Origin of the sequence: Lonsdalea quercina subsp. quercina, from assembly GCF_000688695.1 — a bacterium.
Taxonomy (GTDB): domain Bacteria; phylum Pseudomonadota; class Gammaproteobacteria; order Enterobacterales; family Enterobacteriaceae; genus Lonsdalea; species Lonsdalea quercina_D.
In genome coordinates, this window is record NZ_JIBQ01000005.1 from 230687 (window position 1) to 288357 (window position 57671).

Annotated in this window: 47 protein-coding genes (2 of these 47 running past the window's edge); 26 read left to right on the plus strand and 21 right to left on the minus strand. The window is 58.2% G+C overall.

Annotation, left to right across the window (positions count from 1 at the left end; all coding sequences use genetic code 11):
* The 3 genes from nadR to serB all read right to left on the minus strand — a co-directional run.
* On the minus strand, nucleotides 1-389 hold the beginning of the coding sequence (gene nadR, locus SB13_RS06100) for a multifunctional transcriptional regulator/nicotinamide-nucleotide adenylyltransferase/ribosylnicotinamide kinase NadR (protein WP_026739506.1). The gene continues 856 nt to the left of window position 1, outside the view; the window shows 389 of its 1245 coding nt (coding positions 1-389); its start codon is at nucleotides 387-389; the stop codon falls past the left edge of the window.
* A 74-nt stretch (nucleotides 390-463) separates the two neighbouring features.
* The gene (radA, locus tag SB13_RS06105) at nucleotides 464-1852 is read right to left on the minus strand and encodes a DNA repair protein RadA (protein ID WP_026739507.1); all 1389 of its coding nucleotides are present in this window, start codon (nucleotides 1850-1852) and stop codon (nucleotides 464-466) included.
* Between the two features lie 20 nt (nucleotides 1853-1872).
* A complete protein-coding gene (gene serB / locus SB13_RS06110; protein ID WP_026739508.1) occupies nucleotides 1873-2850 on the minus strand; it encodes a phosphoserine phosphatase in 978 nt (325 codons plus the stop codon).
* A 140-nt stretch (nucleotides 2851-2990) separates the two neighbouring features.
* Here serB and SB13_RS06115 point away from each other — a divergent pair, with 140 nt between their 5' ends.
* From SB13_RS06115 to SB13_RS06145, 8 genes are all read left to right on the plus strand, one after another.
* Nucleotides 2991-3671, plus strand: coding sequence for a YtjB family periplasmic protein (locus tag SB13_RS06115; RefSeq protein WP_026739509.1), 681 nt, complete (start codon nucleotides 2991-2993; stop codon nucleotides 3669-3671).
* Nucleotides 3672-3938: 267 nt separating this feature from the next.
* Nucleotides 3939-5528, plus strand: a complete 1590-nt coding sequence (gene prfC, locus SB13_RS06120) for a peptide chain release factor 3 (protein ID WP_026739510.1) — start codon at nucleotides 3939-3941, stop codon at nucleotides 5526-5528.
* 397 nt (nucleotides 5529-5925) lie between these two features.
* Nucleotides 5926-6543 carry a molecular chaperone OsmY gene (osmY, locus tag SB13_RS06125; RefSeq protein WP_026739511.1) on the plus strand — a complete coding sequence of 206 codons (618 nt, stop codon included), beginning with the start codon at nucleotides 5926-5928 and terminating at the stop codon, nucleotides 6541-6543.
* Between the two features lie 249 nt (nucleotides 6544-6792).
* The gene (locus SB13_RS17220) at nucleotides 6793-6954 is read left to right on the plus strand and encodes a DUF1328 domain-containing protein (protein WP_071999747.1); all 162 of its coding nucleotides are present in this window, start codon (nucleotides 6793-6795) and stop codon (nucleotides 6952-6954) included.
* A gap of 296 nt (nucleotides 6955-7250) precedes the next feature.
* Nucleotides 7251-8120, plus strand: coding sequence for a TatD family hydrolase (locus SB13_RS06130; RefSeq protein ID WP_026739512.1), 870 nt, complete (start codon nucleotides 7251-7253; stop codon nucleotides 8118-8120).
* A 394-nt stretch (nucleotides 8121-8514) separates the two neighbouring features.
* Nucleotides 8515-9786: a NupC/NupG family nucleoside CNT transporter gene (locus SB13_RS06135; protein ID WP_026739513.1), complete on the plus strand. Its 1272-nt coding sequence runs from the start codon at nucleotides 8515-8517 to the stop codon at nucleotides 9784-9786.
* Nucleotides 9787-9876: 90 nt separating this feature from the next.
* On the plus strand, nucleotides 9877-10599 hold the full coding sequence (locus tag SB13_RS06140) for a 4'-phosphopantetheinyl transferase family protein (protein WP_026739514.1): 723 nt from the start codon (nucleotides 9877-9879) through the stop codon (nucleotides 10597-10599).
* Between the two features lie 25 nt (nucleotides 10600-10624).
* A complete protein-coding gene (locus SB13_RS06145; RefSeq protein WP_026739515.1) occupies nucleotides 10625-11395 on the plus strand; it encodes an SDR family oxidoreductase in 771 nt (256 codons plus the stop codon).
* Nucleotides 11396-11633: 238 nt separating this feature from the next.
* Here the strand turns inward: SB13_RS06145 and urtE are convergent, their stop codons facing one another.
* The 13 genes from urtE to SB13_RS06210 all read right to left on the minus strand — a co-directional run bounded on the left by urtE (nucleotide 11634) and on the right by SB13_RS06210 (nucleotide 28031).
* Nucleotides 11634-12332 (minus strand): urea ABC transporter ATP-binding subunit UrtE, encoded by a 699-nt coding sequence (urtE, locus tag SB13_RS06150; RefSeq protein ID WP_026739516.1) that lies wholly within the window; start codon nucleotides 12330-12332, stop codon nucleotides 11634-11636.
* A 1-nt stretch (nucleotide 12333) separates the two neighbouring features.
* Nucleotides 12334-13125, minus strand: a complete 792-nt coding sequence (gene urtD / locus SB13_RS06155) for an urea ABC transporter ATP-binding protein UrtD (RefSeq protein WP_026739517.1) — start codon at nucleotides 13123-13125, stop codon at nucleotides 12334-12336.
* On the minus strand, nucleotides 13118-14194 hold the full coding sequence (gene urtC, locus SB13_RS06160) for an urea ABC transporter permease subunit UrtC (RefSeq protein ID WP_026739518.1): 1077 nt from the start codon (nucleotides 14192-14194) through the stop codon (nucleotides 13118-13120). Before urtC ends, urtD begins: the two co-directional genes overlap by 8 nt.
* Nucleotides 14194-15759, minus strand: a complete 1566-nt coding sequence (gene urtB, locus SB13_RS06165) for an urea ABC transporter permease subunit UrtB (protein WP_026739519.1) — start codon at nucleotides 15757-15759, stop codon at nucleotides 14194-14196. Before urtB ends, urtC begins: the two co-directional genes overlap by 1 nt.
* A 69-nt stretch (nucleotides 15760-15828) precedes the next feature.
* On the minus strand, nucleotides 15829-17097 hold the full coding sequence (gene urtA / locus SB13_RS06170; protein WP_026739520.1) for an urea ABC transporter substrate-binding protein: 1269 nt from the start codon (nucleotides 17095-17097) through the stop codon (nucleotides 15829-15831).
* A gap of 27 nt (nucleotides 17098-17124) precedes the next feature.
* Nucleotides 17125-17826, minus strand: a complete 702-nt coding sequence (locus tag SB13_RS06175) for a GntR family transcriptional regulator (RefSeq protein ID WP_026739521.1) — start codon at nucleotides 17824-17826, stop codon at nucleotides 17125-17127.
* A gap of 9 nt (nucleotides 17827-17835) precedes the next feature.
* Entirely contained in the window at nucleotides 17836-21450 is a 3615-nt protein-coding gene (uca, locus tag SB13_RS06180) for an urea carboxylase (RefSeq protein ID WP_026739522.1), read from the minus strand.
* Between the two features lie 2 nt (nucleotides 21451-21452).
* Nucleotides 21453-23249 carry an allophanate hydrolase gene (gene atzF / locus SB13_RS06185; protein WP_026739523.1) on the minus strand — a complete coding sequence of 599 codons (1797 nt, stop codon included), beginning with the start codon at nucleotides 23247-23249 and terminating at the stop codon, nucleotides 21453-21455.
* A 355-nt stretch (nucleotides 23250-23604) separates the two neighbouring features.
* Nucleotides 23605-24324, minus strand: a complete 720-nt coding sequence (locus SB13_RS06190; RefSeq protein WP_026739524.1) for an ABC transporter ATP-binding protein — start codon at nucleotides 24322-24324, stop codon at nucleotides 23605-23607.
* Nucleotides 24321-25100, minus strand: coding sequence for an ABC transporter ATP-binding protein (locus SB13_RS06195; protein WP_026739525.1), 780 nt, complete (start codon nucleotides 25098-25100; stop codon nucleotides 24321-24323). The genes SB13_RS06190 and SB13_RS06195 overlap by 4 nt, the downstream gene beginning before the upstream one ends.
* Nucleotides 25097-25987, minus strand: a complete 891-nt coding sequence (locus SB13_RS06200) for a branched-chain amino acid ABC transporter permease (protein WP_026739526.1) — start codon at nucleotides 25985-25987, stop codon at nucleotides 25097-25099. The genes SB13_RS06195 and SB13_RS06200 overlap by 4 nt, the downstream gene beginning before the upstream one ends.
* Nucleotides 25980-26873 carry a branched-chain amino acid ABC transporter permease gene (locus SB13_RS06205; protein ID WP_026739527.1) on the minus strand — a complete coding sequence of 298 codons (894 nt, stop codon included), beginning with the start codon at nucleotides 26871-26873 and terminating at the stop codon, nucleotides 25980-25982. Before SB13_RS06205 ends, SB13_RS06200 begins: the two co-directional genes overlap by 8 nt.
* Before the next feature lie 45 nt (nucleotides 26874-26918).
* Nucleotides 26919-28031 carry an ABC transporter substrate-binding protein gene (locus tag SB13_RS06210; protein WP_026739528.1) on the minus strand — a complete coding sequence of 371 codons (1113 nt, stop codon included), beginning with the start codon at nucleotides 28029-28031 and terminating at the stop codon, nucleotides 26919-26921.
* 683 nt (nucleotides 28032-28714) lie between these two features.
* Between SB13_RS06210 and SB13_RS06215 the strand changes: the two genes are divergently transcribed.
* The 7 genes from SB13_RS06215 (at nucleotide 28715) to SB13_RS06245 (ending at nucleotide 37262) form a co-directional block, all read left to right on the plus strand.
* Complete coding sequence (locus tag SB13_RS06215; protein ID WP_235202372.1) at nucleotides 28715-29425, plus strand: GntR family transcriptional regulator; 711 nt, start codon at nucleotides 28715-28717, stop codon at nucleotides 29423-29425.
* Nucleotides 29426-29842: 417 nt separating this feature from the next.
* On the plus strand, nucleotides 29843-30643 hold the full coding sequence (locus tag SB13_RS06220; protein ID WP_026739530.1) for a pyrroline-5-carboxylate reductase family protein: 801 nt from the start codon (nucleotides 29843-29845) through the stop codon (nucleotides 30641-30643).
* Nucleotides 30644-30822: 179 nt separating this feature from the next.
* A complete protein-coding gene (gene ahpC, locus SB13_RS06225; RefSeq protein ID WP_026739531.1) occupies nucleotides 30823-31386 on the plus strand; it encodes an alkyl hydroperoxide reductase subunit C in 564 nt (187 codons plus the stop codon).
* A gap of 78 nt (nucleotides 31387-31464) precedes the next feature.
* A complete protein-coding gene (gene ahpF, locus SB13_RS06230; protein ID WP_026739532.1) occupies nucleotides 31465-33030 on the plus strand; it encodes an alkyl hydroperoxide reductase subunit F in 1566 nt (521 codons plus the stop codon).
* A gap of 971 nt (nucleotides 33031-34001) precedes the next feature.
* Nucleotides 34002-34298: a type 1 fimbrial protein gene (locus tag SB13_RS06235; RefSeq protein ID WP_051616502.1), complete on the plus strand. Its 297-nt coding sequence runs from the start codon at nucleotides 34002-34004 to the stop codon at nucleotides 34296-34298.
* Nucleotides 34299-35190: 892 nt separating this feature from the next.
* Complete coding sequence (locus SB13_RS06240; protein WP_036151487.1) at nucleotides 35191-36027, plus strand: alpha/beta fold hydrolase; 837 nt, start codon at nucleotides 35191-35193, stop codon at nucleotides 36025-36027.
* On the plus strand, nucleotides 36024-37262 hold the full coding sequence (locus SB13_RS06245; RefSeq protein WP_026739533.1) for a glycosyltransferase: 1239 nt from the start codon (nucleotides 36024-36026) through the stop codon (nucleotides 37260-37262). Before SB13_RS06240 ends, SB13_RS06245 begins: the two co-directional genes overlap by 4 nt.
* Nucleotides 37263-37276: 14 nt before the next feature.
* Here SB13_RS06245 and SB13_RS06250 read toward each other — a convergent pair whose 3' ends face one another.
* The 4 genes from SB13_RS06250 to SB13_RS06265 form a co-directional block, all read right to left on the minus strand.
* Nucleotides 37277-38776 (minus strand): SulP family inorganic anion transporter, encoded by a 1500-nt coding sequence (locus tag SB13_RS06250; protein ID WP_026739534.1) that lies wholly within the window; start codon nucleotides 38774-38776, stop codon nucleotides 37277-37279.
* Nucleotides 38777-38915: 139 nt separating this feature from the next.
* On the minus strand, nucleotides 38916-39746 hold the full coding sequence (locus SB13_RS06255) for a hypothetical protein (protein ID WP_026739535.1): 831 nt from the start codon (nucleotides 39744-39746) through the stop codon (nucleotides 38916-38918).
* Between the two features lie 23 nt (nucleotides 39747-39769).
* Nucleotides 39770-41335, minus strand: a complete 1566-nt coding sequence (locus SB13_RS06260; protein ID WP_026739536.1) for a hypothetical protein — start codon at nucleotides 41333-41335, stop codon at nucleotides 39770-39772.
* 15 nt (nucleotides 41336-41350) lie between these two features.
* On the minus strand, nucleotides 41351-42847 hold the full coding sequence (locus SB13_RS06265) for an OmpA family protein (RefSeq protein ID WP_036151489.1): 1497 nt from the start codon (nucleotides 42845-42847) through the stop codon (nucleotides 41351-41353).
* Nucleotides 42848-43542: 695 nt separating this feature from the next.
* On the opposite strand from SB13_RS06265, the gene SB13_RS06270 reads away from it, so the two are divergent.
* Nucleotides 43543-44559, plus strand: a complete 1017-nt coding sequence (locus SB13_RS06270) for a hypothetical protein (RefSeq protein WP_026739538.1) — start codon at nucleotides 43543-43545, stop codon at nucleotides 44557-44559.
* 455 nt (nucleotides 44560-45014) lie between these two features.
* Nucleotides 45015-46322: an LLM class flavin-dependent oxidoreductase gene (locus tag SB13_RS06275; protein ID WP_026739539.1), complete on the plus strand. Its 1308-nt coding sequence runs from the start codon at nucleotides 45015-45017 to the stop codon at nucleotides 46320-46322.
* 182 nt (nucleotides 46323-46504) lie between these two features.
* Here the strand turns inward: SB13_RS06275 and SB13_RS06280 are convergent, their stop codons facing one another.
* Nucleotides 46505-47404 (minus strand): AEC family transporter, encoded by a 900-nt coding sequence (locus SB13_RS06280; RefSeq protein ID WP_026739540.1) that lies wholly within the window; start codon nucleotides 47402-47404, stop codon nucleotides 46505-46507.
* 174 nt (nucleotides 47405-47578) lie between these two features.
* On the opposite strand from SB13_RS06280, the gene SB13_RS06285 reads away from it, so the two are divergent.
* The 9 genes from SB13_RS06285 to SB13_RS06325 all read left to right on the plus strand — a co-directional run.
* Complete coding sequence (locus SB13_RS06285; protein WP_026739541.1) at nucleotides 47579-48499, plus strand: LysR family transcriptional regulator; 921 nt, start codon at nucleotides 47579-47581, stop codon at nucleotides 48497-48499.
* A 120-nt stretch (nucleotides 48500-48619) separates the two neighbouring features.
* Nucleotides 48620-49543, plus strand: coding sequence for an N-carbamoyl-D-amino-acid hydrolase (locus SB13_RS06290; RefSeq protein ID WP_026739542.1), 924 nt, complete (start codon nucleotides 48620-48622; stop codon nucleotides 49541-49543).
* 15 nt (nucleotides 49544-49558) lie between these two features.
* Complete coding sequence (locus tag SB13_RS06295; protein ID WP_026739543.1) at nucleotides 49559-50413, plus strand: D-amino-acid transaminase; 855 nt, start codon at nucleotides 49559-49561, stop codon at nucleotides 50411-50413.
* A gap of 99 nt (nucleotides 50414-50512) precedes the next feature.
* The gene (locus tag SB13_RS06300; RefSeq protein ID WP_026739544.1) at nucleotides 50513-52111 is read left to right on the plus strand and encodes an ABC transporter substrate-binding protein; all 1599 of its coding nucleotides are present in this window, start codon (nucleotides 50513-50515) and stop codon (nucleotides 52109-52111) included.
* 32 nt (nucleotides 52112-52143) lie between these two features.
* Entirely contained in the window at nucleotides 52144-53085 is a 942-nt protein-coding gene (locus SB13_RS06305; protein WP_026739545.1) for an ABC transporter permease, read from the plus strand.
* A 73-nt stretch (nucleotides 53086-53158) separates the two neighbouring features.
* Entirely contained in the window at nucleotides 53159-53971 is an 813-nt protein-coding gene (locus SB13_RS06310; RefSeq protein ID WP_463605546.1) for an ABC transporter permease, read from the plus strand.
* On the plus strand, nucleotides 53968-55611 hold the full coding sequence (locus SB13_RS06315) for an ABC transporter ATP-binding protein (RefSeq protein WP_026739547.1): 1644 nt from the start codon (nucleotides 53968-53970) through the stop codon (nucleotides 55609-55611). The genes SB13_RS06310 and SB13_RS06315 overlap by 4 nt, the downstream gene beginning before the upstream one ends.
* A 2-nt stretch (nucleotides 55612-55613) precedes the next feature.
* On the plus strand, nucleotides 55614-57053 hold the full coding sequence (locus SB13_RS06320) for an N-acyl-D-amino-acid deacylase family protein (protein ID WP_026739548.1): 1440 nt from the start codon (nucleotides 55614-55616) through the stop codon (nucleotides 57051-57053).
* Between the two features lie 404 nt (nucleotides 57054-57457).
* Nucleotides 57458-57671, plus strand: partial view of a pyridoxal-dependent decarboxylase gene (locus SB13_RS06325; RefSeq protein ID WP_160168631.1) — the 5' portion only. 959 nt of this gene lie beyond the right edge of the window; the window shows 214 of its 1173 coding nt (coding positions 1-214); it begins with the start codon at nucleotides 57458-57460; the stop codon falls past the right edge of the window.

Genomic DNA, 57671 nt, shown 5'->3' on the forward strand with positions numbered 1-57671 from the left:
GTTTGCAGCAGCCAACGCAGGCGGTCGCTGACGGTCGGCTGCTGCGACATGGAGCTGTGTTCGAAGAGGGTGCGATCCCTTTCCTCGTCGAATCCCATGATGACATGCAGTTCATCCACCTGGCTGCAGGCGCGCTGGATGAGATAGATGTGGCCGGTATGCAGTGGGTAAAATTTACCGAACACGACCCCGATGCTTTTCTGGTGGTAGGGGAATTCCAGCCCCAGGAATCGATGCAGCGCTTCCAGCTTCTGCGCGCTGGGGCTTTTGATTTTGGCGTTCAGCAGTTGGCTAAGGTAGCCTTTCGTCATCCCGGTGGCGTCGGCAACCTGCTGTAGGGTACAGCCCTGTTGCCTGATAGCCGATTTGAGGTAATCGAATGGTGACATGATCCGGCGCTCCTTGTTTAGCTTACTAAACAAAATACCACAGTGGCCGGGTCATAATCCAAAGCTATCTGCCGTTAGAGTTCATCCAGAATGGCAAGCGCGTCCGCCAGCTTCTTGACGCCAAACACCTGCATGTTGGCCGGCGGCTTCTTGGGCATATTGGCAAAAGGCACGATCGCGCGCTTGAAGCCATGCTTGGCGGCTTCGGTGATCCGCTCCTGTCCGCTTGGCACCGGTCGGATCTCGCCGGCCAATCCGACTTCGCCAAAGACCACCAGATCCTGCGGCAGCGGGCGATCGCGCAGGCTGGAGACCAGCGACAGCAGCAGCGCCAGGTCGGCACTGGTTTCCGTGACCTTTACACCGCCCACGACGTTGACGAACACGTCCTGATCCGACATCTGCAGGCCGCCGTGGCGATGTAGAACCGCCAGCAGGATCGCCAGACGATTTTGCTCCAGCCCCACCGCGACCCGACGGGGGTTCGCCATCATCGAATGATCGACCAGCGCCTGAATCTCCACCAGCAGCGGCCGGGTGCCTTCCCATACCACCATCACCGAGCTGCCGGAGGTGATCTCGTCGCCCCGGCTCAGGAAAATGGCGGACGGGTTGCTGATTTCACGCAGTCCCTGTTCCGTCATGGCGAAAACGCCCAGTTCATTGACGGCGCCGAAACGGTTTTTATGGCTGCGCAGCGTGCGGAAACGGGAGTCCGCGTCGCCGTCCAGCAGTACGGAACAGTCAATGCAGTGCTCCAGCACCTTCGGACCCGCCAGCGAACCGTCTTTGGTGACGTGGCCGACCATCACGATCGCCACTCCGCGGGTTTTCGCGAAACGGGTCAGGTAGGCAGCGGTTTCACGCACCTGAGACACGCTGCCCGGCGAGGACTGGATATCGGATAGATGCATCACCTGAATGGAGTCGATGACCATCAGCTTCGGCTGTTCCTGCTCGGCGATCAGGCAGATCTGCTCGATGCTGGTTTCCGACAGCATGTTGAGATTCTGCGCGGGGAGGCCGAGCCGGTGCGCGCGCATCGCGACCTGCTGCAACGACTCTTCGCCCGTCACGTACAGGGTTTTCATCTGTTCGGACAGTTTGCACAGCGTTTGCAACAGCAGGGTACTTTTACCCGCGCCGGGGTTGCCGCCGATCAAAATGGCGCTGCCGGGCACGACACCCCCGCCCAGCACCCGGTCGAACTCCTGAAAGCCGGTAGAGAAGCGCGGCAGCGCTTCAAGACTGATTTCAGAGAGTTTCTGTACCCGGCTGCTGACCCCGGCGCTGTCGCCCGCATAGCTGGCGAAGCGGTCGCTACGCGCTGACGACGGCGCGGCCGCCAGACGAACCTCCGTGATGGTATTCCAGGCCTGACAGGCGCTGCATTGCCCCTGCCAGCGCGGATAATCAGCGCCGCACTCGTTGCAGACGAAGGCGCGTTTAGCGGCTTTTGCCACGGTTTACCTCACTTCTTTATTTAACGTTGTTCGTGTCGCAGGCTGCCGCTGAGAATACACAGCACGCCGGTCAAGTCCGCATAGCGGATGCTGGTTGACGTTTGGGCATAGACCTTGGGTTTGGCGTGATAGGCAATCCCAAGCCCCGCGGCTTTTATCATCAGAAGATCGTTGGCGCCGTCGCCGATGGCGATCGTCTGTTCCAAAGGAATCTCCAGTTTATCGGCCAACTGCCGCAGGGTGTCCGCCTTATATTGGGCGTCGACGATCGGGCCTTCCACTTCGCCCGTCAGTTTGCCGTCGCGCATGCCCAAGGAATTGGCGACAGCGGCGACCAGATCCAGTTTCGAGCGCAGATGATCGGCGAAAAAGGTAAAACCACCGGAGGCGATCGCCAGATGCCAACCGGCTTCCTGCAGCTGTTTCACCATCTGTTCCAGACCGGGCATCAGCGGGAGAGTGTCACGTACCTGCAACAGGATATTCGCGTCCGCGCCTTTCAGCGTGCCGACACGCTCGCGCAGGCTGGAAGAGAAATCCAGATCGCCTTGCATGGCGCGCTCGGTGATGGCCGCCACCCGATCGCCCACGCCCGCCAGACGGGCAATTTCATCAATNCACTCGATCTGGATCGCCGTGGAGTCCATATCCATGACCAGCAAACCGGGCGATCGCAGCGTCGGGTGATTGCCCATCGCCGCCACGTCCAGCCCCAGCGTGTGCGCCGACTCGGCGATATGTGGCGTCAGAATCCCCGCCAGTCGAACGACCTGATAGTCGCCCACGCTCCAGGCGCTGACGATGACCATGGGTTCGTCCAGCAGACGCTGCATGCGGGACAACGCGTTTTTGTCGAGGGTGTCGCCGTAGAGCAACCAGCCGGTATTGCCCGCTCGATAGTCCAGCGGCATGACTTCGTCACCGCTGAGCGATAGCGGCAAATTGGGCCAGCAATTGATCTCGACGGGCAGATCGCGATAGGTCAAACGGTTCGACATGGGGTAAATCCTTTCCTGCGGGTGTTGTGTTGACGACGTTGAACGGTCATAAAGAGGACAATGATAAAACAACGGAACAAGCTATCCTATCGTCAACGCTTCTGGCAACATTAAACTCTCCAAATCGCGCAGGTGTTCCCATGGTTCGGGCTCGGTTGAAATTTCGCTTACATCGTACGGCTATTGTGCTGATCTGTCTGGCTTTGCTGGTGATCCTGATGCAGGGATCGTCGTACTTTAGCCTCAGTCATCAGATGGCTCGTTCTGAACAGGTTGAAGAGCTGACACGGACGCTGACCCGTCAGGTCGCGTTCAGCCTGACTCCGTTGCTGGAAGGCAACGATGACAACAGCCAGCGGATCCACGACGTGTTGCTGAATCTGACCGATCGCAGCCGGATTCTGGATGCCGGCATCTATGCGCTGGACGGCACGCTGATATCGCGGGCCGGCGAGCAGATCCCTTTGCGTGACCGGCTGGCGCTCGATGGCAATCGCGCCGGGAGTTACTTCAACCATCAACTGGTGGAGCAGATCAACGGCAAGGATGGGCCGATTGGCTTTCTCCGTGTGACGCTGGACACCCACGTGCTGGCGACTGAAGCCAAGCAGGTGGACAACACGACTAACATTCTTCGGCTGATGATTTTGCTGGCGTTGGCCATCGGCATCATTCTGGCGCGTACGCTGTTGCAGCACCGCCGCTCCCGCTGGCAGCAGTCGCCCTATCTGCTGACCGCCAACACGCCGGTCGAAGATGACGATCCGGACAGCGACGACGAGAACGGCGAGATGCCGCGAGAGTCCGACTCACGTCGCTGAACGAAAACGCTATCTTCAATATTGCCCCCCTGATCACACCAACCGGTCCCGCTGCGCTCGCGGCGGACACGACGCTGACGTGAGGCTCGTTTGCCGATGTGGGGCGATAAACGGTAAAGAAAAGGCGCCTCTTTCAGTCACCGATTGTTTATGACCGGTAAATCAGAGAAAATGCCCCGCTTAACGATTGATTTCCGCTCTGCCTGACGTGACATCGCTGCGATCTGATGCTGACGCCGGGTGCTAACCTGAAGAAGCCTGAACAACATGTCTCCAAGTGAATTTGCCCGCGAAGTCTCGAAACGACGGACTTTTGCCATTATTTCCCACCCTGACGCCGGTAAAACCACCATCACGGAAAAGGTTTTGCTGTTCGGACAGGCGATCCAGACCGCCGGTACGGTAAAAGGCCGCGGCTCTAATCAGCACGCCAAATCCGACTGGATGGAAATGGAAAAACAGCGTGGTATCTCCATCACGACGTCTGTGATGCAGTTCCCGTATCGGGATAGCCTGGTCAACCTGCTGGATACCCCGGGGCATGAAGACTTCTCGGAAGATACCTATCGTACGCTGACCGCCGTCGACTGCTGTCTGATGGTGATTGATGCCGCGAAAGGGGTGGAAGATCGTACTCGTAAACTGATGGACGTCACCCGCCTGCGCGATACCCCGATTCTCACCTTTATGAACAAGCTCGACCGCGACATCCGCGATCCGATGGAGCTGTTGGACGAAGTGGAAAGCGAGCTGAACATCGCCTGTTCGCCTATCACCTGGCCTATCGGCTGCGGGAAGCTGTTTAAAGGGGTCTATCACCTCTATAAAGATGAAACCTACCTGTATCAGCGCGGGATGGGGCACACCATCCAGGAACTGCGCGTTATTAAAGGGCTGAATAACCCTGAGCTGGACAGTGAGATCGGCGAAGAGCTGGCGGCCCAGCTGCGCGAAGAGCTGGAACTGGTGCAGGGCGCTTCCAATGAATTCGAAGAAGAAGCTTTCCTGAGCGGCGACCTCACGCCGGTCTTCTTCGGCACCGCGCTGGGTAACTTCGGCGTTGACCACATGCTGGATGGGTTGGTCGACTGGGCGCCGACGCCGATGCCGCGTAACACCAACGTGCGCGAAGTGGTTGCGTCGGAAGAGAAATTCTCCGGTTTCGTCTTCAAGATCCAGGCCAATATGGACCCGAAACACCGTGACCGCGTGGCTTTCATGCGCGTCGTGTCAGGTAAATATGAAAAAGGGATGAAGCTGCGTCAGGTGCGGACCGGTAAAGATGTGACGATTGCGGATGCGCTGACCTTCATGGCGGGCGACCGTTCCCATGTGGAAGAGGCTTATCCCGGCGACATTATCGGCTTGCATAACCACGGCACCATTCAGATCGGCGATACGTTCACGCAGGGTGAAGACATGAAATTCACCGGTATTCCGAACTTCGCGCCTGAACTGTTCCGCCGCATTCGCCTGCGCGATCCGCTGAGGCAGAAACAGCTGCTGAAAGGATTGGTTCAGCTGTCCGAAGAGGGCGCGGTGCAGGTATTCCGTCCGTTGATCAATAACGATCTGATCGTGGGCGCGGTGGGGGTGCTGCAGTTTGATGTGGTCGTTGCCCGTCTGAAGACGGAGTACAACGTAGAAGCGGTTTATGAGTCGGTCAACGTCTCGACAGCACGCTGGGTGGAGTGCGACGACGTCAAAAAACTGGAAGAATTTAAGCGTAAGAACGAGCAGCATCTGGCGCTGGACGGCGGCGACAACCTCTCCTATGTGGCCCCAACGATGGTGAACCTGAACCTGACGCAGGAACGCTACCCGGACGTGCAGTTCCATAAAACGCGAGAACATTAATTCCCTGCTCAGAATTTACACAGATGACGCAAGCCAGGCACATGCCTGGCTTTTTGTTTTTTATTCATAAATTTCAATCAATTAAGAACAATCTTCTCATCATCAGGCGCCCTTTCGCCGCACAGACAAATCTGAATCTCTCGAATCTGCGGCCTTTTTCCTCCGGTTACCTGGGTTTTTATCCACAGTCGACTATAGTTAACTAGGTGTACGACATTTCTAGTTTGTTTCACTGTTAATTTAACGAGAGGTAGTGAGTTATATTGGAGTGCAGGTAATTCACGGCATGACAATCTATTCAATAGCCGATGACGGCTACGACGCACTAGCCTCGTGATTGACTCTTTATGAGCACATTCCGTGCAGTGAAATAGTGGCAACAAAAAGGAAGATCTAGATGAAAAAGACCAAGATTGCACAATCAGTAATGGCCGTTGTTCTGGGTACTATGTTGCTGGGCGGTCAGGCGATGGCACAAGAAACGTTCAGCCAGAAGGTGAAGAACGTGGCCGACACCACCGGACAGAAAGTCGATAGCTCCATGACTTCTGCAGGGAACTATCTGGATGACAGCACGATCACCGCCAAGGTGAAAAGCGCGCTGCTGGAAGATAAAACCATCGATAGCGGTGACATCTCCGTCGCAACCTCTAAAGGCGTCGTGACCCTGAGCGGCTTTGTCACCAGCCAGGACCTCTCTGCACACGCGGTCAGCATCGCGAGCAAGACCGAAGGCGTGAAGTCCGTCAGCGATAAGCTGCAGGTTAAAGATGAAAAAGGTTCCCAGACCGTCGGCGCTTATGCCGGGGACACGGTAACCACCAGCAAAGTCAAAGCGAAACTCCTGGCGGATAGCATCGTTCCGTCTCGCCACATCAAAGTTGAAACGCATGACGGTATTGTGCAGCTAACCGGTCAGGTATCGACGGCGGCACAGTCGGCTCAGGCGGAAAGTTTGGCCAAGGCTGTTGAAGGGGTCAAAAGCGTCAAGAACGACCTGACGGTGAAATCCTAATTCAGCTTCGACTCCGGGTTATGCCGTTCAACGGGTAACCCGCGATCACACCAGCGCGGCGGTCCTTTCTCCGCCGCGCCTGTCAGGACGACTCACCGACGGTATCTTCGCTCAGGGCGGCTTTGGCGCCATCCGACAAATGAGCGCGGTTTTGGGCTCATGACGCTGTCCCGTCGGATAGACGCGTTGCGTACCATGACGCAGGCTGCAATAACATCACTTTAATCACCGGATATTGAAGGAGAGCGTATGTTTCGTTGGGGTATTATTTTTCTGATTGTGGCGCTGATCGCCGCCGCGCTGGGTTTCGGCGGACTGGCGGGCGTAGCAGCGAGTGCCGCTAAAATTGTCTTCGTGATCGGTATCATTCTATTCCTGATCAGTCTCTTTATGGGACGGAAGCGACCCTAGGGATGGCGGCATGAGTTTGCTGCAAAGGATGTGAATTTCGGTCTGTTCTCCATCACGTCTGTTAACGCCGGCCCGGTATCCCTCAGGATGCGCGGGCCGGTTTTACGTCAGGCGGCCCATGCTTTTTTGTCATGCTCGATACTCCGAGGGGGTGGTGTCCCTTTTGCCAGCCTTCGTGGGTGAATCGAGAGGGGAATGCATGGGCGCCGCTGCCGGTCAGCCCTGTTGCAGAGGCATGACGCTCAGGCTCGGTAACTGCTATCCTCACATCCTCTTATTCAGCAAAGAGGTCGTAAATGCTCATGCCGGGTTCCGAACACACCGCCAGCCAGACCGACCTGCGCTCCCACGCGCCGGGTCCGCTGATAGATACCCACTGTCATTTTGACGTTCCGCTGTTTCTGGACGACGAGGCGGCCAGCGTGCGGCGCGCTCAGGACGCAGGCATTACCGACATCATCATCCCCGCAGTGGATTCCCATCATTTCGATCTCATCTTGCAACTCGCCCAACGGTGGCCTGGCCTGCATGCGGCGCTGGGATTGCATCCGTTGTACATCGCCCGTCATGACGACGAGGATTTGGCGTTGCTGGATGCCCGGTTGCAGTCGCACCGCAAAGAGGTGGTGGCGGTAGGTGAGGTGGGGCTGGATCTTTACATGGACGATCCGCAGTTCGATCGCCAGTGCCACTTTCTCGGCGAACAGCTGGCGCTGGCGCGTCGTCACAATCTGCCGGCGATACTGCACTCCCGGCGTACACATGACCGTCTGGCGGCGATACTGCGGCGATGCTCCCTGCCGCGTACGGGCGTTGTACACGGTTTTTCAGGCAGCTATGAGCAGGCGATGGCGTTCGTCCGGCTCGGCTATTGTATCGGCGTTGGGGGAACGATTACCTATCCGCGCGCCAGTAAAACGCGCAAGGCCATCGCGCAATTGCCGCTGGAATGTCTTTTGCTGGAGACGGACGCGCCGGATATGCCGGTGTATGGGCATCAGGGCGCGCCCAATCGCCCTGAGCGTATCCGCAACGTGTTATCTTCATTATGTGAACTGCGGGAAGAAACCCCGGCGCAAATCGTGGCGGCCTTATTGGCGAATACACGGCGTGTGTTCGATCTTGCGGATAAAGGCACAGGTCCTGCGGAGGTGAGTAAATCCTAATCAGATGTTATCAATGTTGAAAAATTTAACATTCAGTTTGACAATGCCGGAATAGTCGCTTTTTCTTTCTGCCAGACTCGTTCATTTTTCCCTTCTGTATCACTTTATCTCCCATCGTCAGATGGGTTTTTTTGTTTTATGACAATAGGTAACGTGATGAATAGTGGGTAGAAAGAAGGGGAATAATGCACTTTTATCCCAAAATATACAATATTTAAGAATATTTGACGTTTTTATTCATTTAATGTTGTATGCATCGTTGATTGCTGCCGATATGCCTTTTCGTCGCCTGGCTTCTCAGCTTGTTAAGTTTTCTAAGGCAAGGGATGCGCCCAGGCAGTAGCACATACTTTCTTATTCATTACTTTCTCTACTAAAGGGATTTTCCATGGAAATGTTGATGAGTCTGGTGGGGATGGCTGTATTGATCCTGGTCGGAATCATGCTGTCTCATAACCGTAGCGCAATAAACGTTCGTACGGTCATCGGCGCTTTTTTGATCCAAGTCTGCATTGGTGTGTTGGCGCTCTATGTTCCCTTGGGGCGTCAGGTTCTTGCCAGTATTACTTCCGGCGTAGGCAACGTCATCGCCTACGGCAATGACGGGATCGCGTTTATGTTCGGCGGTCTGGCCTCGGATAAAATGTTCGAGATCTTCGGCGGCGGCGGCTTTGTCTTTGCGCTGCGGGTACTGCCGATGATTGTTTTCTTCTCTTCTCTGATCGCGGTGCTCTACTACCTCGGCATCATGCAATGGGTCGTACGCCTGCTGGGTGGTAGCCTGCAGCTGCTGTTGCGGACCTCACGCACCGAATCTCTCTCCGCCACCGCGAATATCTTTGTCGGCATGACGGAAGCGCCGCTGGTGGTGCGTCCTTACATCGCGGGCATGACGCAGTCCGAACTGTTCGCCGTCATGTGCGGCGGACTGGCCTCTATCTCCGTCTCCGTTCTGGCGGGCTATGCGCAGATGGGCGTGCCGCTGGAGTATTTAATTGCCGCTTCCTTCATGGCCGCGCCTGGGAGTCTGCTGTTTGCCAAGCTGATTATGCCGGAAACGGAACAGACGCGTGACCGCGAGACCGTTCAAAATTTCGACGGCGAAGAACAAAAGCCGGGCAACGTCATCGACGCGGCGGCGGGCGGTGCGGCGTCGGGTTTGCAATTGGCGTTAAATGTTGGCGCAATGTTACTGGCTTTTATCGCTCTGATTGCTTTACTTAACGGTATCCTCAGCGGAGTTGGAGGCTGGTTCGATTACCCGCAGTTGTCTCTGGAGCTGGTTCTGGGCTGGATTTTTGCACCCGTGGCATTCCTGATCGGCGTGCCGTGGAGTGAAGCGACCGTTGCCGGATCGTTCATTGGACAGAAGCTGGTTGTTAATGAATTTGTGGCCTATTTGAATTTGAGCTCCTACCTCAAGCCTGACGATATCGTTGCGGCCTCCGGTTTACAGGTGCTGTCTACACACACTAAAGCGATTGTCTCGTTTGCTCTGTGCGGCTTCGCCAATTTGTCCTCTATCGCCATTCTCATCGGCGGTCTGGGCAGCATGGCCCCGAACAGACGTCAGGACATTGCCCGCTTCGGAATGAAAGCCATTGCGGCAGGAACGTTATCGAATCTGATGAGCGCCAGTATCGCCGGTTTCTTTCTGGCTTTGTGAGTAGTGTTTTACAGGGAGGTAGCGCTGCTGCATCTCTGTACTGTGAACTAGTGGCATATGCACTAGGTTCCGCTTGAAGAGTTAACGAATATGCTTTCTGTTTTTATAGAAGATATAGAGTGGGTTACGTTCCACCAGGCTGACAGCGAAGCTATTTACCCTGGGGTAGGGGCTCGCTGTCATTTTTCTCTGCGGACTTATCGTGATGATTTGTTCTTTCGAGCAGGGATTCCTTTCACAGCAGAAATTGCCCGCTCAGTGCCGAAGCGTCGGGCTGAGTATCTGGCTGGACGTTATCTCGCCCGCAGGGTGCTTGAACGCCTGGGGGTTGAACGATACACGTTGAAAAACGGCGAGGATCGTTCGCCGCAGTGGCCGGACTTTATCGTCGGATCACTGAGCCACAATGCAGACTCCGCGCTCTGCGCGGCGCACATGCGTCAGGATACGGCCTCCTACGTCGGATTGGATGTAGAAACGGTCATGAGCGAAGAGCGGGCGAATAGCCTATGGCCGGGCATCATCAACGATGAAGAGTTCGACTGGATGCATGAGGTTTTCCCCGGTCGCTTTTCCACGTTGTTGACGCTCACGTTTTCCGCCAAGGAAAGTTTGTATAAAGCGCTGTATCCGCAGGTAAAACACTATTTTGATTTTCTGGATGTCAAGATACTGGAACTGGATTGCGCGAGTCACTCTTTCACCTTGGAGCTGCTGTGCGACCTGTCGCCGGACTTCCTGCGAGGACGCCGCTTCAGCGGGACGTATCAACTGCGTGATAATGATGTGACAACCTTCATCTACCACCAGTGATGAATCGGGGGGCGGAGAGCTCAACATGCAGATGACGGGAAATACGTTGCTCATTACCGGCGGCGGCTCGGGAATAGGTCGCGGACTGGCGGAAGTTTTTCATCGGGCCGGGAACCAGGTCGTTATCGCGGGACGTGACGAGTCCCGTTTGCGCAAGGTCGCGTCCGCCCATGCGGGCATGGCGTATCTCGTGCTCGACCAGCGTTCGCCGGACGGCGTAGAAGCTTTTGTTCAGGCGCTGACGGCGCGTTTTCCGACGTTGAATGGGGTGATCAACAACGCAGGTATTCAGCGGCGGGAAAAGGTGACCGAGCGTGACTGGCAAACGGTGCAGGAGACGATCTCCACCAATCTGCTGGGGCCGATCTATCTGACCACCGCGTTGTTGCCGCATCTGCTTCGGCAACCTCGTGCGGCGATCCTTAACGTGACGTCCGAACTGGCGTTTCTGCCCCAGGCGGTCACGCCGACCTACTGCGCCAGCAAAGCCGCGCTGCACTCTTATACACAGTCGCTGCGTTTTCAGCTGCGCGATAGCGCGGTGCAAGTTATCGAGATCATCCCGCCCTGGGTGCAGACGGATTTGCAGGGCGAGCAGGGGCACGATCCGCGGGCGATGCCGCTCGACGCGTTTATCAGTGAGACGATGGCGTTGCTGCGGGATCGGCCGGAGGCGGAGGAGATCGTTGTCGCCCGCGCTCAACGCCTGCGCGATGCGCCCCGAAGCGACGATTACGACGCGCGGTTTCGCGCGTTCAACGCGCCGGAGCCTGAGTCTCCCGACGACCCAGATTGACGTGCCCTGGCGCCGTTTACGCGGGCCGGGCACCGTCTTTTCTCGCAGATTCTTTAGCCTCTTCCGGCCCGCACCGTGGGGAACAGACCGGCGCGGTCATGAATGACGCGTATATTCCCGAAACCTGCCTGGGTCAGTCGCCGCAACGTGATCTTTTCTGTGCGCATTGCGTTCCATGGTGTCCCCATGACCTGCATGAAAAGACCTTTCTGCAAGCGCGGCAGCGCCCCTCGCGCGGCTATATCGCGACCAGATGGCGCACGCCGTCTTTCTCCATGTCCGGCCCCAGACCGCGTTGGACGATCTCGCCCCGGGACATGACCAGATAACGATCGGCCAGCGCTGCGGCGAAGTCGTAGAATTGTTCGACCAACAAAATCCCCATATCTCCCCGTTGGGACAACTGTCGGATCACGGCGCCGATTTCTTTGATCACGGAAGGTTGGATACCTTCGGTGGGTTCATCGAGGATCAGCAACTGCGGTCGGCAGGCGAGGGCGCGGCCGATCGCCAACTGCTGCTGCTGGCCGCCGGATAGGTCGCCGCCGCGCCGCGCTTTCATCTCCTCCAGGACGGGAAACAGCCGGTAAATCTCTTCCGGAGCCGATCTGGCCAGCGCGCCGGAAAAACGCGCCAGACCCATCAGCAGATTCTCTTCCACCGTCAGACGTGGAAAGATCTCCCGGCCCTGCGGCACGTAGGCGATGCCAGCCTGGACCCGCTGATGCGGTTTACGGTGGTTGATGACGCGATCCTGCCAGCGGATCTCGCCGGATTTGGCCGGGATCAGGCCCATCAGGCATTTGAGCAGTGTCGTTTTGCCCACCCCGTTGCGCCCCAGCAGACAGGTGACTTCGCCGGGCCGGGCCTCGAACGACAGGCCGCGCAGGATGTGGCTGCCGCCGTAATATTGATTCAGTTCCGATACTTGTAACATGTCAGCGCCCCAGATAAACGTCGATAACCCGATCGTCCGCCTGCACTTCGCGCAACGACCCCTCGGCTAGCACCTGGCCCTGATGCAGCACGGTGACGCGGTCGGCGATGGTTTCGACGAAGCCCATATCGTGCTCCACGACCATCAACGAGTGCTTGCCCGCCAGACCGCGAAACAGTTCGGCGGTGTACTCGGTCTCAGCATCCGTCATGCCGGCCGCCGGCTCGTCAAGCAGCAGCAGATGCGGCTCCTGCACCAGCAGCATGCCGATTTCGAGAAACTGTTTTTGTCCGTGCGACAGCAACCCGGCTTTGCGAGCGCGCGCCGCGTCGAGCCGCAACAGCGTCAGCGTCTCGTCAATGCGGTCCCGCTGTTCGCCGTCCAGCCGCGCGCGCAGGCTGGCCCAGACGGATTTATCGTTTTTCAGCGCGATTTCGAGGTTTTCGAACACCGTCAGGGCCTCAAACACCGTAGGTTTCTGAAATTTGCGGCCGATGCCCAAACGCGCGATCTCCACCGGCGACAGTCGGGTCAGATCGGTGTGCTGATCGAAGATCGCCTGACCGGCGTCCGGCCGCGTTTTGCCGGTGATCACATCCATCAACGTGGTTTTCCCCGCGCCATTGGGACCGATGATGCAGCGCAATTCGCCTATGCCGATCTGCAACGACAGGTCCGTCAGCGCGCGGAAGCCGTCGAACGAGACATTGATCTTCTCCAGTAGTAGCACCGGATCGTGTTGATCGCGGTAGCGATCCGACGGCAGCGATTGGGTAAATAGGGACTCAGTCATCACGCCTCCCGCGTAACAGGCCAATGACGCCACGCGGCAGAAACAGCGTGACCAGGATAAACATCAGGCCCAGGAAGAACAGCCAGTATTCGGGAAACGCCATGGTGAACCAGCTCTTGGCGCCGTTGACGATACCGGCGCCGAGCAGCGGGCCGATCAGCGTGCCGCGACCGCCGAGCGCCACCCAGATGGCGGCCTCGATAGAGTTGGTCGGCGACATCTCGCTGGGGTTGATGATGCCGACCTGCGGCACATACAGCGCGCCCGCCAGCCCGCACAGTACCGCTGAGAGCGTCCAGACGAACAGCTTAAAGCCTCGGGGATCGTACCCGACGAACATCAGCCGGTTTTCCGCGTCGCGCACCGCCGTCAGCACCCGGCCGAATTTGCTGCGCGCCAGCGCGAAGCCGATGCCGAGGCTGGTCAGCAGCAACAGCACGGNGGCGACGAACAGGCCGATGCGGGTGCCGGTGGCGCTGACGTTAAAGCCGAGCAGGGTGGTGAAGCCGGTAAATCCGTTGTTGCCGCCGAAGCCGGTTTCGTTGCGGAAAAACAGCAGCATCCCGGCGTAGGTCAGCGCCTGCGTCATGATCGAGAAGTAGACGCCTTTGATTTTCGAGCGGAAGGCGAAGAAGCCGAATACCAGCGCCAGCAGACCGGGCGTCAGCATAATCAGGCACAGCGCCCAGGCGAAATGCTGCGTGCCGGCCCAGAACCACGGCAGCTCGTTCCACGACAGAAACGACATAAACGCCGGCAGATCGTCTCCCGCGGCCTGACGCATCAGGTACATGCCCATGGCGTAGCCGCCCAGCGCAAAGAACAGCCCGTGGCCGAGCGACAGCAGCCCGGCGTAGCCCCACACCAGGTCGAGCGCCACGGCGACGACCGCATAGCACAGGATTTTGCCGATCAGCGTCAGGGTATAGGTGGAGATCGCCAGCGGATGGTCGGCGGGCAGCAGCGCACAGAACGGCATGGCCAGCAGCGCCAGCGTTGCCAGGATGCCAAGGATGAAGGTCAGGCGCGGCGCTTTGCGCGCCAGGGTCAAAGTCAGTGGCATGCTCATTAGTCAATCACCCTCCCTTTCACGGCGAACAGACCCTGCGGACGTTTCTGGATAAACAGAACGATCAGCACCAGGATCAGAATCTTGCCGAGCACCGCGCCGATCTGCGGCTCCAGCACTTTGTTGAGGATGCCGAGGCCGAAGGCGGCCGCCACGGTGCCGGCCAGCTGGCCGATGCCGCCCAGCACCACCACCAGGAAGGAGTCGATGATATAGCCCTGCCCGAGCTCCGGCCCGACGTTGCCCAACTGCGACAGCGCCACGCCGCCGAGTCCGGCGATGCCGGAGCCGAGGCCGAACGCCAGCATATCGACACGGCCGGTGGGGACGCCGCAGCAATCCGCCATAGCGCGATTCTGCGTCACCGCGCGCACATTAAGCCCGAGACGGGTTTTGTTCAGCAGCAGCCAGGTGAGGCCCAGCACCGCAAACACGAACAGGATCACCGCGATGCGGTTGAACGGCAGCACCAGATTCGGCAACACCTGCAGACCGCCCGAGAGCCAGACGGGGTTGGCGACTTCCAGATTCTGCGCGCCGAACAGCGCGCGCACCAGTTGGATCAGCATCAGGCTGATGCCCCAAGTGGCGAGCAGCGTTTCCAGTGGTCGGCCGTACAAATGGCGGATGACGACGCGTTCCAGCGCCATGCCCATCGCTGCCGTAATCAAAAAGGCCGCGGGCAGCGCCAGCAGCGGATACCAGGCCAGCCACTGAGGCGCGAACTGTTGGAACAGCGACTGCACCAGCCAGGCGGCGTAAGCCCCCAGCATCAGCATTTCTCCGTGCGCCATGTTAATTACCCCGAGCAGCCCGTAGGTGATTGCAAGACCGAGGGCGGCAAGCAGCAGGATAGAACCGAGCGACAGGCCGGTGAACGCCTGACCGAGCAGTTCGCCCCACATCAGGCGCTGCTCGATGTGCTGCAGGCTGTTCGCGGCGGCGTCGCGGACGGCGGCATCGGGCTCGTCGGCGGCCTGCGTCAGGCGCTGTAGCCGGGCCTGCGTGGCGGGATGGCTTGACTCCCCCAATTGCTTCACCGCCTGCAGCCGTACCGCGGCATCGGGGCTGGCGAGCTGGAGATTGGCGGCCGCCAATGCCAGCGAGGCTCGCACTTGGTCGTCGGTTTCGCCGGCGAGCTGCCGTTCGATCACCGGCAGCAGAGCGGCCGCGCCCGTGCTTTGCAGCTGCTGCGCGGCACGCAGGCGGGTCGCAGGGTCATCGCTGACCAGTTGGTGTGCGGCGAGCGCGCTTGCGATCAACACGCGCAGACGGTTGTTCATAAACAACTTTTTGGTATCGCCGCTCGGCTGCCGCGCGTCGTCGAGGGGCGTGAAGACGTCGTCCTGCCGGCTGAAAGGCTGTTTGTTCTGGTCGATGACCACGGATTCGCGACGCAACGCCTCCAGCAACGGCAGGCGGTCGGTCTGCGGCGCGGCGGCCCACTGTTCAAGCAGCGCGGCCTGCTGGGCGCGGCTGGCGGCGGCGAACTCCGCGCCGTCTCCCGCCTGCGCCAGCCAGGGCAGCAGCAACAGCAGAGCACAGAAATAGCGGTGAATTTTCATGATGGTGTTCCCGTTTGGGTGCGCGGGAGAACGGCCTTGACTCCGACAGCGGGAGAAAGGCCGTGCCGCTTACTTCGTTGATTTCACCGGATGGTCGGATTTCTGGTCGTTGCCCGCGATATAGGGGCTCCACGGCTGGGCGCGAACCGGTTTGTCGGTCTGCCACACCACGTTGAACTGACCGTTCTCTTCCACTTCGCCAATCATTACCGGCTTATGCAGATGGTGATTGGTCGCGTCCATGGTCAGGGTGAAGCCGCTTGGCGCGTCGAAGGTCTGTCCCGCCATCGCCGCCCGGACTTTATCCACGTCCGTAGTGCCGGCTTTCTCGACGGCTTGCGCCCACATATGGATGCCGACGTAGGTGGCTTCCATCGGGTCGTTGGTCACGACGGTGTTGGCGTTCGGCAGGTTATGGGCCTTGGCGTAGGCGCGGTAGTCCGCCACAAACTTCGCGTTGGTCGGGTTGTCGACGGACTCGAAATAGTTCCAGGCCGCCAACTGACCGACCAGCGGTTTGGCGTCGATGCCGCGCAGTTCCTCTTCGCCGACTGAGAACGCCGCTACGGGGATATCGGTCGCCTTAATGCCTTGATTAGCCAGTTCTTTATAGAACGGGACGTTGGAATCGCCGTTAATGGTGGAGACCACGGCGGTCTTGCCCCCGGCCGCGAATTTCTTGATGTTGGATACGATGGTCTGGTAGTCGCTGTAGCCAAACGGGGTATAGACTTCCTGAATATCTTTATCCTGAATGCCCTTTGCATGCAGGAAGGCGCGCAGGATTTTGTTGGTGGTGCGCGGATAGACATAGTCCGTGCCCAGCAGGAAGAAGCGCTTGGCGCCGCCGCCGTCTTCGCTCATCAGGTACTCTACGGCTGGAATCGCCTGCTGGTTCGGCGCGGCGCCAGTATAGAACACGTTCGGCGACATCTCCTCGCCCTCATACTGCACCGGGTAGAACAGCAGGCCGTTCAGCTCCTCGAACACTGGCAGCACGGACTTGCGCGACACCGAAGTCCAGCAGCCGAAGACCACCGCCGCCTTATCCTGCGTTAGCAGCTGGCGCGCTTTCTCGGCGAACAGCGGCCAGTTCGAGGCGGGGTCGACCACCACCGGCTCCAGCTTCTTGCCCAGCACACCGCCTTTGGCGTTGATTTCATTAATGGTCATCAGCGCCACGTCCTTCAGCGGCGTCTCCGAGATCGCCATGGTGCCGGAAAGCGAATGCATGATCCCCACCTTGATGGTGTCGGCGGCCTGAACTCCCCAGGACAGGCCCATGCCGATCACGGTGGCGGAGAGTGCGAAAACCTTAAGCAGCGAACGTCTTTTCATCGTCTAACCCTCTCAATAGGTGTTCGTTTATTTAATGGGGTGAAGCCTGGCTTGCTGTAACCGGTGCAAGGTGATCTTTCTGACCTCCGCCTTGCTTTCGGCGATGTGGGTGGTCAGCTTGTGCTGCGCCTCCTCGGTCTGTTGCCGGAAAATCGCCTGTAAAATCTGGGCGTGCTCGCGGTAGGTGGCATCGATGCGGTCTTCGCGCGTAAAGTCGAGACGGCGGATGATGCGGATTTTTTCGGTCAGCTCGGTGTGAATGCGCGTCATCTCCCGGTTGCCGGTGGCGCTGACCAGCGTGATGTGGAAACGTTCGTCCTGCAGCGAAACCGCCTTGCCGTCCTCCTGACGCGCCTCGTCGATCCAGAAGGCTTTCAGCGCGGCGAGCGTATTCGCGCATTGCGCTGGCGGCAGCGCGCACAGGCGGCGCACCGCCTCGCGCTCCAGCAAGATGCGCAGGTCGTACAGCTCCTCGAAATATTCGAAATCGAAGGGCTTGACCTGCCAGCCGCTGCGGAACCACACCTCGACATAACATTCGCGCTCCAGTTGGAACAGGGCCTGACGCACCGGGGTGCGGCTCACCGCCATGCGTTCGGCGATCTCGTTCTCGCTGAAACGGTCGCCGGGCATCAGGCGAAACTCGAAAATGTCCTGCTTCAGCGCTTGATAGACCTTTTCAGCCAGCGGTTCCGGGCGGCCTTTGCCGCGTTGTGTGGGGATAGTCATCGTCGCTCCTTATTCCAGCCACAGCAGAACGTCGCCCGGATTCACCGGACGGCCCGCCTGGCAGGCAATGCGTTTAACCGTGCCGCTGCGGGGAGCGGCGATCGCCAGTTCCATCTTCATCGCCTCGACGATGATGAGCGTCTGTCCGGCCTCGACCACGTCGCCCGGCTGTACCTGTATTTTCCAGATATTGCCGCTGACGTCGGCGCAGACCGAGAAAGCGCTCTCATCCTCCTCGGCTATTTCCTCGGAAGCCGGGCCGGCGGCATGATCGGCTTCTTCCTCTTGCCAGAGCGCCACCTCGCGCGTGAAAGCTTCGGTCTGCCGTTCCCGGAACGCCGCAATGGATGCGGCGTTGTCGGCAAGGAAATGCTGATGCGCCGCGAAGTCGAACACTGTCTCTTCAATACGGATGCGCGCGCGGCCTTCGCGGAAATCGTCGCGCAGCTGCGTCAGCGCGTCTTCGCTCACCGGATAAAAACGCACCTGATCGAAGAAACGCAGCAGCCACGGCGCGTCGGCGGCGAACTGATCGTTTTTCAGAAATTTGTTCCAAATGGGCAGGGTGCGACCGACCAACTGATAGCCGCCGGGCGAATCCATGCCGTAGATGCACATGTACATGCCGCCGATGCCGACGGTGCCCTCATGGGTGAAGGTGCGAGCCGGACTGTATTTGGAACTCAGCAGGCGATGACGGGGATCGATCGGCACCGCGCAGGGCGCGCCGAGATAAACGTCGCCGAGGCCGAGGATCAGGTAGCTGGCGTCGAACAGCACGTCGCGAACGGCGTCGCGATTATCCAACCCGTTAATGCGTTGAATGAAGTCGACGTTGTTCGGCAGCCAGGGCGCGCTGGCGCGCACGGTTTCCCGGTAGCGGTCCACCGCACTGAGCGTGGCGCTGTCTTCAAAGGCCATCGGCAGCCAGACGATGCGCGATGGCACCTTCAACTGCGAGACGTCGCCGAGTCCGGCCTCCAGCTCCAGTAGCAGGGCGATCACCCGTTGCTGGCTGAGGATCCTGCCGTCGTAGCGCACCTGTAACGAGCGCACGCCGGGTGACAGCTCTTCGATGCCGGGCGTCGCGCGTTCGCGCAGCTGGTTCATCAGCAAATGCACGCGCAGGCGCAGCGCCAGATCCAGCACGTTGTCTCCGTACTCCACCAGCACATAGCCGTCGCCCGCCTGACGATAGGCGACCGCCGGCGTCGCTTGCGTAGCGGGCAGCGCCGCCAGTAGGGTGGCGGAACCCGCTTCGCTCGCCGCCAGCGGGGGCGGCGCAAAGTGCGGGGCGGAACAGGCGCGCAGCGTGCTGATGCTTTGCGTTTGCGCCTGCTCCAGCGCTACGGCCTCCTCAATGCCGATGGGATGGAAGAGGATACGGTCGCCCGGTTTCACCTGACCGACTTTCCATAGCTCCGCTTTGGCGATGGTCACCGGACAGACGAAACCGCCGAGGCTTGGGCCGTCCCGGGTCAGGATCACCGGGAAGTCGCCGGTAAAGTTGACCGCGCCGATGGCGTATTCGCAGTCATGCACGTTGGACGGATGCAAGCCCGCCTCGCCGCCGTCGGCGCGTGTCCAGGTGGGTTTGGGGCCGACCAGACGCACGCCGAGGCGGTTGGAGTTGTAGTGAACCTGCCACTCGCTGGCGAAGAACTCGTCGATCGCGTCCTGGGTGAAAAAGTCCGGCGCGCCGTGCGGGCCATACAGCACGCCGATGCGCCATTCGGTGCCGTATTGCGGCACCAGCGCGTAATCCAGCGGTTGCGGATCGCAGATGGGCGCAGGCGTGGCGCAGGCGGCCAGCTGCGGCTGCGAGATCGGCAGCATGTCGGCGATGCGCAGGGGGCGGCCCGCGTGTCCGCCGAACTGGCCGAGGGCGAAGGTGGAACGGCTGCCGAGATATTCCGGGACATCGATGCCGTTGCGGACGGCGAGATAGGTGCGGCAGCCCGACTGCGCGCGGCCGAGCGTCAGCGTCTGTCCTGCCCTGACGTCGATGGGCCGCCAGTAGGCTACCGGCGCGCCGTCCAGTTCCGCCGGGCAATCCGCGCCGGTCAGGGCGATCACCGCGTCGCAGTGAAAACGCATCGACGGGCCCTGCAGGGTGAATTCCAGCCCCGCCGCGGCCTCATGGTTGCCGACGATGCGGTTGGCGAGGCGGAAGGCGAAATCGTCCATCGGGCCGGATGGCGGCACGCCGATATCCCAGTAGCCGAGACGACCGGGGTAGTCCTGCACGGTGCTGAAGGTGCCGGGTTGCAGCACTTCAATCATGCTGGCGGTCGGGGTGAAGCCGTCAAGGAAGCGAGTCCACACGTCGCCGCGGTGGAAAGCGGAGGTCGCGACAATCTGGCGAAGATAGTCAAGGTTGCTGGCGATGCCATGCAACTGCGTAGCCGCGAGCGCCTGCTGCATTTTCTCCAGCGCCGCATCGCGCGTGTCGGCGTGCACGATCAGCTTGGCGATCATTGGGTCGTAATGGGCGGAGACCTCTGTCCCGGCATCGATCGCGCCATCGATGCGCACGCCGTCGGGAAAATGGACGCTGGTCAGCACGCCTGGACTCGGCTGGAAGTTTCTCAGCGGGTCCTCCGCGTAGAGGCGCACCTCGATCGCGGCCCCGTGCGGCGCCTGCCGCATACGCGCCCAGTCGAGCGGGTCGCCCGCCGCGACCCGCAACATGCACTCCACCAGATCGAGGCCGGTCACGCATTCGGTCACCGGATGCTCCACCTGCAAACGGGTGTTCACTTCAAGGAAGTAGAACGCGTCGTGTTCGGCGTCGTAGATGTACTCCACCGTCCCGGCGCTGCGGTAATTCACCCGTTCGCCGAGCCGTACAGCGGAATTCAGCAGCGCGTCGCGCGTGGCCTGCGGCAAGTGGGGAGCGGGGGTCTCTTCCACCACCTTCTGATTGCGCCGCTGCAACGAACAGTCCCGCTCACCGAGGGCGACGACCTGACCGTTGCCGTCGCCGAAGATCTGCACTTCGACATGGCGCGCGCGGTCGATGCAGCGCTCCAGGAATACGCCAGCATCGCTAAAGAACTGCTCGCCGAGGCGACGCACGCTTTCCCAGGCCTGACGCAACGCCTCCGCGTCGGCGCAGCGCGTCAGGCCGATGCCGCCTCCGCCCGCGGTGCTTTTCAGCATCACCGGATAACCGATGTCGTCCGCGGCGCTGAGCGCGTCTTCCAGCGAGTTCAGCAGCGGCGTGCCGGGCGTCATTGGGACGCCGGCGCTCGCCGCCAGCTCACGCGCGCGGTGTTTCAGCCCGAATTCGCCGATCTGCCGTGCGGTCGGGCCGACGAAGACGATGCCCGCTTCTTCGCAGGCGGCGGCGAACGGCAGGCTCTCCGAGAGAAAGCCGTAGCCCGGCCAGATGGCTTCTGCGCCGGTCTCGCGTGCAGCTGCGAGAATTTTGTCGATGCGCAGGTAGCTATCGGCGGGTTTGTCGCCGCCGAGCGCGATCGCCACGTCGGCCTCTTTGACATGCCGGGCGTTGCGGTCGGCGTCGGAGTATACGGCCACGCTGGTCACGCCCAGACGTTTCAGGGTCTTTATGGCGCGGCAGGCGATTTCACCGCGGTTGGCTATAAGTACCGTGCTGAACATGATTATTCGCTCCTCTGCGTTGCCAGCCAGCTGCGCCAGCCGCCGAATTCGGTAATCTCCAGCGCGTGCTCCAGCGCGGCCGGTTCACAAATAAAACCTTTCACCACGCGGCCGTCGGCCAGCGTTAGCGAGCCGATGCCGAGCGGCGGGGGGATTTCCGCCACGAACTCGCCGAAGCGCGCCAGCGGGATATCCCACAGTTCGACGGCGATGGCGCCGCCGTTGGCGTCGCGCAGCAGCCCCGGCTTCTTGACCGGCCCGTCAAGCAGGGCGAACAGGCGGTATTCGGCGGCGGTTTGCGTCTCTTCGATCAGGATCGCCTGACGCGTGGTGAGCTGATGGTTGAGCGGCATGCCGGTGAGGTGAGCGCCCACTACCGCCACGCGAACGTGTTCGGCCGACGGCGGCAGTGTGGCGCGGTCTTTGGGGTAAGCCTCGCCGGTGGCGCCGAGCGGCAGCGCGAGTTGTTGCTGCCAGCGCAGGCCGAATCCGGCCAGCGCGCGATCGTGCCAGGCGGGGGCGATCAGCGTGATGCCCGCGGGCAAACCGTCGTCACGAAACGGGCCCGGCAGCGCCAGCGCGGCGAGATCGGCCAGGTTGGTAAAGTTGGTGTAGGTGCCGAATTGCGAGTTATAGCGCACTGGCTCCTGCGTGATTTCCTGCAGCGTGCGGATGGTCGGGGAGGTGGGCACGACAAGGGCGTCGAACGGGGCCAGCGCCCGTTGAATACGGCGGGCGAGGTCGGCGCGCAAATACTCAGCCTGATAGGCTTCCACCGCGCTGTATTGCCGACCGCTGTGGATAATGCCGTACACCACCGGATCCATCGCTTCCGGCTGGGCCAGCATCTCTCCGACCGCGGCGGTGCGTTCGGCCACCCACGGTCCAGAATAGAGCTGTTCTGCCAACTGATGGAACGGCGTGAAGTCGATCGGATGTAGCGTGGCGCCGCTTTGCGCGAGATGTTCCAGCGCGCGGTGCCATGCCGCTTCGGCCAGGCGGTCGCCGAAAAAGGTCGGGTCGGCGGGGATGGCAAAATCGGGCTGCGCTTTGATCCCGGCCGGCGCGGAGCGCGGAGTGCGGCGTGAATAGGCGTCGTCGGCATCGTAACCGCCCGCGATCGTCGAGACGGTAAAAGCGTCTTCGACGGTGAGCGCGAACACGGACACGGTGTCATTGAGGCGGCAGGCCGGTACGACGCCGCGGGCGGAGAGCCAGCCCTTAGTCGGTTTCAGACCCACGATATTGTTGAACCCGGCTGGCACACGTCCGGACCCGGCGGTATCGGTGCCGAGCGCGAAGCCGACCAGCCCGCGAGCCACCACTGACGCCGAACCGGAGCTGGATCCGCCGCTGACGTAGTCGGGATTGAAGGGGTTATGCACCGCGCCGAACGGTGAACGCGTGCCGACCAGGCCGGTGGCGTACTGATCGAGATTGGTCTTGCCGATCGCCACCGCGCCCGCGGCTTTCAAGCGCGCGACGACCACGGCGTCGTTTTCTGCGGTGTACGTGGAGGCCGGACAGGCGGCGGTCGTCGGCCAGCCCGCGACGTCGATGTTGTCCTTCACCGCAAAGGGAACGCCGAACAGCGGTAGCGATGCGGGATCGCGCTGGTAGTACGGCAGCAGCGGTTCGATTTGCTGCCGCAGCTGTTCCGGAGTGGCGAGATACAGCCAGGCGTTATCCTGTTTATCCAGCGCCGCGAGGTGTGCTGCCAGCAGCGTTTCGATCCGCCGGGGATCGTGTTGGTAGCAGCGTCGCCATGCCTGAAGCGTTAAACCCAGTGTCGATGTCATGATGAATTCCAACTTGTATACAACATGGAATCCATAAAGCAACTTGCATGCCAACCATCAACATAATGATTTGGCTAATAAAAAATAATGGCATGATTTCCCGGCTCACCCTGTTGGTGTTTCATGGTGCAGCCGAAGCACCATGACGGNGGCGGGTATAAGAAAAAGGAATAATGACAACGCGGTCGTGGAGTGGGTGAACCGCGTCTGACGGCAAGCGCCGCCGCGCGCGGTCGGAACACGAGGCGCGGCGACTCGACGCTTCATTATCAGGGCCTGTAGGCGGCGCGGTTTCGTGGAGGTAAAAAATCCCCAAACGTACAGGCGGCATTGATGGCGTGACTTGCGCGTGGGTTTACGCCGCGCGTCCGCCGAGATACAGCTCACGCATACGCGGATCGTTCAGCAGCTCATTGGCCTGGCCGGTGAGCGCGACTTTTCCCAGCGCTAGCACATAGGCCCGGTCTGAGATGTGCAGAGCTTCCATGGCATTCTGTTCCACCATCAATATCGCCACGTTCTCTTCCCGGCGAATCGACTGTATGGCGTCGAAGACATCCGCCAACATCTTGGGCGATAGTCCGGCGGAAGGCTCATCCAACAGCAGGGTTGCGGGCCGGGGCATCAGGGCACGCGTTAGCGCCAGTATCTGGCGCTCTCCGCCGGAAAGCGCCGACGCCGTCGCACGCCATTTTTTGCGCAGCAACGGATAGCGTTCACACAGCTCTTCCATGCGTTGTCGGCGCTGCCTGTCCGGCAGAAACTGACCGCCGGTTTGCAAATTTTCCTTAATAGTCAGGTTATTGAATACGTTGTCCGTCTGAGGCACAAAGCCAAGTGAGCACTCACGAACTTTTCGGTGGATCGGGATTCGGCCCACGTCGCGTTCGTCCAGCAGGATCTGACCGCTGCGGGGCGTCAGATAGCCCGCAATGCATTTTAACAAGGTCGACTTGCCGCAGCCGTTGGGGCCGAGCAGCGTAACGATCTCCGCGTTATTCACTTGGAGGGAGATGCCCTGAAGGATGTCGATTCCTGGGGTATAGCCAGCCACCACATCGTGCAGCGTAATCATACAGCCTCCTGTTGTGTCTGGGCGCTGCGGCCCAGATAGGCGTCCAACACCTGCTGATTATTCGCCAGCTCGTCCGGGTGGCAGCTGGCGACGATGTGCCCGCGGTCCAGCACGATACAGCGCTGGCACAGCTCGCGGATGAAGTGCATGTCGTGTTCGATAATCACCAGCGACAGCCCTTCGCGATTCAGACGCCGTAGCGTCTCGACAATATCCCGTCGCAGGTTGGGGTGGACGCCAGCCATCGGCTCGTCCAGCATCAGGATCTGCGGATCGCCCATCAGCGCACAGGCGATGCCCAGCAGTTTCTTTTGGCCGCCGGAGAGCGCGGCGGCGGGCAGGTCGCGAACGGGGTTCAGCAGCAGCGCGTCAATCAGCGCCTGCGCCTTGGCGCTATCTTCCCGTTCGGCGCGGCGAGTCGCCGGGAGCGACAGCAGACTGCTCCAGAAACCGTGGTGGCGGGTTCCCGCCGCCATCACGACTTCCATTACCGTCATCTTTTGCGGCATCGCCGGGAGCTGGAAAGTCCGTGCGACGCCGGATCGGATGATGCGGTGCGTTGGCAGCTTATCAATCCGTTTCCCCGCCACGCGAATGGCGCCGCCGTCTATGGGGGTGAACCCCGAAATCGCATTCAGCAGCGTACTTTTTCCTGACCCGTTCGGCCCCAGTAAGCCGAGGATCTCCCCTTGATGCAGGGTGACGCTCACGTCCTCCAGCACGCGGTTGCCGCCGAAGGCCTTGCTGACATTTTCGATCTGCATCAGTGGCGTCATGACGGCATTCTCCTTAATTTTTCAGGCAGCAGTCCGCCGGAACGCCAGAGCAGGCAGGCCAGCAGGATAACGCCGACTGTACCCAGACGCAGTGCGCCGGTGATATCAGAACCAATTTGGAACAGGTCTTTGGCGAAAGGAATGAAGGTGTACAGGCATTCAACGACCAGAACGCCCAACAGCACGCCTGCGACATTGCCGATGCCGCCGATCATCACCATGCTCCAGATCAGGAAGGTTTCGGAGGGCAGAAGGTAATCGGGGCTAACATAGCTGGTGTAATAGGCCATCAGGATGCCTGCGGCGGCCGCGATCGCCGCGCTGCACATCAGCGTGCGGCATTTCAGCCATTGCAGGTGATAGCCCATACACGTCGCCAACTGAGGCTGCTCGCGCATCAGGCGCAGCGCCCGGCCGAAGCGGCTTTTACCCAGCCGATTAGAGACCAGCGCCACCAGCGCGACGGCCAGCAGGATCACAACGGCGAAAACCATCCCGTCCCCCTGTGTTGAACCGGTCGACCATAACGGGATGATATTTCCCAGCCCTTGCGCGCCGCCGGTCAGCTGGTCTTCGTTGATAGTGATCGTACGGATGATCTCGGCGACGGCCAGCGTGGCGATCCCCCAGTAATCCGCCGCCAGCTGGCGGCCCAGCACTGACATTCCTGCGCCAATCAGCATGGAAAGCGCCAGGCCGAATGCGCTGGCTTCTACAAAAGAGAGCCCGAGTCGGGCGCCAATCCCGGCGGAATAAGCGCCGATACCGACAAAGGCGATATGGCCGAAGTTCAGCAGTCCGGCATAGCCCGCCTGAATATTCAGCGCGAGCGCGATCAGGGCATAGATGCCGGTGATGCTAATCAGATGGAGCAGAAACTCAGACACGGCGCACCTCCCGGTTAAACAAGCCATAAGGACGCAGCAGCAGCGCCAGCAGCAGAATGACGAACGATGCCGCATTGATGTAGGTGACGGGAATGAACACCAGTTCGCTGCCGAACAGCCAGCCGAAGTCGAGGTTAGTCACCAGCGTTTCGGTGGCCGCAATCAGCAGTGCGCCGAAAACGGCGCCCAGCGGGTTACCCAATCCACCGAGGATGGCGGCGGCCAGAATCGGCAGCAGCAGATCGCTGCCCTGATTGACGTAGGCGCTGGAGTTGAGCGCCAGCATGGAGCCGCCGAGCCCTGCCAGCGTACCGGCGATGAAGTTGACCGTATGCACCAGCGCATCGGCGTTCAGGCCCGACGCGGCAGCCAGATCGCGGTTGCTGGCCAGCGCCCGAATGGAGCGCCCGAGCGAGGTATAAAACAGCAGCGCGCCGAAAGCGACCAGCAGTGCCAGCGTGACGCCGAGCGTCCACAGCTGGTTACGAGAGACGAAACTGTCGGCCAACGATAGCGTTGGGCTGAGCGGCAGGTTGTAGCTAACAGGCGACGATCCGGCGATCCCCAGAATCAGGGCGATCAGGATCATCGATACGGCCAGCGATCCGATCATGGCGCTTGCCGGCCCGGACTGCGCCAGGCGACGAAAGATCCCGTGATGCAGCAGCGTCGCCATCGCGCCGGTCAGCACGCTGGCCAACAGGATAGCCAGCAGGAAGGGGCATCCAATCCGCAGTAGCGCGGCCGTCATGAATGAACCCACCATCGCATATTGCACATGCGCCACGTTGGCGAACCGCACCAGCCCGTAGACCAGGCTAAGGCCAAGCGCGATCGGAGCAAGGTCCGCGGTGCGGAGCAGTGTATCGAGAATGAACTGAAGCATAGACTCTTCCTGAAAGGGAACCGGGGCGCGAACGCCCGCCGCCGTTTAGCGCAGTTCCTGAATCCCGTTAACGATTTTGACCTTCTTATACGGTTGGGTCTGGCGTTGATTGTCGGCGCCCAGATTGAGCGGGCCGGTCACGCCGTCGAAGTGGGGCGCCACGCTCTGCATCGCTGCCTGGAGGGCGGCCGGGTCGGTGCTGCCTGCCTTGTTGATCGCGGCGGCGGCCAGCGTAATGCTGTCGTAGGCATAGCTGCTGTAGGCGGACTGCGGGGCAGTGCCATAGCGCTGTTTAAACAGGTCGATGTACCCTTGCCCCTGATCGCCAGTACCGGCGACCTCCATCCCCATGCGGCCTTCGATGTACTCTGCCGGCGTATTGGCGGTGCACATGGTCAGATACATGCCGTACCACGGCGTCTTGCCGAGACCCAGTTCATAGGCTTCGCGGTTGAGCACCACCGCATCCTGACCGTAGGTGGTGTAGACGTAGGCGTCAGGCTTGACGCGGGAGAGCTGGCTGAGCTCGCGGCGGTAGGAGGATTGGCCGCCGGTATAGAGCATTTTGGCGACGACTTTGCCGCCCAGCGCCTGAAAATCCTTGTTGAACTGATCGAGCATGCTCTGGCCGTAGGCGCCGTTGGGCGCGACGAACGCCACTTTGCGGTAGCCCATCTCATAAACGTCTTTGGCGGAGAATCGCGTCGCCAAGTCGGCAAGTCCGATGACGCTGTAGGAGTATTTCCCGACGTTGCGCATATCGGTGCTGGAGGACGTGATGTTGATATGAACTCGCTGATTTTTGACCAGATATTGCCCAACGGGAAGGGTTACGCTGGACGAGAATTCCCCGGCGACCAGCGGTACGTTGTTGACCTGCGTCAGTTTGCGTACGGCATCAAGCGCGGTGACCGGGCTACCCGCGGAGTCTTCGATCATCACGGCCAGCTTCTGGCCATTGACGCCGCCGTGCGCGTTGACCTGATCCACGGCTAATTCAATCCCCCGGCGCATGTCTTCGCCGATGGTGGCGCTGACGCCGGTCAGCGGCAGAATAGCGCCGACGGTCACATCCGCCTGTGCGGGCAGGATAGCGCCGAAAAGTGCGCCGCCGAGCAGCGCTGAAGCTAAAAGAGCCTGACGAAAATGCACGGTCATACCTGTTTCTCCTGGTCGGAATCATCAATAAAGCGGAGCGGGTGTGGGCTTCATCCCTGGCGTTGTTATTAATCGTTCAGGCTGTCGCCGTCAGGGCGGAAACCCCCGCTATCCGGGGCTTCACCCAGTCAATGACAAAGTGAATGATGAAGTGAATACACTTTGCCAGAAACGTCGGAGCAATTGCTATGCCACCCTGGTCAAAAAATACTCTTTAGTGGAAACGGCGCGCGTTAATATTTCCTTCGGTTGACTAATATTTACAGTAATAACAAGCAATAACGTGATGCAGGCGAAGTTGGAAAACGCGACTTTTATTATTTATACGGAATACGAATAGATAATAAATAGATGGAATATAACCACTGTTTTGTACGAAATTGCTTCAGATTGGTGCATTTGGATTCACCGTTGTGCAAGGTTTTCATTGTTTTATCATTATCGCCTTATTTTCTGATTCTCGTTATTAACAAGGTTGGGATTGTATTTTCATTCTCGGTTTAATGTGTGGATAGAGGTGTATGCACATCGTCGTTGTGTTATGAATTCAGGCGTGTTATCAATTTAATTAAGCTCATTTACGCCGTACTTATATAGGGCGCTCATCCCCCAGAATACGGTAATCCATCATTTTAAATTCGGCGCCAACCCCGTGTCGGCTTTCGAGAGGAAATAACGTGCCGGTGAGTTCGAAAACAGTGCGCAGCGCAGACAGTGTGGAAAAAGTATATGAAGCGGTGAAGGCGCTGGCGATTGATTATCACTTCAAGCCGGGCGAAAGAATTAACGAAGTTGAGCTGGCTGCGCGTCTGGGCGTGTCCCGCACGCCGGTTCGCGAGGCGCTGAATCGTCTGGCGCAGGACGGCTTCATGAGCTTCGTACCTAACCGCGGTTTCTACTCTCGAGACATCACGCCAGAAGGCGTACACGACCTTTACGAGATGCGCGCTATTGTTGAACAGGCTGCATTCCGCCTGGCTTGCCAGCGGGCCAGCGATGAGGAGATCGAACAAACGGCGGCAATTTGGGAGGAGAGTTGCCGGGCGCTTCCAGCCCCGGAAACCATCTCGGATTGGACCAAAGTGGCTGAAGACGACGAGGCTTTTCATCTGGCGATAGCCCGCATTACGCGGAATAGCCGACTGTATGAAACGCTGGAGAGTTTGAACTCCCTAATCCGTTTTTTCCGCCGAATCGATCTGGAAACACCCAGCCGTCGTAATAATGCGTACGATGAACATGTCGATATTATCGATGCAATGCGTCAGCGTGATATCGAACGCGGCGCGGCGTTAATGGAAAAACATGTTTCGCTCAGCGCCGATCATGCTATTGCCGTGACAAAAGAAGGGCTGGCGCGTATTTATTTCGGCAAACGAGACCGTCTTAAATAACCCATCCGGGGGCATTCTGAATAACGCCTCCTGGATGCTCATAGGTGGAAAAAATAAATCGTTGCGCTCTTTTTCTTTATTCCATCGCATCACTGTCACGGCGCTGAAATAGCATTTGAGAGAAAAGCAGAGGATTTTTTAGCGTTATTGACGGCCAATGTCTCTGACGCCCGGAGCGCTAGGTCGAGAATGCGGCGTGTCTTAAACGGCGAGAACGCGTCAAAGAGAATGGCGCGTACTGAACAATTCAATGACCGCACGAATACGCCACGTTATCGACCGTTAGACGACGATAGTGGAATTTTGCGTTTGTTTTCGCGAGCAGTGTCGGTGGTCGAATGAGGGAGTTGGGTGCCGCCGCAGGCGATGCGCACATTCATCAAACCGAATCAGTTATGTCATTTTCAGGGGAAAATCATGAGTCAAATTCACTTTATCGGGGCAGGGCAGATGGCGGAAGCCATTATTCGGGCGGCGTTGAACAGCGGTAAGCTGGCGCACGATGCCGTGACGCTGGAAGATATCGACGCCTTAAGAATATCGACACTCACGGAGCGTTATCAGCTGACGTCGACTCTGAGTGAGGACGCCGCGCTGAAAAACGCCGACTATATTGTGATGGGTGTTCGCCCGCAGGATGACATCGCGGCGGTGTCTGCGCGTATCCGTCAGCATGCGGCCCCTGAGGCGACGGTGGTGTCTATCATCGCGGGCGTCACGCTGGCGACACTCACCGAACAGCTGGGCGAAACGCGTCCCATCGCGCGCGTCATCCCGAACACGTTGACCGATACCGGGTATGGCTACAGCGGCGCGGTGNTGAATGATCGGGTCGAAGAGGCGCCGTTGCGGGCATTTTTGGAAAGTTTCGGTAAAGTCATGGTGCTGGAAGAGCGGCTGCTGGATATTTTTACCGGCTTTGGCGTGGCTGGCCCCAATTACGTCTACTATTTCATCGAGTCGCTGGTCGATGCCGGGGTCTTGGCCGGGCTGCCGCGGCAACAGGCGACGCAAGTCGCCTATGAGAATCTGGTCGGCGCGGTCGCGATGCTGAATATCAGCGGCAAACATCCGCGACAGCTGCTGGATATCAATAATTCGCCCGCGGGCGTCGGTATGCATGGCCTGTATGAGTTGAACAACAGTGACTTCGCCGCCGGACTGCAGCGTAGCGTACTCGCGGCAGTCAAACGTACCACGGAACTGGCGAAATCCTAAGCCGTCCCCGCTCCTCGCCGCGGCGAGGAGCGCATTAATGTATGAACACTGCCCCTTCTATCGCGGCCGATCGTTATCATGCAAGGTATCGCTTATTGATTCGATAACGACAACGCATTAGCCCGCCACAGCGCAATTCTGTACTTTAGCCCCATACCCACACGCATGAGGATAAAGTGATGTCAGTAATTAACACCAAAGTTAAACCATTCAAAAACACGGCTTTCAAAGACGGTGAATTCGTTGAAGTGACCGAGAAAGACATTGAAGGTAAGTGGAGTGTGTTCTTCTTTTATCCGGCTGACTTTACGTTTGTCTGCCCGACCGAACTGGGCGACGTCGCTGATTACTACGACGAATTCCAGGAGCGTGGCGTAGAAATCTACTCTGTGTCTACCGACACCCACTTTACCCACAAAGCATGGCACGGCAGCTCTGAAACCATCGGCAAGATCAAATACACCATGATCGGCGACCCGACTGGCCAGCTGACTCGTAACTTCGAAAACCTGCGTGAAGCTGAAGGCCTGGCTGACCGTGGTACCTTCATCGTTGACCCGCAGGGCATCATCCAGGCGGTTGAGATCACCGCTGAAGGCATCGGCCGTGACGCTTCCGACCTGCTGCGCAAAGTGAAAGCCGCTCAGTACGTTGCCGCTCACCCGGGTGAAGTTTGCCCTGCCAAATGGAAAGAAGGTGAAGCGACTCTGGCTCCGTCTCTGGACCTGGTCGGCAAAATCTAAGCCTGCTTTCGCTAATCATCTATTGATACTTTTATCGGGTGCATAGCACCCGATTTTTTTCGCACTGAGGGATAATCAATGCTCGACAATACAATGAAAGTCCAGTTGAAAGCCTACCTGGAAAAATTAACCAAACCTGTTGAGTTAGTAGCGACGCTGGATGACTCAGCAAAATCTTCTGAAGTCAGAGAATTGCTGACTGAGATCGCCGGATTATCTGAACAGGTCAGTTTCACTGAAAACAACGACCTGCCAGTGCGTAAACCCTCTTTCCTTATCACCAATCCGGGTTCTCAGAGCGGTCCGCGTTTCGCCGGTGTCCCGATGGGCCACGAATTTACTTCGTTGGTGCTGGCACTGTTGCAGGTCGGCGGACACCCGTCTAAAGAAGCCCAGGAATTACTCGACCAGATTCGTGGTCTGGACGGCGAGTTCCATTTCGAAACTTACTACTCGCTGTCGTGCCACAACTGCCCCGACGTTGTTCAGGCGCTGAACCTGATGTCAGTGCTGAACCCGAACATCACCCACAGCGCGATTGATGGCGGTGTGTTCCAGGACGAAATCGAAAGTCGTAACGTCATGGGTGTGCCCACCGTGTTCCTGAACGGCGAACACTTCAGCCAGGGTCGTATGACGCTGAGCGAAATCGTCAACAAGATCGATACCGGCGCCAGCGCCAAGCAGGTTGAACAGCTGAATCAGCGTTCGGTCTACGATGTCCTGATCATCGGCAGCGGTCCTGCCGGGGCGGCGTCTGCGGTTTACTCTGCGCGTAAAGGCATCCGTACCGGTCTGATGGGCGAACGTTTCGGCGGCCAGATTCTGGATACCGTCGACATTGAAAACTACATCTCCGTGCCGAAAACAGAGGGCGCCAAGCTGGCGACCGCGTTGAAGAGCCACGTAGACGACTACGATGTGGACGTGATCGACGCGCAGACCGCTACGGCGCTGATCCCAGCCGCTGAGCCGGGCATGCCGCACCAGATTGAAACCGCCTCCGGCGCGGTATTGAAGTCCCGTACGGTCATCATTTCTACCGGTGCACGCTGGAGAAACATGAATGTACCGGGCGAAGACCAGTACCGCACCCGTGGGGTCACCTACTGCCCGCACTGCGACGGCCCGCTGTTTAAAGGCAAGCACGTTGCGGTCATCGGCGGCGGTAACTCCGGCGTCGAAGCGGCCATCGACCTCGCTGGCGTGGTCAAACACGTCACGCTGCTGGAATTTGCTCCGGAGCTGAAAGCCGACTCCGTGCTGCAGGATAAAGTTCGCAGCCTGCCGAACGTCGACATTATTGTTAATGCGCAGACGACGGAAGTAAAAGGCGACGGCCAGAAAGTGACCGGACTGTCTTATAAAGACCGCGTCAGCGAAACCGAGCACGAGCTGGCACTGGAAGGGATCTTCGTGCAGATCGGTCTGCTGCCCAACACCCAATGGCTGGAAGGGACGGTAGCGAGAAACCGTATCGGCGAAATCGAGATCGACGCGAAATGCGAAACCAGCGTTAAAGGCGTTTTTGCGGCTGGCGACTGCACCACGGTGCCGTACAAGCAGATCATCATTGCCACCGGCGAAGGGGCGAAAGCCTCGCTGAGCGCGTTTGATTATCTGATTAGAACGCAGTCGGCGTAATGGCCAATACGGCGCTGGGGCGCCGTGAATAAATCTCTCTTGTTGTGTCTGTGTCTGGAAAACCGCTCGGCTTCGCTGAGCGGTTTTTTTTCGTCTGTCTCCTTCGCGCGATCAGATCTTAAACCGCGTGTCTGCATTGGGGTGAGGAATTGGGGTGAGGGATAGCGGAGAGGGATAGCGGAGAGGGATTCGTCGCCCAATGTCTGTGCCATGGCTTCAAAACCCCTCCTCGACTCCTAGCCTTAAATCCGGCCTCAAAAGCGCCTACAGCGCGTTTTCAGGCGCTTTGACCTGTTTGAGAAAATAACATCCCCTCACGCCTTAAAGCGCGCTTAAGCGTGTTTAGAGCCGTGAGGAGGTCGCGCTTCGATCAGGATGATCGATTGAGCGATTAAAGGTCATCGCTTTTTACTTGAGTGAAAAGCATAAAGATAGGAGAAGCCGGAAAGAAATAGGGGGGCAAATCTACGAGGACCGAGGCGGGGTAAAACAGTCGATTCAGGCGCGGCGATACGGCGCGCCTGAATCGATGTTGTCGACACCGGCTAAGAGATACTGTCCCCATCGATAAATAACCGTATAAGCGCGTTTTATAGTGCTCTAAGGGGTGGGTAGACGACGGCGTTTTTCAGCGTGCTGGAGGGAAAATGGTAGCATTGCTTCTTTTTCTTATATCAGCTGACTGCTGTTATAACTTAATTTCTATTTTTAAATAAAAACGACCGTACCCCTTTTTTTTAAAATTCTAACCCTATATTTATTGGTATTTACAAGTGCTATTTTTTATAGGTTTTTGGGATAAGAACAGTCTTTGTTGGAAATGAATTAAAATAAATATTCACTAATTTAACCTATTTGTGTCAGCAGAGCGTAAATATGGGCTCAATTCCAAAAATAACTGATATGCCCACTAAAGTTTTATTAAATAAAACCGTTTATATAGACTCGCCAACACAAATAGGGATCGCATCATGAAACGCATTCATTCTTTTTTCAAAATCGCATTACCCGTTCTCTTTATACTGGTTTTGCCAAAAACGTTTGCCGCAGGCGGCGTTATTCATTTTACCGGGGCGATTGTTGAATCTCCCTGTGAAGTGGCCCCTGATGCCCAGCATCTCGCGGTTAGCTGCTTCCGTGCCGGGAAAAACCAGGTAATTCAGGTAAATAACCAATCACAGTCCAATATTTTGCCTCAGGATATTGGTTATGTGAAAACGACAACGATTCAACCGGGAGTGAAGTTTATGGTTATTAATTACAACTAATTCACCAAGTTAAAAAAGCAGGCAATCCCCTGACTATTTTAATAATAAAAAACTTACTCTAATAACAAAACTGTCAGGGACGACATTTACCCTATGTTAATCATCATGTTCCATTTTTAGTTATTAAAACCCCTCCTTAAAATAACGTAAATCGTGTTATTTCACTGATTAAATCGCACGCAAATTATTATCATGATTAATTAACGTTAAGCCAACGCAGCTCGCGACAACATGGAGACGCGTGACCGGATTTTTTTCACACGCCGACGATGGTAATGCTCTGCCGATTATTTTATGCCAAGCCTCCCTTTTGCGCCTCCTCGCTTCCCCTTCATCGGGACGTCATAGGAATGGCGTTATGTTGCGATGAGACGATGACCCAGATCGAGACCTTGTCATCTCGTCATCTCGTCTTGTCGTCTTGTCTCGTTTAAGCGCTCTCCCGCAAAGCGGTCATGACGGATGACGAGGGGATGGTTGAATCGTCATTTGCCGCTGCTGTTGGCAAGGGAAAGACACAACGTTTTTCCATGACAGGTTATTCGACCTCGCGATCAGAAAAAGATAGCTAAAGTGAATCTATTTCCTCTCTTTCTGCCAGGTAAATAACGGGCTTATTTCGCATTTATCAGCCGAATAAAAGAGTGATATTCCTGGAGGATACATTACCTATAAGCTCTGTTTATTAGCTTCCTTATTTTTTAATAAAATGATTTATTCTTGGTGATTTATTTTAATTGGTCTTATTTGTCGTTTCTGTATATTGAATTATTTCATCATGACTAGCGCGAAATTAAAAATAGTATTGTATATTATCAAAATATAACCGTTACATTACCTATTCAAAACAATAATCCTATTGACATTTTTCACACATAGCGAGGAGAGCACTATGGCAACTGAGAGTGAGGTTGTGATTTATAATGGCTATAAGATCCATGTCGATAAAAACATATACGACCCTGAACTAAAAACGGCCATCTTTATAAATGGGGCTTTAGCCACGTCGTCTTCATTTCTTATTTGGGTAAAACACCTAAAAGGAAAGGTAAATACGATACTTTTCGATTTCCCTTTTGCGGGCAAATCCAAGCCGTTGAATGACTCATTGGATATCATCACGAAAGAACAGGAAGTGGATATCATCAACTTCCTGATCAGGCGTTATCGGCCCGAGATCATCATGTCCGTCTCGTGGGGCGGGCTGGGGGCGCTGATGGCTGCCTCACAAAACAACGACATCCTGGAGATGGCTGTAATCGCATCCTTCTCCATGACGATCAATGAAAAAATGGAACGTTATATTCTCAAAGCCCGTGACTACGTTTATCAGAAAGAGTTTGAAGCGGTGGCTAATCTGTTGAACAACGAGGTGGGAAAATACTTGCCGAGATTATTTAAGAAAACCAATTTTAATCACGTGGCTCATCTGGATGAGCATGAATATCGGCAGGCTTGTTTTCACCTTGATCAAATCCTGACGTTGAGGGATTACGATTACGAAAAATTTATTAGCAAGATATCAATTCCGGTCATATTTATTAATGGTGAAAAGGATGAACACACAACGAGTAAGGAGGTTAAAAACCTTGGTAAATATCTCGACGATGCTCGATTCTATACTCTAAAGGATGCCGGTCACTTTCTTGACCTGGAGAGTAAAGCGGCTGCTTTAGGGGTGAAATCGATATTCGAAGAGATTTTTATTAACCAACAGGAGTTCGTATGAATTTGTTTTTGGCGACCCTTGGATCGTCCGGTGATGTCTTTCCCTTTATCTTGATTGGCGAGCACATGGCCAGACGTGGCCATAAGGTATTTTTGTGTACTAACCCTTATTTCAAACGTCTGGCCGAGTCTCGCGGGCTGAATTTTATCAGCGTAGGCTCAACGCAGGAATATATCGCCGGGGTGCATTCGAGAGCGCTGTGGGATAGAAAAACGGCTTTGGATACTCTGTGCCGTTATATGCTGAAACAGCAGGATGAGATGTACCAGCAGTTAGAGAGCATGGTCGACAGCTCCTCTGTGCTGCTCACGTCGCTCTGGTCTTTTTCCGCCAAAACATTGGGAGAGCAGAAAGGATGCTGCACTCTTCCGGTACGCGTGGGGCCATCGACGTTTTTGTCGTGCTACAACCTGCCGCAGCATGGAAAACTGGCGCTGGCGAACAAGCTTCCGATGACGCTGCGCAAAGGGATGGTCTCGTTGTTCGAAAAAAAGGTGCTCGATAAACGGTTCTGCGCCGAGGTCAACGCGCTCAGATCCCGCGTGGGCCTGGCGCCCGTCAAACGGATCCTGTCGCAGTGGGTTCATACGTCTCCCGACGGTCTGATCTGTCTTTTTCCCGAGTGGTTCGCCCATCCGCAGCCAGATTGGCCGCGCAATGCCAACCTTGTGGGGCTGCCCTTGTTTGAAGCGGAGAATGCGCCCGTTGATGAAGAGCTGGGCCGCTTCCTTGAACGTGAAACGGTGTTGTTCTCTCCCGGCTGGTCGCTGCAGTTCGATGAATATTTCTTTAATGCCGTTATCGCCGAAGTGACACGTCAGCAGCGGCAGTGTCTGGTTGTGGGGGTGAACCCGGAGGATGTCCCCGCGCGGCCGGGCGTTTTAGTCAAAAAGGAGGTCGATCTGGCGGCCTGCCTGCGTCACTGCGTCGCCGCGGTGCATCATGGCGGCATCGGCACCATCTCGCACTGTTTCTACCAAAGCATTCCGCAGCTGATTTTCCCCAGCGCGTTCGATCAGTTTGATAATGCCTACCGGGTTGAACAGTTAGGTTGCGGCATTCAGGCCAAAAGCCGCCTGCCGGAGAAATTTTCTGACGATCTCGCTCGCGTGATGACCGATGAAAACATGCGTGAGCGATGCCGCCGTATTCAGGAGAAATACGGCGACAAAAATCACTGTCTGGAGAATGTCAGGCATGCGCTGGAGCAGGCGCATCAGCGCCATGCCTCCTGAGCCAGCAGCGTCGCTTACAGGTGGCCGGACAATCGCTGATGCATGTGGGTACTGTGAGCGTCCAGCCCGATGATCGACACGCGGGTGTTGTAGCGCTGATAGCGATTTTCGATGGCGTCCAAAGCGGCCACGCTGGACGCGTCCCAGATCTGTGCGAGAGTGAGATCGATGGTCACCTGCTGCGGGTCTTCGGCGTACTGGAAATGTTCGAACAGATCGTTACTGCTGCCGAAAAACAGCGGGCCTTTCACGCGGTAACACACTGACTTTCCATCTGCGCTGACTTCCCGCTCGGCATCGATGACGTGAGCGACGCGCCGGGCGAACAGCAGAATGGCGAAGATGACGCCGCCCGCTACGCCAATCGCCAGATTGCCGGTCCATACCGTGGCAATGACGGTGACGACCATGATCAGGGTTTCGGACAGCGGCATCCGCCGCAGCGTCGCGGGCTGCAAACTGTGCCAGTTCACCGTTTTCAACGCGACGATCATCATGATACCGGCCAGCGCCACCATCGGGATCTGCGCCATGATGTGGCTTAAACTCGTCACCAGGATCAGTAGAACCAGCCCCGCCGCCACGGTGGAAACCCGGCTACGGGCTTTACCCATCTCGACGTTGACGACCGTCTGCCCGATCATCGCGCAGCCTGCAATCCCGCCGTAAAAGCCCGCGAAGATATTGCCGATGCCCAGACCCCAGCATTCGCGCTGTTTACTGGAGTGCGTATCGGTAATGTCGTCCACCATTTTGGCCGTCAGTAGCGACTCCATCAGCCCGACAAACGCCACGCTGAGCGCCGTCGGCCAGATGATGGACAGCGTTTCCAGATTCAGCGGCTTGGTTAGCTGGGTGAATCCCGGCAGCCCCGCCAGCATCGGTCCCGCGTCGCCGACGGTCGGAACGTGCAACCCGGCCAGCAGCGCGATGGCGGTGACGACGACGACCGCCATCAGCGGCGACGGCACGCTTTTGAGCAGATACGGCAGCAGGACGACAATCGCGATCGTCGCCGCGAACAACCCCCAGACGGCGGGCGACTGGCCCAGCACGTGCGGCACCTGCGCCGCGAAAATCAGTATCCCCAGCGCGTTGACGAAGCCGAGCATCACCGAGCGCGGAATATACCGCATCATGCGCGACAGGCCGACGAGCCCAAACACAATCTGAATGATCCCCGCCAGAACGACGGCGGGCAGAATATAGCCCACGCCGTGGGCATGCACCATTGGGCCAATGACCAGCGCGACCGAACCGGCGGCAGCGGTCACCATCGCAGGACGTCCGCCCAGCACGGAGAGCGTGAGGCACAGCACGACGGAGGCGATGAGACTCACTTTCGGGTCCACGCCGGCGATGACGGAAAATGAGATAACCTCGGGGATCAGGGCGAGTGCGGTGATAACCCCGGCCAGGCATTCACGGGTGAGTGCTGAGGGGGAACGAAATACGGCGGCCACCGAAGCGGGTCCGGCCGGGGTTTTTACTGCGGTATCGGAAGATGGCGTCATAGCGTTTTTTTAGTGGTTAAGGGGAGTCACGAGAAAGCGGTAGTGAAAAGCATAATTTATCGTCGGGATAAATGATACCGCGTTGGCGAGGAAGAGAAGGCGGCAGGGGGGAGCGCCCCGCCGCCGTTGAGTGCGACGGTTAGCGCAAATCCACCGTCAGTTCCGGCGTGCCGAAGCCGATCAGTTTGGCATTCGACGCCTCAAAATAGTCCTGCCAGAAGGTTTTCAACTGCTGTAAGACTTTCCCTGAACGATAACTGTTTTTCGCATGGACATCGATCAGGCCGGCGCCCGCGACATAGACGTTCGCGCCGCCAAAGTCCGCCAGCAGCCCTTGCCGCGTTACGCGCTGTAGCTCGTCCTGCGGTGAGAGTTCTCGGATGGCCTGCTGGCGATAGAAACTATCGAAATCGCTGTTTTCCAGCATGTCCGAGATCAGCAAAATCGTGGTCTGCGAAGACGGCGTGTGTTGCAGATCGCTGGCGATGTGCTTGAGGCTATCGAGAATTTCGCTTTTGGCGATACGGGTTTGACTATCCGCGAAGCTCGCGGCCATGTGTCCGCCGAGGGTCTTGGCGAAGAACTGCTGTTGCTGAACCAGACAAGCATCCAGCGATTTAAGGCTGTCCATCCCGATGCCATTACGCGTCTTCTTATCGATGAACGGCATTTCCAGCCGTCCGTCGAATACCCGCTTCATGTAATTGTCTTGCAGCAGCGCTGAGAACTGGTACAGCAAGACGCGATCGCCCGGCTGCACGAAACGCAGCACCTGACTCCAGGTGGATTTTTTCAGTTCAAGCGGGACCGTGACCGTCTGGTCGACGATGATAACCAGCTCCCGGCCCGTTTCCGCCGGGCGATACTGCGCCATGTGCGCATAGTCATAGCAACTGGGGATATCGTTACGCGGCGCGGCGGAGGCCACGGCGCTAATCCCCAAGAGCAGCAGGGCAAGACAACGTTTCATGACAATTTCCTTGTTCTCTTCTACTACGCGCGCGCTTTATTGAGAATGGCTTGGACACGTTGGCGGCTCGTCAGCGCATCCAGAGACAATTCCAATGCTTTCGCCACCTGCGCCAGCTCTTCTTCGCTCAGCGTCGTCAGGTCGCCGAGGGCTTCGATCTGTGCTTTTGCGTCGCGGTCGGCAGGGGCGGCGGGCGAGGTGTCAGACTTTGCCGTCTCCGCGCGGCTGACGGTTTCCGGAGCCGGCGAGGCGATGACCGGCGCCGTCCGCGGCGCTGTGTTCGGAGTCTGCTCATGCGACGGGTTATGTCGGTTGTTTTCGCGATCGGACTGCTTGCCGTGCACGTAGTCGTCGAAGGTCGGCATTTGCGACAGCGGTTCGCTGCGGCCGTTTTGCCGCTGCATCATGAGCCGGTTTTGCAAGGTGGCGAGCTTCTGCTGAGCATCGCGTTCCACGCGTTCGCGGCGGGCGGCATGGTAGGCGGCGAACTCATCCGAACCGCTAAAGTTACCGATATATTTGGCGGCTTTGGCGGAGTCGATGCCCGCGAACGAGCGGAAAATCCCGATGAGGATCCCGATCAACTGCACGCCCACAAAAATGACAGAAAGGATGATGAAGGTCAGCTTCGAGGCGAAGACGCGATTGCTGGCGACTTCGGCGACGGCCTGTTTGTCCGCGGCATGGTTGTCCTCGACCGCGGCGGCAGGCAGTTCGAATGGCGAACCGCCGCTTTCTGCGCCTCTCTGACTAAACGGGGACGTGTTGACGGCCTGGGTCTCCATCGCATTAATCGTGGCGGCGCGAATAAAGTAGGCGCCAAAGGCGAACGTGGTGATCAGGACCAACGCGACGAAGGTGCACCAGTACTGCGGCTTGACCTGAACGCCGTGATTGATGCGGTTCAGGATCTGGATGTAGTTCGGTTCGTTGTCGTCGTCGCGGCTATTTTCCAGCGTGATCCGGTGGCTGCTCATCAGGTCTTTGGCGGTGCCGCTGTGGCGGGCTTCAGAGTGCCAGTAGCGGATTTTTTTCAGCAGCGTGTTTTTGTGCAGCTCCGCCCCCATCAGATGGGTGGCCGGCACCAAAATGACCCCGATCAGGACCGAGATGACCAGCGCGGAAAACTCAGCCTGATTGGCAGAGATGTTGTTGGCGATAAAGGGCGACAGTACCAGCGCAAAAATAAAGGCTTCCAAAATCACCAGCGCGATGCTGCACAGCCACAAAATGATGCCGGTGGGTTTGCGCCCGCGCTCCTCGACTTTATCGAGATAATCGACACAGCGACGATAAAAGCTTGCATCACGGCTGGTGGTTTGGTGATAGGCATAATATTTGGCGCACAGAGCTTCTTCCGAGGGATACCACGCTTTCTTGCCGGTACCTGGCCGCCGGGGTTCATGGCTGCGTGACAGGCGAGCGATATGGCCGATAAGCGGAAAGCTGGTGGCCAGATTGAGGAAAAAGTAGCTGACATTGTTCCACCAGCGGATCACCACCAGCGTGAGCGCCATCAACCCGAACAGGGGCCAAAAAATGTAGCGATAAGTCGCAATGGCCTCGGCGATAGTCTGAAATAATTCCATATCGTTATCCTTAAATTAGCTGCGTGCTGGCGTGTAGGCCGCCATATATTCTTGGTTGTCGCCGTTGCCGAAGTAGAACAGTTGGCCCTGCTGACTTTTAGGCTGGTCTTTCGCGACCAGCAGATCGATGCAGGACAGGCTTTGCTGCTGACCGTCCTGGATGTAAACGCGATAGAGAATGTTGTCTTCGCCTTCCCATGCGTTTGCGACCGCCTTCAGCGGCGCATCGGCCTTGCGATTGTTATTCATGTAGTGGCGCGTGATATAGACCTTGGGATCTTCCGTCACGCTGGCGTTTTCCCGCAATACGCGCACTGGAGACAGCGTGACCAGATGGCCGTTCACCAGCCCGGCCCAGGCGCGGCCGTTCATCCCCGGCAAATATTCTCGCGTTTCATGGACGTCAACCGGCTTGCCGCTGGCCAGATTTCGGGCTTCGCCACTGACGCGTACCGTGTCGGCGATGCAGCTTTTGGCGACCACGCTGGCATGGGCTTCCCCGATCAGGCTAAATCCACGATGCTGGGGTTTCAGATTGGCCGCGAGACTCGGCAGATTGGCGTTGACCGCGTCACCGCCGAAATCGACGTAATTTTTGCTCTCAATCGCTTTCGCTGGCCGCGGGACTGATGGCGCCGAAGGGGGAGATATGGCGGGTTCTGTCTTGNGGGGAGCGCTCTTCGCGCCAGTGGATGGACGCTTCGCTACGGCGGTCGATGCACTGGCCGTGCCGTGCTCCAGATAACGGGGATTATTGCCTTCCTGCTGTAAACGTTGTTTCAGCAGGGCTTCGTTCGTGAGTCCGACTAGCTCCACCCGGCGGTTGGCGGCGCGTCCTTTGTCCGTCTCGTTGTCAGCGATGGGCCGTGACGATCCCGCGCCCTGAAAATACAGGCGGTTGGCGCTGATGCCTGCCTGTTCCAGTACACGACCGACGTTGCGTGCTCGCTGCTCGGATAACCGCTGATTCAGGCTGGCGCTGCCGGTTGCGTCGGTATGACCCACAACCAGCAACAGTCCGGCATCGTGGCCTTGTCCTGTTGTCATCGCGGCGGCAAGCTTTTTCACCTGACGCAGCCCGTCGGGCGTCAGATCTGCGCTCCCCGTTGTGAACATGGCGCTATCTTCCACCAGCGCGACGACCCCTACCGTATCATCGCCGGATGACCGATCGGTTTTTAGCGTTTGTGTACTGATCGTAATTTTTTCATCGGCGGCGATTTGCGCCAGCGCTTTTTCTCTGTTTTGCCAGACATTGCCGACGGCACAGCCAGCGATCCCCCCGATGATGCCGCCCGCGACGGCTTTTTGCGCGTTGCGTGTGGCGAGATAGGTTAAGCCGCCGCCCAATGCCGCGCCACCGATACAGCCGATAGCCGTACCGTAGGACTGACCCATATTGTGCAGGCTGGAACAGCTGGAAGTTAAGGAGACAATCATGGCGAGAACGGTAGCTTTTTTTAAATGCTTCACTTTCAAACTCTGATCCCCAGACGTGGACCACCCATCCATAGTGTAAGTGGCATGTAATAGAAGGTAAAAAACAGTCAGGATGAGTATGAAAACATGAATGCAGGCTTCGCGCTATCGTTTTACGCCCGAACTTTTCGCCTGCCAGCGCCGTGAAAATCGTTTCATTTATCGCACGCGCCACGGGGGGAACTAGCGTGTTGTGAGAGGGGATAAAATGGATAAACAGCGAGAGCGTGGCGCCTCGGAAACAGAAAAGAACGTGAGCCACCCGCAGAGATAACACTGTACTTGGGAACCCAGGGAGAGAGCCTCTCCCCGATATGCGCAATCCCAGTCATAACGCGTCAGGGCCGTCCTGCCGCCCAACGAAAACAGCGTCTTCTTTCGTCGAGCGGATAGGTGACATCACCATGCCATTCACTCGCCCCCCTAATATCGGGTATTTGACCCCTGCTTTTTCGCCCGTTGGCCGATTACTCTTTAAACAAAGCACATGGGTGAGTCAAAAGGGGAATCATGCGTGGTTTGACTCACGTATTGACGGCTCTTAGGGCGGTTAAGTGATGCTCATGAGGACAGGAAGAAAAGGCCGGCGAATCAGGACATCGCGGGTTTTTTCTTAAAGTGCGCTCGGTCAGCCTGAATCTCCACATACCCGGCCCTAAAGGGGGGAGGGAGAGCGATGGTCACCCTGACAGGGGAAGGGGATACCGTAACAATGTGAGGAGTAATGAATGGAAATTTCTGTGACTCAGTCAACCTTCAGGCCCATCGCCGATCTCATTGAATCAAACCGGCGTGAACACATGTCTTCTTTTGCACGACTGGCGGACGTTTTGCTATCGCTTGTATGTGTTCGTCCCTCATCTTCACAATGTGCTGAAATCATGGCAGAACAGCTGAAGATGTCGTTATACGAGATTATGACGGACTCCAGTGAGACGGAGATAACCTTATTAAGCGGGATAACGCTCTCGGTGAATACTCACGAAAAAAAGGCAACACTGAGCAACCCGAACGGACCCGAGGTCAATGTCCCTTATGGTCTGCTACTCTCTGCCTGTCTCAATGTTCATCCACTGCCCGTCCAGCCAGATGGGTTCTATACCAGTACCACGATACATTACGAAAAAAATTCGCCCGAGGAAGAAACGGAGCAATTCATCGTGGACCAGATACGGGGATCATGCAGAAATACCACCGTGGCTTACCGGGATGAAGACAGTCGAGAATACCTCCATCTGAATGGAGACAGGCTGCAATGCCTCGCCGATGCGTTAATCGAACGCAAAAAATGCGCGGGAACGTTTCTGGATAAAAATGAGAGCGCTACCCTGGTCATTACGGAGGTAAATGGGGCAGCTCGGCTGAGTCAGAAAGGTATTTTCCGAATCGCATCAGTATGCAATCAGGGATTTGTCTCTTCATTATCTAACAATGTCGCTATGGGCGTTCGCGATCCTACGGGGACGATCCGGGTGGTTGACGGTAGCACCATGCTAGATGCTCTGACTCATGCGGGAGTACCCATGACGTTATCAGCCCACTTGCTTAATCGAACATCTTTATCGAAAGAGTCCCGCGCGAACCATACTCTGGAAGGGGAGGATATTACCTCGACATGGTCTGACGTGGACCTTCCCGTCTATGACGTCATTAAGCAGGAATGGGAATGTCATCAGTGCGACGTCACACTTTCTGACTTTCAGAATGGAACGGCCCGTCTCAGCGTCAGTTTCCCTACGCCATAATGAGCGTTGCTCTATCTCTGAGCCCAAGGCGGCTGTTGAGGTATCCATGAGCCAGCGCATAGCGCGGTAAGTGCAGTCGCCTTGGTATGAGATAAACAACGGAGATAAAAATATAACTATATGAAAAATTGATCTATTTATCGCTCTCCATGGTGGTGAATGTGAGGGCGAGTAGGATCCTGGCTGAAATGGCAGGGCTTCACTCTCTAAAATGCCGCGCGATAACCTTTTCTCGTTCAGCCCCCCTCTTGAACACCGCAAAGAACGCATTAATCTAGCAAGACAGAATGATGAGGTTTCCGGTGTAGTGGGGCGCAGGCTTTGCCAAAAGCCATCCGCTGGCATGTCCTGTCCGACCGCCGCTTCTCGACTCATTCTGCTTGCCCGCTCATTCGATGGACGCGCGAAATCGTACGCGTTTCACACCCAAGGTCAGGACTATCCAAGGAGACGTTATGCCGCACTCTTGCCCGGCTCGCCAATTGCGACTCGGTTTGTTCGTACAGCCGTTGGGTCATCATGTCAGCGGCTGGCGCGTCACGGAAACACTGGGGTCGCCGACGGATATCGACTGGCTGATCCGCATTGCCCAAAAGGCTGAGGAAGGCACTTTCGATATGTTTTTCGTCGGCGACGCGCTGGCGACGTCCATCCATCGGCTGCCTTCCACGATGGCGCGGCTGGAGCCGTTAACGCTGCTGGCCGCGCTGGCCGTGTCGACTCGACACATCGGTCTGGCCGCGACTGCCTCGACGACCTTCAGCGATCCGTTCACGCTTGCCCGCAGCTTTGCCTCTCTCGACCATATCAGCCGTGGCCGAGTGGCGTGGAATGTGGTCACCTCCTATTCCGACGATGTGGCGAAAAACTTCAGTCAGGAAAATATGCCGCGCCACGCCGATCGCTATGAACGTGCGCATGAGTTTCTGGAGGTTGCCTTCCAACTCTGGAACGCGTGGCAGGAAGGCGCGGTGGAGCCGGACAAACAGAGCGGGCGTTACTTCGTCGATGACAAGATCCAAGCTATCGATCATCGCGGCAAACACTTTCAGGTACAGGGACCGTTAAACATCTCTCGTTCGCCCCAGGTGCGTCCGGTGATTATCGAAGCCGGGTCGTCCGCCGACGGTCAGAAAATGGCGGCGGCCACAGCGGAGGTGGTGTTCACCGCCTCGGCTTCGTTGGAAGAGGCGCAGGCGTTTTACCGCAGCCAGAAAGCGCGGGTGGCTGAGGCGGGCCGGGATCCGGCTCAGGTGCTGATCCTGCCGGGAGTGATGCCGATCGTCGGGCGTACGCGGGACGAGGCGAAAGCGACCTGGAAGCAGCTTAACGCGCTGGTGGATATTGATAACGGCCTNCGTCAGCTGTCGGCGCGGTTTGGTCTGGATCTCAGCGATTACCCGCTGGATGGGCCGGTGCCAGAAGCGCCGCTCGGCGAAGGTAACCAAAGCCGCGTCAAGCTGCTGACGGATCTGGCCAAGCGCGAAAATCTGACCCTGCGAGAACTGGCCGCGATTGCGGCGGGATCGCGCGGCCACCGCGTGGNGGTCGGCACGGCCGAGGATATCGCCGATGATTTTCAGCAGTGGCTGGAGCAGGGCGGCGCCGACGGCTTCAATATCATGCCTGCCGTGGTACCGGAGCAGCTGGATCTGTTTGTTGAGTTAGTGATCCCGGAACTGCGTCGACGCGGTCTGTTCAGGGAAAAGTACGCCTATGCGACCCTGCGTGAAAATCTGGGCCTCCCTTCCCTCAATGATTAGCTTCACCGCGCGGGCGTTGTGCGTCCCATGATGCTCTTCCGTGCGATCCCGAATGCGCGGCGGCGACAGCGATAGTCCCCGCCGCGCTCGGGTCGGTGGCGACGCCCGCTTGTCTCTAGACTCCGCGATCTTTCTCATGCCCGAACTGTCAGCGGATGCCACCGCATTCGTTCCCCCGGCCGTTACCCAAGGCTGGCTATCCACATCCATAGTGGCAGGGTGGCCATTGACAGCAGGGTCGTGAGGCAAATGGCGGAGCTGCCAATCTGGATATCCTCCTGCGTGCGGGCAAAGCCGAGCACGTTGACGCCGGAAGGGTTCGCCGCCATCAGCACCAGCACGCCGCGCGGAATGCCGTCGATGTGGAGCAGCAAGCAGGTTAGTAGCACCAGTAACGGCATGAACACCAGTTTAGCGGCGGCGATGCCGACGGCGTGGGCGCTGGGACGCAGCCGGTAGCCGGAGAGATTGGCGCCTAGCACGATGAGCGCGCAGGGCAGGGCCGCCTGCGCCAGCCAGTTCGCCAGTTTCATGCTCCAGCCGGGCAGCGTCAGATTCGACAAATTGACCGCCGTCCCCAGCAGCAGGCCGATAATCATCGGGTTAGCGAGGCTGGCGACCAGAATCCCTGGCTTGAACGGTTCGTTGCCCGCGAAGCTGTCATAGAAACTCTGGGCGCTGAACAGCAGCAGGCTGTGCACGGCGAGGACGGTAAACAGCAGTATCAGTCCTTGGCTGCCGTACAGCCCGGCGACCATCGCCAGGCCGATCAAGGCATTGTTGCCGAAGGAGGCGGTCAATCCGAAGGGCGTTGGTCGACCCAAGCTGCGGTGAGCGAAGACATTGACCGCCGCGAAGATGAGCAGCGCCGGAACGAAGTAGGCGGCGAGCAGCGTGGTGTTCAGGCCATCGTGCAGCGGCGCCGCGATCATGCCGGTAAACAGGACCATCGGCATGAACAGCTTGAAAGCCAGCCCGCCCAACGCCTTGTTGGCGTGGGGATCGAGCGCGCCGCGGCGGGCCAGCGCGTAGCCGAGCAGGATCAAGAGGAAGATCGGCAGGATCGTTTGTGGAATCGCCACGGCGGAAACCCCCTGTAAAAAATGGCGGAAGGTTATTAATAGCGACTCCGGCCCCGGTTGTCAGCGCGACTTTCGACGCGTCAGGGCCATTGGCATACAAATTGCTAACTTTCTATAACCTATTGTTAAGCGTTTGATGGGACGACGACGCCAAAATGCCAACGAGGTTTGCCTATGCCGTCGCTCAACCTGCGTCAGATCGAAGTCTTCCGGGCGGTGATGATCACCGGTTCGATCAATGGCGCCGCTCAACTCTTGTATGTGTCCCAGCCCGCCGTCAGCCGCATGTTGTCTCATACCGAGGCAAGGATCGGCTTCCAGCTCTTTGAACGCGTCAAAGGGCGGTTGTACCCTTCGCCTGAGGCGCGCAGCCTCTTCAGCGACGTCGAGTCGGTCTACCGCGATATTCAGCGGGTTAACACCACGCTGCACAATCTGGTCCAGCAGCGTCACGGCGTATTGCGCATCGCCAGCAGCCCCAGTCTGGGGCATCAGCTGGTGCCTGACGCCATCGCTGCCTTCCGACGGTGCAACGAAGACATTCTCGTCAGTCTGGAATGTCTGCGCCATGTCCTGCTGCGCGACAGGCTGCTGGATCAACAGGCCGATCTCGGCATTTCCCTGTTTCCTATCGATCACCCCAATTTGCGCGCGGTGCCGCTGAGCTATATTCGAGTCATGGTGGTGTGCCCGGCGGATCATCCGCTGACGCGCGTGTCGGCGAACGAGCTGCCCGACGCGCTGGCCGAGACGCCGTTTATCGGTTATGCCGCCGACACCCCTTTCCACAGCTTCATGAAGCAGGCGTTCGAACGCGTGGGATTGCCTTACCGGCCCAGCATCGACGTTGACTCGCCGCATCACGCCTGCGCGCTGGTGAAGAACGGCAGCGGTTTTTCGGTCGTCGATGAGATCTCATTCCGCGCATCCGGGTCCGAGCGGATGGCGGTGCTGCCGATCCTCAACGAAGAACGCCTCACGATCAGTCTGGTCCACCTGCGCCGTGAGCCGTTGGCGCAGTTTGCGCAGGTCTTTGTCGACACCCTGCGCGATACGCTGGAAGAGGGCGGTTTTCACCTGTTCAACCTGGATTAACATCAGGTTAATCCTGACCGACAAATAGGCATACGACAGGGGCTGCCGTAACTCCCACAATGGCCCTACACCCTGTAAATGGTTTACCGACATCCGGTCGGTTTTGTGGAGGAATACGGCATGCGAGACATCGTTATCGGCGGCGCCCAGTTGGGGGCGATCCAAAAAAGCGACTCAAGAGAAAGCGTGGTCCAGCGCATGCTGGCGCTACTGGAGCAGGCCCGGCAGCAAGGCTGCGAGCTGGTCGTTTTCCCCGAGCTGGCGCTGACCACCTTCTTTCCCCGTTGGTTCATGGAAGATCAGCAGGAGGTGGATAGCTGGTTTGAACGTGAAATGCCGAATGACGCGACCCGCCCGCTGTTTGATTTCTCCCGCGAACACGGCATCGCGATCNCCTTCGGTTATGCGGAGCTGACCCCGGACGGCCACCACTACAACACGTCGATCCTGACGGATCGTCAGGGCAACATCGTCGGCAAATACCGCAAAGTCCATCTGCCGGGGCACGTCGAGTTCGACACGCAGCGCGACTTCCAGCATCTGGAAAAACGCTATTTCGAGCCGGGCGATCTGGGTTTTCCGACCTGGGAAACGCAGGACACGATCATGGGCATGTGCATCTGCAATGACCGCCGCTGGCCTGAAACCTATCGCGTCATGGGGCTGCAGGGCGTTGAACTGGTCACGCTCGGCTACAACACGCCGTCAGTCAATTCGCAGAATCGCGGCGAGGGCGAGGAACACCGTCTGTTCCACTCCGAGCTGTGCATGCAGGCTGGCGCTTACCAGAACGCGACCTGGGTGGTCGGCGTCGCCAAGGCCGGGGTGGAAGATGGTTTCCCACTGATGGGCGGCAGCGTCATCATCGATCCGAACGGGTTTGTGGTGGCGCGCGCCAAAGGGCAGGGCGACGAGCTGATCGTGCACCGCTGCGATATGGATTTATGCCAGTTCGGCAAGACCACGATCTTCGATTTTGCCCGTCACCGGCGTATTGAGCACTACGGCATCATCACCCGCCAAACCGGCGTTGAGCGTTCCTGACCTGGAGAGCAAGCCATGCGCACCGTATACCTGAATGGGGAATTTGTGCCGGAGAACGAAGCGAAGATCTCGATCTTCGACCGTGGCTTCACGTTCGCCGATGCGATCTATGAGGTGACGGCCGTGTTGCAGGGCCGGTTAGTGGATATTGAACTGCATCTGGCCCGTCTGCGCCGTTCGCTGAGCGAACTGTCGCTGTCGCTCCCGCTGGATAATGCCGCGCTGTTGGCGATTCACCGTACGCTGATCGCCCGCAACGATCTGCAGGAGGGCCTCATCTATTTGCAGGTCAGCCGCGGCGTGGAAGATCGCAACTTTCAGTTTCCGCCCGCCGGGACGCCGCCGACGGTGGTGCTCTACACGCAGTCAAAAGCCGTGATCGGCAGCCCGATGGCGACGCGCGGCATGCATATCATCAGCCTGCCGGATCTGCGCTGGGGACGTTGCGACATCAAGACCACGCAGCTGCTGTATTCGTGCCTGGCGAAAGAGCAGGCGCGCGCGCAGGGCGCGGACGACGCCTGGCTGGTGAAAGACGGGTGGATTACTGAAGGCACGTCCAACAATGCATTTATCGTGACCCGCGACGGCGCGGTGGTGACGCGGGCGCTGTCGCACGCGCTGTTGCCCGGCATTACGCGGGGTTCCCTGCTCGCGCTGTTGAAAAAACAGGGGCTGCGTTTCGAAGAACGCGCCTTTGCGCTGGATGAGGTCCATCGCGCCGCCGAAGCGTTCATTACCTCCTCCACCTCGTTCGTGTATCCGGTGGTAACGCTGGATGGCCAGCCGATCGGCGACGGTAAACCTGGGCTGCTGGCCCAGCGGTTGCGCCGTCTCTATATCGATCAGGCGCTGAGCGCTTTGACATAACCGGACGGCAGGCCACGGCTTCCGGCATACCGCTCTCTTTTAACGTGACCACACAGCCAGTCCCGACACCATTTATTGCCCTTTTAAGGAGTGTTGAGAATGAAAACGTATCCATCCCGTTCCTTGATTGCCTCTCTGCTGTTGCCGATCGGCCTGAGCGCCTCGCTGCTTTCCCCCTCTGCGCTGGCCGCAGAGAAAACGCTGCATGCGGTCATGTCATCCTCTCTGCGCGTGCTGGATCCGATCGCGACCACCGCGCAGATCACCCGTAACCACGGCTACATGATTTACGACACGCTGATCGGGATGGATGAACATCAGGTTCCGAAACCGCAGATGGCCGACTGGACCGTGTCTCCCGACGGTCTGACATATACTTTTACGCTACGCGACGGTCTGCTGTGGCATGACGGCAAACCGGTCACGGCGGCGGACTGCGTCGCTTCACTCAAACGCTGGGCGCGCTACGACGTGGGCGGCCAGCTGATGATGAAATACACCGCAGGGATTACCGCCACCGGCGACAAAACGCTCGTCCTGACGTTGTCCAAACCGTTTGGCTACGTGCTGCAGTTGTTAGCTAAACCTTCCTCCGTCGCGGCATTCATGATGCCGGAGCGCGTCGCCAACACGCCTGACGGCAAGATGATCACCGATTACACCGGTTCCGGCCCGTACAAGTTCGTCGCCGGCGAATTCGATCCCGGCAACCGCGTGGTCTACGAGAAATTCCAGCAATACGTTCCGCGCAAAGAGCCAGCCAGCGGCACGGCGGGCGGCAAGGTGGTCAAGGTCGATCGGGTGGAGTGGATCAACATGCCGGACCGCATGACGGCGATCAACGCGCTCTCCTCCGGCGATATCGACTTCATCGAACAGCTGCCGATCGATCTGTTGCCGATGGTGCAGGCCAATCCGGATCTGAAGTCCGGGGTGCTCAGCAAGCTGGGATCGCTGACCGGCGGACGCATGAACTTCCTCTATCCGCCGTTTGATAACCCGGATATTCGCCGCGCCGCGCTGCTGGCGATGAGCCAGAAAGACGTGCTGGATGCGCTGGTGGGCAATCCGGAGTACTTCAAGCTGTGCGCCTCCGTCTTTGGCTGCGGCACGACGCTGGAGACGCAGGAGGGCGGCGAATCGCTGCTGAAAGGCGGCGATATCGACGCGGCCAAGGCGCTGCTGAAAAAAGCGGGCTATGACGGCACGCCGGTGGTGATCATGCAGCCGACCGACGTGCCCAGCCAGGCGCCGCAGCCGGTGGTCGTGGCGCAGGCGCTGCGCAAGGCCGGATTTAACGTCTCTTTGCAGCCGATGGACTGGCAGACGCTGGTGTCGCGCCGGGCGAATCAGAATTCGCCGTCGCAGGGCGGATGGAACCTGTTCTTTACCTACTGGAACGCGGAAACCATCTGGAACCCGGTGGTGAATCCGATGCTGGACGGCGGGGGACGACAGGGCGCCTGGTTCGGCTGGCCGACCGATCCGAAGATAAATGACCTGCGCGTAGCGTTCGCGACCGCCACGGAACCCGCCAAACAGAAAGCGATTGCGGTGGAAATCCAGAAACACGCGATGGAACAGGTCAGCTATATCCCGCTCGGCCAGTTCTATGATGTGGCGGTCTGGAGCAGCCGCATCAGCCACCTGATGACAGGGCCGTCCACGGTGTTCTGGAACGTCGAGAAAAGCGACTGATTACTGTGTGATTAATGCCTTCGGAGGTCTCTATGCTTGGTTACTTCATTCGCCGCGTTCTGGCGGCGATCCCGGTGATGCTGGTGGTCGCGTTGTTTGTTTTCCTGCTGCTGCGGCTGTCACCGGGCGATCCGGCGGCGATTATCGCCGGCGACATGGCGACCCCGCAGCAACTGGAGGCGATCCGCGAAAGTCTGGGTCTGAATCAGCCGCTGTATCAGCAGTTTTTCGTGTGGATTTCGCAGCTGCTGCGTGGGGATTTCAGTACTTCTCTGATGGCTCACACGCCGGTGCTGACGATGATCGGCCAGCGGCTGGAGCCAACCCTGAGCCTCGCGCTGGTGGCGATCGCTTTCACCATTTTAATTTCCGTGCCGTTGGGCGTACTGGCGGCGTGGAAGCACGGCAGCTGGATCGACAATCTGGTGATGTCGACGTCGGTGCTGGGTTTTTCGGTGCCGGTTTTCGTCATCGGTTATGTCTTGATCACCGTATTTTCGCTCGAGCTAAGGTGGCTCCCGGTGCAGGGATTTAGCAGCATCACTCGCGGCGTGGGGCCCTTCGCCCAACGCATCGTGTTGCCGGCGCTGACGTTGTCTTCGGTCTATATCGCGCTGGTGGCGCGCATGACCCGGGCCAGCGTGCTGGAAGTCCTGGGAGAAGACTATATCCGCACCGCGCGCGCCAAGGGGCTGGCGGAGATCCACGTGCTGTTCCGGCACGCGCTGCGCAACGCGATGATCCCGATCCTGACCGTGATCGGCACCGGCTTCGCGCTGATGATCTCCGGCGTGGTGGTGACCGAAAGCGTGTTCAACATCCCGGGGCTGGGACGGCTGATCGTCGACGCCGTGCTGGCGCGCGACTACCCGGTGATTCAGGGCATGATCCTGCTGACCAGCGGGGTGTATGTCATCATCAACCTGTTGATCGATCTGTCGTATGCGATCAGCGATCCACGTATTCGTTACTGAGGGCCCGGCTATGAGTAAACCCGATTCTCTGACCCTGCCTGCGCCTCGGCATCGATGGATCAGGCTGCCGCGCATGCCGCTGACGTCGGTTATCGCGCTGGTGATCCTGACGCTCATCGTGGCGATGGCGATCTTCGCGCCCTGGATCGCCAACCACGATCCGGTCGCGCTGTCGCCGGCGATGCGGCTGAAACCGCCCGGCGCGGAATTCTGGCTGGGGACGGACGCCTACGGACGCGACCTGNTTTCGCGCATTGTCTACGGCGCGCGCATTTCCCTGATCGTCGGTGTGGGCGTGACGGTGATGAGTGTGTTGATTGGCCTGCCGCTGGGCTTGCTGGCCGGGTATTTCCGCGGCATTGATGCGCTGATGATGCGGGTGATGGACGGCCTGATGGCGATCCCCGGTATCCTGCTGGCGATTGCGATCGTTTCCCTCAGCAGCGCCGGGATCTGGACCGTCATGGTGGCGATCATGGTGCCGGAGATCCCGCAGGTGGTGCGGCTGGTGCGCTCCCGGGTGCTGTCGACGCGTGAAGAGCCGTATGTCGAGGCGGCGGTGCTGATGGGCACCTCGACGTTCAAGGTGCTCACCCGGCATCTGATGCCGACTACGCTGGCGCCGCTTATCGTCCAAAGCACCTATATCTGCGCGTCCGCCATCCTCACCGAGGCGATCCTGTCGTTCCTTGGCGCGGGCATCGGCACGGAGATCCCAACCTGGGGCAACATCATTTCCGAAGGGCGCGTGTACTTCCAGCTTAAGCCTTCACTGGTACTGTGGGCCGGGCTGGCTCTGTCGCTGTGTATTTTGTCGATCAACCTGCTGGGCGATGCGGTGAGCGATGCGCTCGACCCGCGCCTGAAGAAAAGGGGAGCCGCATGAGCGAACACCAGAAGGACATTCTGCGCGTGGAGAACCTCTGCGTGAATACCGCCCAGGGCGCGCCCATCCTGCAGGGCATCTCCTTCGAGATCCAGCCGGGAGAGACGGTCTGCCTGGTCGGCGAGAGCGGATCAGGCAAGTCGGTGACGTCGCTGGCGACGCTCGGGCTGTTGCCCAAAGGCGCGCTGAGCGCGACGGGCGGACGTATCCTGCTGGACGGCGAAGATGTCTTGCAGGTCAGCAACGCGCGTCTCAAGGCGCTGCGCGGCAGCCGCATGGCGATGATTTTTCAGGAGCCGATGACGGCCCTCAACCCGGTACTGACGGTAGGAAGACAAATTGACGAGGTGTTGCAGACCCATACGGAGCTGAACGCTCAGGCGCGTAAGGCGCGGGTGATGAACGCGCTGTCTCAGGTGCACCTGCCGGACATTGAGCGGGTGTACGAGGCCTATCCGCATCAGCTGAGCGGCGGTCAGCGTCAGCGCATCATGATTGCCATGGCGCTGGTGCTGGAGCCGCGTCTGCTTATCGCCGACGAGCCGACCACCGCGTTGGACGTCACGACCCAACAGCAGATCCTTAAGCTAATCCGCGAGTTGCAGCAGAAGCATGGCACGGCGGTGCTGTTTATCACCCATGACATGGGCGTGGTCGTGGATATCGCCGACCGCGTGTGCGTGATGCGGCAAGGACATATCGTGGAGTCGGGCACCGTACAGCAGGTGCTTTCGGCGCCGCAAGAAGCGTATACCCAGGCCCTGTTGTCGGCGGTGCCGAGTCTGGCTCCCCGGGCGGCGCGGCGTGAGGCCGCCAACGCTCAGGTGGTGCTGGACGTTGTGGAGCTGGGAAAAACGTACTCGGCGGCGGGCAGCGCGTGGTCACTCTTTCGAAAGCGGCGAAAAGGCACGCGCGCCGTGCACGACGTGTCGTTCATGCTCAAGCGCGGCCGTACGCTAGGCATCGTCGGGGAGAGCGGTTCCGGCAAGTCGACGCTGGCGCGCTGCGTGATGCGTTTGCTGACGCCGACCTGCGGTGCGGTGCGGGTCACCGGCAAAGATATTTCCGAGCTGACGCCGGTGGGGCTGAAGCCGCACCGTAAGCGAATTCAGATGGTGTTTCAGGATCCTAACCGGTCGCTGAATCCACGTATGAGTATCGGCCGAAGCCTGGTGGAAGGGCCGGTCAATTTCGGCGTGCCGTTCGCGCAGGCCTGGGCGCGTGGTCAGGAGCTGCTGGAGCTGGTCGGGCTGCCGGCGGACGCTATCGACCGATTTCCGCACCAGTTTTCCGGCGGGCAGCGGCAGCGTATCGCGATTGCCCGCGCGCTAGCGATGGAGCCTGATGTCATCGTCGCCGATGAGGCTGTGTCGGCGCTCGACGTTTCGGTGCAGGCGCAGGTGCTGCAACTGCTGGCGGATATCCAGGCGCGCATGCAGGTCGCCATCTTATTCATCACCCACGACTTACGCGTGGCCGCGCAGGTCTGCGACGACGTGCTGGTCATGCAGCACGGTCAGGTCATTGAATATGGACCTGCGGCCGACGTGCTGGCTCATCCCCAGCAGCCCTATACCCAGCAGCTGATGGAGGCGGTCCCCGGTAAGGGATGGGACTTCGCCGCCGGACGGAGACTATGACCATGACCTACGATCTGTTGTTCCTCAACGTCACTGTGGTTGATGGCACGGGCGCCGATCCGTATGTCGCCGACGTCGCGATCCGCGGCGATCGGATCGTTGCCATTGGTCAACTGGCCGGACACAATGCCGGGCGGACGATCGACGGCGACGGCCGTTGCCTGATGCCGGGATTTATCGATGTCCACACGCATGACGACACGCATGTCATCCGCACGCCGGACATGCTGGCGAAGATCTCCCAGGGCGTGACCACGGTGATCGTCGGCAACTGCGGGATCAGCGCGTCGCCGGTGGTATTGCCGGGCGCGCCGCCGGATCCGATGAATCTGCTCGGGGAAAAAGACGCTTTTATCTATCCGACCTTTGGTGACTATGCCGACGCCGTTGAAAACGCCCGTCCCAGCGTCAACGTGGCGGCGTTAATCGGCCATACGGCGCTGCGGGCCAACGTGATGGACCGCTTCGATCGTTCGGCGACGGCATCTGAATTGGCGAGGATGTGCGAGGCGCTGGAAAAAGCGCTCGATGCGGGCGCCATTGGTCTCAGCTCCGGGCTGGCCTACACCAACGCCAAACAGGCGCCGGAGGCCGAGATGCAGCGACTGGTGGACATCGTCGGCGCGTACGGCGCGCTCTATACCACGCATATGCGCAACGAACATGATGGCCTGCTGGATTCGCTTCAGGAGTCATTTCGCACCGCCCGACAGGCCGGCGCCGATCTGGTGATTTCCCATCTTAAGTGCGCCGGTGCGGGCAATTGGGGGCGTGCGCCGCTGGCGCTGGCCGCGCTGGAAAAGGCGGCTGACGAGCAATCCTGCAACTGCGACTGTTACCCCTATTCGGCCAGTTCCACCACGCTGGATGCCTGGCGCGTCGACGGCAAGATGGAGATCTTCATTACCTGGTCCGATCCCCATCCGGAAATGGCCCGGCAGTCGCTACAGGCGATCGCCGAGCAGTGGGGCGTCGATCAGTGGGAGGCGACGGAACGCCTGCGCCCTGCGGGGGCGATCTATCACATGATGAACGAAGACGACGTGCGCCAGATCCTGGCGCATCCGCTATCGATGGTCGGCTCAGACGGGCTGCCTAACGACCCCAATCCTCACCCACGGCTGTGGGGCACGTTTCCGCGCGTGCTGGCGCATTACTGCCGGGATCTAAAGCTGTTTGGCCTTGCCGAGGCCGTACGAAAAATGACGGGGCTGTCCGCCGCGCGCTTTCGGCTGCAGGATCGCGGCGTGGTCCGCGAAGGGGCCTTTGCCGACGTGACGCTCGTGGATATGACGACGATCCAGGACGTGGCGACCTACCGCGATCCGTGCCGGATCGCGCCGGGTATCGATCTGGTGGTGGTCAACGGCGTGGTGAGCTACGAACAGGGTCGCGTACAGCAGCGGCAGGGACGGTTGTTGAAGCGGGCGGGCACCGCATAACCAAAATGAGACTTTGGCAGAGACGTTGCCGTTTCGCTGAAAAATATCTCATTAATGCGAGGGTTATCGACGCACTCGTTTTATCATCAGGAGGTCTGATAGACCTCCTGATGATCAGTGCTTGATTAAAAAAGGAATGTTTAATCGTAATAATTTCTTATTTCACGTCACTCGCTCGCTACGATTTCATGAATAATTAATATAGTGTGTTTAATCACGTTGGCATATAAACAGATTCAACTCGAAATTACCTTGGTATTTTCCAATCTTCTTTATATTTAAAACACATTTAGGTCAATGCGTTAACGGCGTAATGACATTTCATCTTGTGTTTTAATATGTTTTTATTTCGAACAACTATACTTTTATCGATATTTAATTCGATGGTAAAGGTCTGTTTGAATATGAATAATGATCCTGTTAAGAATTATACCGGAATTCAGGTTAACCTCAGAACATTGACTATTTCCGATAAGACTATCGAGTCCCTACATCGATTGACCAATAACTTAGGCGACTGTTACGAAGAGGAAGTCTGCCCGCTTCCCAATACAATGAATGAAGAGAGAGCAGCCGTTGAATTAGTATCGGGGTGGCTAAACTTAGATAAAGAGGAAA

What these genes read in the sequence shown, in the direction of transcription:
- SB13_RS06115 (WP_026739509.1), top strand. Translation starts at nt 2,991, where the DNA reads ATGGTTCGGGCTCGGTTGAAATTTCGCTTACATCGTACGGCTATTGTG.
- prfC (WP_026739510.1), top strand. Translation starts at nt 3,939, where the DNA reads ATGTCTCCAAGTGAATTTGCCCGCGAAGTCTCGAAACGACGGACTTTT.
- osmY (WP_026739511.1), top strand. Translation starts at nt 5,926, where the DNA reads ATGAAAAAGACCAAGATTGCACAATCAGTAATGGCCGTTGTTCTGGGT.
- SB13_RS17220 (WP_071999747.1), top strand. Translation starts at nt 6,793, where the DNA reads ATGTTTCGTTGGGGTATTATTTTTCTGATTGTGGCGCTGATCGCCGCC.
- SB13_RS06130 (WP_026739512.1), top strand. Translation starts at nt 7,251, where the DNA reads ATGCTCATGCCGGGTTCCGAACACACCGCCAGCCAGACCGACCTGCGC.
- SB13_RS06135 (WP_026739513.1), top strand. Translation starts at nt 8,515, where the DNA reads ATGTTGATGAGTCTGGTGGGGATGGCTGTATTGATCCTGGTCGGAATC.
- SB13_RS06140 (WP_026739514.1), top strand. Translation starts at nt 9,877, where the DNA reads ATGCTTTCTGTTTTTATAGAAGATATAGAGTGGGTTACGTTCCACCAG.
- SB13_RS06145 (WP_026739515.1), top strand. Translation starts at nt 10,625, where the DNA reads ATGCAGATGACGGGAAATACGTTGCTCATTACCGGCGGCGGCTCGGGA.
- urtE (WP_026739516.1), bottom strand. Translation starts at nt 12,332, where the DNA reads ATGTTACAAGTATCGGAACTGAATCAATATTACGGCGGCAGCCACATC.
- urtD (WP_026739517.1), bottom strand. Translation starts at nt 13,125, where the DNA reads ATGACTGAGTCCCTATTTACCCAATCGCTGCCGTCGGATCGCTACCGC.
- urtB (WP_026739519.1), bottom strand. Translation starts at nt 15,759, where the DNA reads ATGAAAATTCACCGCTATTTCTGTGCTCTGCTGTTGCTGCTGCCCTGG.
- urtA (WP_026739520.1), bottom strand. Translation starts at nt 17,097, where the DNA reads ATGAAAAGACGTTCGCTGCTTAAGGTTTTCGCACTCTCCGCCACCGTG.
- SB13_RS06175 (WP_026739521.1), bottom strand. Translation starts at nt 17,826, where the DNA reads ATGACTATCCCCACACAACGCGGCAAAGGCCGCCCGGAACCGCTGGCT.
- uca (WP_026739522.1), bottom strand. Translation starts at nt 21,450, where the DNA reads ATGTTCAGCACGGTACTTATAGCCAACCGCGGTGAAATCGCCTGCCGC.
- atzF (WP_026739523.1), bottom strand. Translation starts at nt 23,249, where the DNA reads ATGACATCGACACTGGGTTTAACGCTTCAGGCATGGCGACGCTGCTAC.
- SB13_RS06190 (WP_026739524.1), bottom strand. Translation starts at nt 24,324, where the DNA reads ATGATTACGCTGCACGATGTGGTGGCTGGCTATACCCCAGGAATCGAC.
- SB13_RS06195 (WP_026739525.1), bottom strand. Translation starts at nt 25,100, where the DNA reads ATGACGCCACTGATGCAGATCGAAAATGTCAGCAAGGCCTTCGGCGGC.
- SB13_RS06205 (WP_026739527.1), bottom strand. Translation starts at nt 26,873, where the DNA reads ATGCTTCAGTTCATTCTCGATACACTGCTCCGCACCGCGGACCTTGCT.
- SB13_RS06210 (WP_026739528.1), bottom strand. Translation starts at nt 28,031, where the DNA reads ATGACCGTGCATTTTCGTCAGGCTCTTTTAGCTTCAGCGCTGCTCGGC.
- ahpC (WP_026739531.1), top strand. Translation starts at nt 30,823, where the DNA reads ATGTCAGTAATTAACACCAAAGTTAAACCATTCAAAAACACGGCTTTC.
- ahpF (WP_026739532.1), top strand. Translation starts at nt 31,465, where the DNA reads ATGCTCGACAATACAATGAAAGTCCAGTTGAAAGCCTACCTGGAAAAA.
- SB13_RS06235 (WP_051616502.1), top strand. Translation starts at nt 34,002, where the DNA reads ATGAAACGCATTCATTCTTTTTTCAAAATCGCATTACCCGTTCTCTTT.
- SB13_RS06240 (WP_036151487.1), top strand. Translation starts at nt 35,191, where the DNA reads ATGGCAACTGAGAGTGAGGTTGTGATTTATAATGGCTATAAGATCCAT.
- SB13_RS06245 (WP_026739533.1), top strand. Translation starts at nt 36,024, where the DNA reads ATGAATTTGTTTTTGGCGACCCTTGGATCGTCCGGTGATGTCTTTCCC.
- SB13_RS06250 (WP_026739534.1), bottom strand. Translation starts at nt 38,776, where the DNA reads ATGACGCCATCTTCCGATACCGCAGTAAAAACCCCGGCCGGACCCGCT.
- SB13_RS06255 (WP_026739535.1), bottom strand. Translation starts at nt 39,746, where the DNA reads ATGAAACGTTGTCTTGCCCTGCTGCTCTTGGGGATTAGCGCCGTGGCC.
- SB13_RS06260 (WP_026739536.1), bottom strand. Translation starts at nt 41,335, where the DNA reads ATGGAATTATTTCAGACTATCGCCGAGGCCATTGCGACTTATCGCTAC.
- SB13_RS06270 (WP_026739538.1), top strand. Translation starts at nt 43,543, where the DNA reads ATGGAAATTTCTGTGACTCAGTCAACCTTCAGGCCCATCGCCGATCTC.
- SB13_RS06285 (WP_026739541.1), top strand. Translation starts at nt 47,579, where the DNA reads ATGCCGTCGCTCAACCTGCGTCAGATCGAAGTCTTCCGGGCGGTGATG.
- SB13_RS06295 (WP_026739543.1), top strand. Translation starts at nt 49,559, where the DNA reads ATGCGCACCGTATACCTGAATGGGGAATTTGTGCCGGAGAACGAAGCG.
- SB13_RS06300 (WP_026739544.1), top strand. Translation starts at nt 50,513, where the DNA reads ATGAAAACGTATCCATCCCGTTCCTTGATTGCCTCTCTGCTGTTGCCG.
- SB13_RS06305 (WP_026739545.1), top strand. Translation starts at nt 52,144, where the DNA reads ATGCTTGGTTACTTCATTCGCCGCGTTCTGGCGGCGATCCCGGTGATG.
- SB13_RS06315 (WP_026739547.1), top strand. Translation starts at nt 53,968, where the DNA reads ATGAGCGAACACCAGAAGGACATTCTGCGCGTGGAGAACCTCTGCGTG.
- SB13_RS06320 (WP_026739548.1), top strand. Translation starts at nt 55,614, where the DNA reads ATGACCTACGATCTGTTGTTCCTCAACGTCACTGTGGTTGATGGCACG.